The organism is Parafrankia irregularis (assembly GCF_001536285.1).
GTDB lineage: Bacteria > Actinomycetota > Actinomycetes > Frankiales > Frankiaceae > Parafrankia > Parafrankia irregularis.
In genome coordinates this window covers 1-56,865 of sequence record NZ_FAOZ01000032.1, presented here as the reverse complement: position 1 = coordinate 56,865, position 56,865 = coordinate 1, and the positions used below count along the sequence as shown (strand labels likewise).

The following is a 56,865-nucleotide window of genomic DNA, read 5'->3' as shown; positions in this document are numbered from 1 at the left end:
GGTCAGCAGCGGACCGAGGCCTGCGTCGGTGACGGCCGCGGTGATCTCCTCGTCGCTCGCGCCCAGCTGCCCGTAGCGGACGTTCGCGGCGATGGTGTCGTTGAACAGATACGGATCCTGGGGAACGACGCCGATGGTCGCGCGGAGCTCGCCCCAGCTGAGTTCCGCGAAGTCGGCACCGTCGCGCAGCAATCGCCCCCGGTCGGGCAGATGCACTCCGGACAGCAGGTAGCCGAGGGTTGTCTTGCCGGCACCGCTCGCTCCGACAACCGCCGTCTTCTCACCCGCGCGAGCGGTCAGGTGCAGATCACGAAGCGCCCACCGGACCTCGTCGCCGGCCGGCTCCGCTGTCTCGGCATCCGCCTCGTCCTCATCCTCGACGTACCACCACCGACGCCGCACGTCTCGCCCCGCCGCGGACCAGGCGTTCTGACGGCCACCGAGATAGCGGAACCACACCCCGTCGACGGTGATCTCCGGTGCCTGCATGGCCGGGCCGGCGGGATCGGAATCGCGTGGTGCCGGGCTCCGGCCTCCCGCACCCGGCATCGCGACTGGATCCGCCATCGCGCCTGGACCCGGCATCGCGCCTGGACCCGGCACGGGTGATCGGCCTGGTACGGCCCGCTGCTCGCCGAGCGGCGTTCGCACCCGCGGCGTGGTCGTGGCTCGCGGGGCCGGAACCACGGGGCCACCCACAGCCGCACCCGAACCCGAACCGGCCGCTGGAGGGCCGACGGCCCGCCTGCCCGGGGCCGCCGGGTCGGCGCGCGGCCTGGAACGGGCAGGGACGACCGGGCTGCCGCCGGTGGTAGTGGTGGTCGGCAGATTCCGCAGGTCAGGTCGCAGATCGAGCAGGCCGAAGATCCGGTCGAACGCCACGCCGGCCTCGATGAGATCGGCACGGCTCTCGGCCAGACCGGTGACCGGGCGGTAGGCGAACAACAGCGCGCTCGCGAAGGCGACCAGGGTGCCGACGGTCGTGCGGTCGGTGCTGACGAGCCAGATCCCGACGCTCATGACCGCGACGATGGCCGAGGCCGCACCGCCGGAGGACATGAGCTGTGCCTTGGCGGACACCCTGATCCGCTCCAGGGCGACCTGGCTGGTCTGCGCGGCGATGCCGGCAAGGCGGTCGGACTCGTACAGGCTCCGGCCGAACAGCCGCACGTGCAGTGCCCCCGACACCCCCGTCGTGTCGGTGATCACCGCGAAATGCGCTGACCGCAGCTTGATGTGCTCTCGGGTGAGTTCGCGACCTCGCCGCCGGCCGAGCGTCATCAGCCCGAAGACCAACGGCGAAAGACACACGGCGACCACAGCGAGGCGCCATTCGAGCACCGCGATGCTGACCAGCCCGACCACCGCGGTCACCGCCGCGCTGATCGCACGCGGAACCGACAGCGACACCGCGCTGCGTACCTCCGCGATGTCGGCCCCGAAGAGGGTGAGCACGTCACCGTGCCGTTGGCCCGGAAAGAAGGAGAACGGGAGACGGAGCAGGTGGTCATGAACAGCGACGGTGGCCCGCATCGAGACCCGCTCGCCCACGCCCGCGCCGACCAGGGTCGAGGCCGCGCCCAGGGCGGCCTGGAGGAGAAAGGCAAGCAGCAGCAACGCGACCTGCCCGACGAGTGCCGACCTGCCCTGCGCGGAGCCGTCCTCCAGCAGGCCGTCGTCGACGACGGTGCGCAGGACGAAGGGCGCGACGGCCATCGACAACGCACCGACCAGGTCGAGCCCGACGATGGCGAGCAGCCGGCCGCCCTGGTCGTCGAAGAAGCGGACTCCGCGCCGGGCGCTGTGACTGGCGGTGAGGCGGGCCAACAACAGTGCCATCAGACGTGGTGCCAGGGGCACGCCGCGGGATTCCTCGCCGCGACCACCGGTGGGCGCCGGTGAGGTTCGGCTGTTCATCGCCGCTGCCCTCCTACCTGCCGTGGCCGACGGCGCGGACTGCCGCAAACGACATGATCACTCCTTGGGAGATCCAGTCGATCAGCTCTCGGAGATCGTCCCCCGCGGGTGCGACAGAAATCGGCGGTAGCGCGACGGCGACTACGAGCGGACACATCCCACGCGGAGCCTTGCCGAAGGGTTGCGTCATATATGGCCTGATAGTGGAAGTTCACAGATAACACGGATTGGCGCAAGGCGGTGACGTTGGTGGGTCACTGTGGTGCTGTGCGTACCAGACCTGGGACGAACCGTGCCGAAGTCTCGGCCGCTGTGACGGCCGGGTCCGGACCATGCGGTCCGCCGCCGCGAGCGCGTGACCGGATGCCGCGAGTCCGCGGCCGGGTGCTGCGAGCGCGCGGCCGCGGGGCGCGGGCGGTGCTGGCCGCGCTGCTCGCCGCGGTCCTGGGCGGCTCCGCCGCATCGTGCGTTCTCGGCGCGAGCAGCGCGCAGCCTCCGTCGCCGAGTGGCACGGGAGCCGCCTGCCCGGGCACCCCGGGCGTGACCGCGGACGAGGTGCGGGTGGGGCTGCTGTATCCCGACTCCGGCAACGCGGCCTCGCTGTTCGCTCCGTTCCGGGCCGGCGTGGAGGCCCGTCTCGGCGTGGCGAACAGCGCCGGCGGTGTCCATGGGCGCCGTGTCACCTACCTGCGCCAGGACGACGGTTCACAGCCTGCCACGAACCGCGCGGCCGCCCGGACGCTCGTCGAGCAGCGTCAGGTCTTCGGGATCATGGAGTCGACCACGGCTTCCGCGGGCTCCGCCGAGTACCTGCACAGCAAGGGTGTCCCGGTCACGGGGACCTCGCTCGACCCGGCCTGGACCGTCTACGACAACATGTTCAGCTATTCGAACATGATCGCGGACGGTAGCTCCGTCTCCACCTGGGGGGACTTCGTCGCGGAGCAGGGCGGCCGGACGGCGCTGATCGTGGTGACGAGCCTTTCCGCCGCGTCCGGCGAGTTCGCCGAGGAGCTGAGAGCGAGTCTGGAGATCGCGGGCGTGCGGGTCGTCGGCACCGTCGACGCGACCGGCCCCATCAACCTTCGCGCGATCGGGGACCAGGTGCGCGACAGCGGGGCCGACACCCTGGTGGGCGCGGTGACCGGCGCGGCGTTCGGCCAGGTCGTGCTGGGAGCCCACGCCGCCGGGGCGAAGCTGCGGGTGATCCTCACGCCGTCCGGCTACGACCAGAGCATGCTCAAGCTCTTCGGGACGATCCTGGCCGGGGTCAATCTCTTCGTGGATTACCAGCCGTTCGAGCTGGAGCTGCCCGGTCATCGGGCTTTCCTCGAGGCGATGGCCCGCTACGCGCCTTACCTGCCGACGGCGAACCAGCAGGCGGCGCTGTCCGGGTGGATCACGGCCGACATGTTTCTCCGTGGTCTCTCAGCGGCTGGCCCGTGCCCGACCCGGCAGCGCTTCGTCGAGGGTCTGCGTGCTGTGCGTGACTATTCCGCGGATGGCCTGCTGCCCGAACCGATCGATTTCGCCACGTCGTTTGGCGAGCTCGGGCGCTGCTACACCTTCATGCGGGTGAGTTCGGACGGCACTCGGTTCGAGGTGCTGCGGCCGGCGCCGCGCTGTGGGACGCTCAGGAGCTGATTTCTGCGTCGCGTATCGACTATCAGAATCAAACGGCGGCCTTCGTAGGACCTACAGAAGGTCGACCGGGGACCTTCGTCCTGGGACTAACGTCCTAAGGTAGTGGGATCGCACCTGTCCGTCATTGCCGATGCGCCCTCGGTGATGAAAAGATCGAGACGTCGCCCGGGGACCCCCCGACCCCGGGCGACGCGACGGGTCTCATCCCGATCAGTAACCGGCTCGCGAGCGGTGACCGGCAGCCGACACGCCCCGCGCCGCGGCCCGGTCGGATCAGAGGGCGCCAACCTCATCAGAGGGCCGGCAAGGCTGGCGACAACGTCACAGTGGCTGAGCGGCACAGTGGCCTGAACGGCACAGTGGGTTGAACAGCACAGTGGCCTGAGCGGCACAGTGGTCTGAGTGTCGCGGTGGCCCGCGTGACAACGCCACAGTGGCCCGAGCTCGGGTGCGGGTTGCGTGATAGGAGTCCTGAGGTGGGAATCGTGTCTCCGGGCTTTCAGGGCCGACCTCGCTCCGCCGGGGCGGTGCTGCCTCCCGGCCAGTACATTGCCGAGGACTTTCCCGTGCTGTCCGCCGGGCCCACCCCCCGGGTCGAGCAGGCTCACTGGGAGTTCACCATCACGACGGAGGCCGGCGTCGAGCACCGCTGGGACTGGGCCGCCTTCCTGCGGCTGCCCAGCCAGTCGCCGACGGTGGACATCCACTGTGTGACCCAGTGGACGAAGCTCGGCACCACCTGGGAGGGCGTCAGCCTCGACACTCTGCTCGGCGGCGTGGAGACGGCCGCGGAGTACGCGCTGGTGCACTCGTACGGTGGGTACACCACCAACCTTCCGCTCGCCGATCTCCTCGACGGGCAGGCCTGGGTGGTGCACCGCTACGACGGCGCCCCGCTGGCACCCGAGCACGGCGGCCCGGCGCGACTGCTCGTGCCACACCTGTACTTCTGGAAATCGGCGAAGTGGGTGCGCGGCATCCGCCTGCTGGATCGGGACGAGCAGGGCTTCTGGGAGCTCGCCGGATACCATGATCGAGGTGATCCGTGGCTGGAGCAGCGCTACCAGGGCGACTGAGCGAGCGCCTCGCCTGGCGGGTCGCCCGCCTCGTGGCCGTCCGGGCGGAGACCGACACCGCCCGCACCCTCGTGCTGGAGGTGCCCGGGTGGCCGGGGCATCTCGCGGGCCAACGGGTGGATCTGCGCCTCACCGCCGCCGACGGCTACAGCACCCGTCGCAGCTACTCGCTGGCCGCACCGGCTGACGGTGATCGCCTGGAGCTGACGGTGCAGCGGGTACCGGGTGGCGAGGTCTCCCCGTACCTGACGGAGACCTACTCCATCGGTGACCCGGTGGAGCTGCGTGGGCCGATCGGTGGCTGGTTCGTCTGGCGGCCCACCGACACCGCGCCGGTGCTGCTGGTGGCGGGCGGCTCAGGCCTGGTGCCGCTGATGGCCATGGTGCGGGCGCGCCGCGCCGCCGGCAGCAGGAGCCCGTTCCGCCTGGTCTGCTCCGTCCGCACACCGAGCGATCTCTACTACGCTGCCGAGTTGCGCGCGGGGGCGAGCCGTGATCCCGGGCTGGACGTGACCATCGCCTACACCAGGGCTGTCCCCGAGCACTGGACGTCGCCGCCGCGCCGCCTGCGCGTCGAGGATCTGGCGGCGGCCGGCTGGCCACCGGAGTTCGAGCCGACCTGCTATGTGTGCGGCCCGACCGGCTTCGTCGAGGCGGTCGCTGACGCACTGGTCGAGATCGGCCACGCATCCGAACGGATCCGAACCGAACGTTTCGGGCCGAGTGGTTCGAGCGCCGGGGCCGTGCCCTCCAAGGTGTGAGACGGGGCGCTCATATGGGACGTGACGTGCGGTTTCCTGGTGGGATTGGGTGGATCGACCGTGGTCGGTAAGCCTGTGCTCCGAGCCCGGACGAGCTACTAGGGAGCGCGTCATCATGTCCGTACTGCAGTGTGGGACCGGGGAGTGGCCGGGGCAGCACTACCTGCCTTCGTCGCCGAAGACGGTCACCTGGGGCCGCCTGCCCACCGCGGCGACCGAGCCGGTGCTGCAGATGGCCTCCGGTGCCACGATCACCGTCGACACCGTGTCCCATGAGGGTCTGATGGAGGATCAGGGCCGGGACCCGAAGGCCTTCTGGGCGGGTCATGATGTGGCCGGCGACGCCGTGCTCCAGGACGCGATCGACATCGCCAGGGAGGTCGAGCACTACCGCGGTCTGGACGGCCCGCACGTGGTGACCGGGCCGGTTCACATCGAGGGAGCACGGCCCGGCGACGTCCTCAAGGTCGAGTACCTGCAGCTGATCCCGCGGGTTCCCTACGGGCTCGTCTCCAGCCGGCACGGCCGGGGCGCGCTGCCCGGTGAGCTGCCCATCGACGACGACGGCGTCCTCACCGACCGCTACAGCCAGTTCTGCGATGTGGACGTGGCGGCCGGCCGGGCGGTGATGCGGTACGGCGCGGGGCGGCAGATCTCCTTCCCCATCGCGCCGTTCATGGGCCTCACCGGCGTCACCCCGGTGGGGGAGAAGGCGCTCAACACGGTTCCGCCCGGCCCGTTCGGCGGCAACCTCGATGTTCGCGACCTCGTCACCGGAACAGCCCTTTACCTGCCGGTCCAGGTCCCGGGCGCGGGCTTCTACACCGGGGATCCGCATTTCGCCCAGGGGCACGGGGAGGTCTCCCTGACGGCCCTGGAGGCATCGCTGCGGACCACCGTGCGCCTCACCGTGCTGACCGGTGACGAGGCGGCACCGTTCGGCGCGGGGGTGAGCGGGCCGTTCGGTGAGACGCCCGAGCACTGGATCGCCGTCGGCCTGCACACCGACCTGGACGAGGCAATGCGGCTGGCGGTTCGGGAGGCGCTGCGGGTGCTCAGCCAGGTTCGGGACGTGCCGGTGATGGTCGCCTACAGCTATCTTTCCGCCGCCGCCGACTTCATGGTGAGCCAGGTGGTCGACGACGTGAAGGGCGTGCACTGCCTGATCCGCAAGCGCGACTTCCCCGCCTGGTAACCGCCGCCGCGCCGGATCGGGCCCGCCACGTGGTGGGTGCGAAGAGCGGCGTCCGACAGCTGTCTCCCGGCCGACTGCCCAACACCTGACGCCCAGACACCGGTTACGGCCTCCGGACCGGGAGCATCATCGGGAATGAGCCCTTTTCGTCGTCGGCTCGGGACCCCGGTGCCCCTGACCATGCGCCGTGAGATGGGAAGGGCTCAATATGGAGTTTTTTGGAAGTCCGCCGGGGGGCGTTCTCTCGATTCTTTTCGGGATTGCGGTGCTCGTCGCGACGTCCAGGGCGTTCCGCCTTTACTTCGAGATGCGGCGGCTGCGCCGCCGGGGTTTTGTCGCGGAGGCGCTGGTCGTCGGAGTCGATATCGAGCGGGATACCGATTCCGTCGCCTGCACCCCGTGGGTGAGCTTCGTGACCGGCGCCGGTGAGCGGCGGGTGGTGAAGGCCTGTAGTTCAGTGGGCCGGGAGCTTGCCGTCGGCAGCCTCGTGACGGTGGTCTACCGGCCCGGCGACCCTTCGCACGCGGCGGTCCCGGACCGGCGCGACCTGCTGCTCGTCGCGGCCACGTCGCCGCTCGCCGTCGGGCTGGGGCTGGTTCTGATCGGCACGGGTCTCATGGGTCTGGGAGATGCCGTCGGGCTGCCGGTCCCCGAGCTGTCCTTCCTCGACCCGCCCGACGACCTCGACGCACCGCCGATTCTCACCGTCCTGCCCGCGTCGTACTGACAACTGCTGGCACAGCTGCTGGCGAGCGATGACTCCCGCTAGATCTCGAGCTCGTCGGCCAGCAGGCCCCGGTGATGCACCGGGTCGCCGAACAGCAGCTCCGAGGTCTTCGCCCGCTTGAAGTACAGATGCGCCGGATGCTCCCAGGTGAAGCCGATGCCGCCGTGGATCTGGATGTTCTCCGCGGCGGCCGAGAAGTACGCCTCGCCGACGTAGGCCTTCGCCATCGCCGCGGCGCGGGCCAGCAAACGGGCGTCACCGGACGCGGCGACCTGCGCCGCGTGGTACGCGGCCGACCGGGAGCCTTCGACCGCGACCAGCATGTCGGCGCAGCTGTGTTTCACGGCCTGGAAGCTTCCGATCGGCCGGCCGAACTGGACGCGCTCGCGGGCGTGCCGCACGGCCTGTGCCAGGACGGCCCTGGCACCGCCGGCGCTTTCGTTCGCCAACGCCACGCAGGCGAGCCGCAGCACTCGGGTCAGCAGTGGCCCGGCGTCCCCTTCGGCTCCGATCAGCCGGGCCGGTGTCCCGCTGAACGTCAGATCGGCCTGTTTGCGGGTCAGATCCATCACCGGCAGCGGTGACCGGACCAGCCCCGGCGCGTCACCGCTGACGGCGAAGAGCGACAGGCCCCCGTCGGCCCAGGCGGTGACCAGGAGGAGGTCGGCCACCGCGCCGTCGAGAACGAAATGCCTGGTCCCGCGCAGTGTGTAGGCACCGTCGCCGGAACCGGAACGGGTGGCGACGATCAGCGGCTCGCCGTGCCCCACCGCCCCCTCGGCTCCCGCGCTACCTGCGACCCCGGTGGTACCGCCGCCTGCCGTCGGTGCCGGTGCCGGTGCGGTGTCCACGCGCCCGGTCGGGCCGGCGAAGGCGAGTGTGCCGATGGACGAGCCGTCGACGAGCCCGGGGAGCAGCTCCGCGCGGGCGGCCGGGTCAGCCGCGTCCATCAGGGCGCCGGTCGCGAGCACCGCGGAGGCGAGGTACGGCGCACACAGCAGGAACGCGCCCATCTCCTCCAGAACGATCCCGAGCTCGACGAATCCCGAGCCGGAGCCGCCGTACTCCTCGGGCACGTGCAGCCCCTGCAGCCCGAGCTGCTCGGCCATCTGGCGCCAGACCGCCGGGTCGTAGCCGTCGGCGGTCTCCATCAGGCGACGGACCTCGGACTCGGGCGAGGTGCGTTCGAGGAAGGACCGCACGGTGCGGCGCAGTTCCTCCTGCTCGTCGGAGAACACGAGGCCCACGGTGCTCCTCCACAGGTCTGATGAGTTCGTCGGGTCGGGTCGGGTCGGGGTTCGGTCGGGGCTCGGTGTCGGGCGCGGGTCGGCAGGGGTCGCCGAGGCGGCCGCGGCAGGCCGAGGGCGTCGCCGCCAGCGGGGGTGCCCGCGAGGGCTGAGGTCAGCGGGGGACGTCGCGCCAGGGCACGCCCTTGTCGACACGGACATCGCCAGGCAGGCCGAGCACCCGCTCACCCAGGATGTTGCGCAGGATCTGGGACGTTCCGCCCTCGATGGTGTTCGCGCGGGAGCGCAGGAACATCTGGGCGGCGTCACGCGGGCCGTCGCCGCCGAGCGGCAGGTCCGGACGTGTCATCCGGTACTCCGGGATGAGCGCGCCCGCGTTGCCCAGCAGGTCGAGCAGATAGGCCGCCGCCCGCTTGCTGTGCTCGGTGCCGGTCAGCTTCAGCACCGATCCTTCGGGCCCGGGGCGCCCGCGGGCGCCGCCCGCCGCGGCCCGGGCGGCGGTCAGCGCGTTGACGTTTGCCTCGATCCACAGACGCACCGCTTCGTCCCTGCGCACCGCGTTGCCGTCGCCCCGCTCGCTCGCCTCACGGTAGGCGGCCAGCAGGGCCGCCCCGGGCCCGGAGTCGCCGCGGCCGAGGGCGCCACCGAGCGAGACACGCTCGTTCATGAGGGTGCTGGTCGCGACCCGCCATCCGTCACCGACCGCGCCGAGCCGGTCCGCGTCCCGAACCTGGACCTCGGTGAAGAAGACCTCGTTGAACTCGGCCTCGCCGGTCATCTGCCGCAGCGGACGCACCTGGACGCCGGGCGCGGCCATGTCGACCACGAACGCGGTGAGCCCGGCGTGCTTCGGCACGCTCGGGTCGGTACGCGCGAGGAGCAGGCCACGGCGGGCGAGGTGGGCGAAGGACGTCCAGACCTTCTGCCCGTCGATGATCCAGTCGCCGCCGGCGCCGTCGCGTCGGGCCCGGGTGGCGAGGCCGGCGACGTCGGACCCGGCGGATGGCTCGCTGAACAGCTGGCTCCACACCTCTTCGCCGGTGAACAGCGGGCGCAGGTAGGCGGTGCGCTGCTGCGCCGTCCCGTGGGAGAGCAGGGTGGGCCCGGTCATCCCGATGCCGATGGGGTTGTACCGAAACGGGGCCGGGGCGCCGGCGGCGGCCAGCCGTGCCTCGACGAGCGGCTGTAGTGCCGGATCGGCGTCGCGGCCACCGTCGTCGCGGCCTACCCAGACCCATGCGAGGCCGGCGTCGAACCGGGCACCGAGGAACGTGCGCGGGTCCGTGGCCGCCGGTGGATGTGCGGCCAGGAGATCATCGACGATGCTGGTCAGGCCCTGCGCTGTCATGGTCTGGGACACCGCGCGCTCCTCTCCGCCAGCCCGGAACCTAACCGGTCCGCCGCAGAGCGGCAATCAGTGCCAACCGGGCCGTGGTCTCGGCGTTGCCCGCCGTCATCTGCCGTGCGGCCGCAGGGACACCCGGAAAACACGAAGAGGAACTCGTGACGCTGTGACGCTGATCGCCAGCTGAGCCGGCGCCTGGCGGCGGAATGCTCCCGCCGCCAGGATGGCGCTGATCCTCAGCCGGTGCCCTTTGTTACCAAACGATCGTCAAATCATCACTCTGAGTGCTGGCGCTTGGTCGCGCAAAAGCCCGTCCGGGAGACCTGAACGACCTGGGTCCCCGGACGGGCGACGCCGTGCGCGGCGGAGGTGGGGAGCTACGGATGAGCGGGTCTGGCGGGAGACTGCGGTCATCGGCCCGGGCGCGCCTGGTGCGGATCGGGTCGACCGCGGTGGCCGGCGTGCTCACGGTCGGTGCGCTGGCCGGCTGTGCCAGCGGGAGCCCGTCTCCCGCGTCCGCGCCCGGGCGCGGCACGTCCGCGGTGCCGCACAGCAGGCCTCTTCCCGCCGCGGCGGTGCCGAGTTACGACCCGAAGAAGGGCGCTCGCACGGATGTCGTCGCAGGCAGCTGTGACCGCGACAACGGTGCCTGGCCTTTCGGCGGCCTGGTGAGGAACCAGGGCAGTCAGCCGCGTGCCTACCGGATCGTCGTTGATTTCGTGACCGACGACAGCACCGTTGTCGACACGAAGGTCGTCGAGGTGCCGGACGTGCCGGCGGGTGCATCCACCGACTGGTCGGTCGCCGGTGCCGCGGATGGGGAGGACCTGCGGTGCGTCATCCGCAACGTCCAGTTCGACTGAGCCTGATCCGACGCCGGTCGGGGTCGGGTTGACCATGGCACCCGACCCCGACCCCGACCCAGACCGATGTCCGTCGTCAGCTGGCGAGGCTTGCGGTGTTCTGGCGGGCGGCCGGGGGCAGCTCCTCGTCGGGAGCGGACGGCCAGTTCCGCGGTGAGGGGCCCAGCGCGCGGAGCTGCTCGACCTGAAGCCGCGCCCAGGGCGAGATCGCGAGTGCCCCGCTCATAACGTCCTCGACGAAGTTCGACCAGGGGAACCAGAATGCCTCGGCCACTTCTTCGGGGTTGATCTGGAAAGGTCCGGAAGTGCGGGTGAAGAACACCGGGCAGATTTCGTTCTCAACCGTTCCGTCGTCCATCACGCAGCGGTAGCGGAACTTCGGCAGCGCCAGGTCGATGCGCCCCACCCGCAGGCCGAGCTCCTGCACGAGCCGACGTGTGATGGCCTCGCGGAAATCCTCGCCGGGGGCGGGGTGCCCACAACAGGTGTTGGTGAGGACTCCCGGCCAGGTGGTCTTCTCCAGCGCTCGCCGCGTGACGAGAAGACGGTCGAGGTCGTCGAACACGTAGGAGGAGAACGCGAGGTGCAGCGGAGTCTGCGGCCCGTGGACGGTGGCTTTTGGGGTGGTACCGATGATGTCGCCGGACGGGCTGAGCAGGATGACGAGTTCCGGCGCCTTTACTGCCGCCCCGCCCGACCTGTGTGAGTCACGTGGACGAGAAATCATGTCCTGGGAACCAGGATGATTCGCGGTAGCCATGGGGGCATGTTATCCAGGTCATGCTGTGAGGGCGCGTGATTTTCCGCACCGACGTCGGGTGAGGGTTCGCGCCAATTATGGTTCCGGTGGCGGTCCGGCTGCCGTGCGCCAGCGTTTCGCCGCCGGGTGCGGCGGCCTCATTCCGCGGGGCTCGTGCCGACCTGTCCCGAATCGCCTTCCGCTGCGGTGCCCGGGTTGTTGCCGACCGAGACGTCGAACTCGCGCTGGTGACCGCACCTGCACCCACGGCGACTCGTCGGCCTTCCGGAGCTGTGTTCCGGCGGCGGTGCGGCACCCGGCTGCCGCCGACGAGCGCCAGTGCGCGCCGGCGCGTCCCGGTGGCCTGTCCTTCCCCTCCGTGGCCCTGGTGCCAGCTGGGAAGGGGGGTGTCGGGTGGAAGACAGTCGGTCGCCGGCACGGTTTCGCGGCTCGCGCCGGCGCCCCGACCCCACCTCGGTCGCGTGGAGTAGGTGAACTCGGTGTGTGCTGGTGATTAGCGTGATGTTTCAACGGATTTTCGTTGGGGGCGCCGAATGTTCACCAGACGGTGGCTGGTGGCGTGATTGCGGGGTGACTATCGTCCCTCGGGCGGCCCGGAGTTCGTGAACAATCGCTGCCCAAAATCCAGGAGGATCGATGGTCGACCGGCGGTCATTCATACGTTCCGCATTTGTCGGTGCGGGCGTTATGGCCTTCTCCGGAACTGCTCTGGAGGTCGCCATGGCGGCCCCCGCGCAGCCCGGAACGAGCCCTTACGGGGCTCTGCTCGCGGCGGATGCCAATGGTGTTCTGCTGCCGTCCGGATTCACCAGCAGAATTATCGCGAGGTCCGGCCAGACGGTGTCCGGGACGAGCTACACCTGGCACAACGCTCCGGACGGCGGGGCCTGCTACACGAATGGCACCGGCTGGATGTACGTGTCGAACTCGGAGGTCGGCAGCAGCTCCGGCGGCGCCTCGGTACTGCGCTTCAACTCGTCCGGGACCGTCACCTCGGCCCAGCGCATCCTTTCCGGCACGAGCAGCAACTGTGCCGGTGGCGCCACCCCGTGGGGCACCTGGCTGTCCTGCGAGGAGACCTCCACCGGGCGGGTGTGGGAGACCTACCCGGCGACCGGCGCCACCGCTGTCGCCCGGCCGGCCATGGGCCGCTTCGCCCACGAGGCCGCGGCCTGCGACCCCGTCCGTCAGGTGATCTACCTGACGGAAGACAACTCGAACGGCTGCTTCTACCGGTTCCGGCCGACGACCTGGGGCAACCTGTCGAGCGGAACCCTGGAGGTGCTGTGCGCCGGGTCCGGCACCTCGGGCACCGCGACCTGGCAGACCGTCCCCGACCCGGACGGCTCGCCGACCGCGACCCGCAACCAGGTCTCCGCGGCGAAGCACTTCAACGGCGGCGAGGGCGTCCACTACGCGAACGACACCGTGTGGTGGACCACCAAGGGTGACAACCGGGTCTGGAAGCTGAACTGCGCCACCAACGCGTTCGAGCTGACCTACGACGACTCGCTGGTGACCAGCGGCACCGCGCCGCTGACCGGCGTGGACAACATCACCGGTTCCAGCTACGGCGACCTGTACGTCGCCGAGGACGGCGGCAACCTGGAGATCTGCATCATCACGCCGACCGAGGTCGTGGCGCCGATCCTGCGCCTGTCCGGCCACGGCTCGTCGGAGATCACCGGGCCGGCGTTCTCCCCGGACGGCACCCGGCTCTACTTCTCCTCCCAGCGCGGCACCACCGGATCGTCCTCCGGCGGCATCACCTTCGAGGTGACCGGGCCGTTCCGGACCTGAGCCCCGTGATCTGACCCCGTGATCTGACCCCGTGATCTGACCCCGTGATCTGACGATGGTGCCGTGCCACGCCGGCCGCGCGGCACCGTCGTCCCCGGTGTTCTCCGATCTCGCCGGGACGGATCAGGGGTCCCGGTGATGCCATCTTTCGTGTCCTGATGTGTCGAAAACGTGACAAATTCATCTGCGGAAGGTGACCGGAAATAGCCTCTCAGTGCCCGTACTGCGCATAGAGGGGTTCCAACGGTGCGACGCCACACCTTCCTGCTCGTCCTGCTTCCGGTTCTCGCCACCGGCCTCGTCGCGTGCGGCTCCGACGAACCGCGGCTGACACCCGACGCCTACCAGGGCGTTCTGACGGATCTGGACAAGTCGCTCGATCCCGCCTTCGACGGCGTCGGGGCGGCGCTGACGCCCGAGGACCTGTCGACCGCGCTCACCGCCACCGCCACGAGCCTCACCAGCCAGGCCGACAAGCTCGCGCAGGTGCGCCCACCGGAGACCGTCGACGCCGCCCATGGGAAGTTGCGCCAGGCGCTCGACGAACTGGCCGGAGACCTCACCTCGCTGTCCCAGGACGCGCAGGACAAGAAACTGTGCACGGGTGGTTCCGGGCTGCCGAGGGCGGCCAGCGCCGACGGCGCCAACCAGGTGCGCCAGGCGGCGCAGGAGCTGACCACCGCCGACTCGGGCCGGAGCTTCACGGTCGGCGCGTTCCTTCCCGTCGGCACGCCGGACCAGACCCGTCGTCCCGCGAACGGCAGCCTGCCCGGCGGGCGCGGCGGCGGCGGCGGGGAGCTGACCGTCAACGCCTCGTCCGACGCGGACGCGGTGGTGAAGCTGACCCAGGGCACCGAGGTCATCCGCAACGTGTATGTCCAGGCGGGCGGCTCGACGACCGCCGACGGTATCCCCGACGGGACCTACGAGGTCTTCTACACGGTCGGGACCGACTGGGACGACGCGAACGCCCGCTTCACCCGCGACTGCGACTTCAGCAAGTTCGACGAGACGCTCTCGTACGACCAGTACACGAGCTACGAGCTGACTCTCTACGGGGTCATCAGCGGCAACGCGTCGACGAGCTCCGTCGACCCCGGGGCGTTCCCCGGCAGCTGACCCGCGGCCGCGGCCACGTTCGCCGACCTTCCGTCTTTCAGGCGGAAGGTCGGCGGTGCGACCCCGGTTGGCCCTTCGGCGAGCGGGCAGCCTCAGGGGGTGACGGGGTTCGTCGTGGAGTGTTCGCGACCGGGGAGTACCCCTGCCGGGCGGCCGCGGTCGGCTTGCGCCATGGTTTTCGCCCCGTCACCGCTGCTGACGGTGACGATCGAGGCGCGCCCGGACGACGCGAGTGACATCCATGTGCATGCCGGTGGGCAAGGTGTGTGGATCGCGCATCTTCTGGCGATCATGGATGTCGAGGCCCGGCTGTGCGCGCCGTTTGGAGGGGAGACGGGTGCGGTGCTCACGACGCTGGTCAGGCGCAGCGGCATCGTCGTCCGGCCGGTCACGGTGAGCGGGGAGAACGGAGGCTATGTGCATGACCGGCGCGCCGGGCGGCGGGAGGTCGTGGCTACCACGTCCGCGCCGTCGCTGACCCGTCACGAACTCGACGAGCTGTACAACACGGCGCTGGTCGAAGGGCTTGACGCCGGCGTGGCGGTTCTCGGCGGCCCGGACAACGAGGAGATCCTGCCCGCAGATACCTATCGGAGGCTCGCGGCGGACCTGCGGGGCGGGGGCGCCCGGGTGGTGGCTGACCTGTCGGGAGACTGCCTGCTGGCGGCATTGGCCGGCGGAGTCACCGTGCTCAAGGTCAGTCATGATGATCTGATCCGCGATGGGCATGCCGGCTCCGACGAGCCGGAGGAACTGCGGGCGGTCATGACGGAGCTGGCTCGGTCCGGCGCGGAGGTCGTGATCGTGTCGCGGGCGGAACAGCCGGCGCTGGTGCTGGTCGGCGACCGGGAAGTCGAGATCCGCACGCCTCGGTTCACGATGCTCGACCATCGCGGCGCGGGTGATTCCATGACGGCCGGTATGGCGGCGGCGCTGGCCCACGGCGCTGACCTGGACCGGGCGCTGCGGCTCGGCGCCGCGGCCGGTGCGCTGAACACCACCCGGCACGGCCTCGCCACCGGCGAACGGGACCTGATCGAACGCCTGGCCACACGGGTGGATGTCCGCCCGGTGAACGGGGGACCGCGCGCTGATGCACGCACTGATCACGAACGATGACGGGGTCGACAGCCGTGGTCTGCGCGTCCTCGTACAGGCCGCCCTCTTCCACGGATTGGAGGTGACCGTGGTGGCGCCGGACGGCGAGCGCAGCGGGAGCAGTGCGTCGCTGTCCGCCCTGGAGTCGGACGGGCGCCTCCTCGTCACCGAGCGCGCGCTCGACGATGTGGCCGCAGCCGCAGGCCTCGACCACCTCGCAGACGCGGTGGCTCTTGCCGCCGACGCATCCCCGGCGCTGATTGTCTTCGTCGGCGTCCGCGGTGCGTTCGGGCCGGCTCCCGACGTCGTGCTGTCCGGAATCAACCACGGGCCGAACGCCGGGCAGGCCGTACTGCACTCCGGCACGGTCGGCGCGGGTCTCACCGCCGTCACCCACGGACTGCCGGCGATGGCGATCTCGTGCGTCGCGACGGAGCCCTCTCACTGGGAGTCCTCGGCGATGGTCGCCGGCCGTGCCATCAGCTGGCTGGTGGCGTACGAGGGACCACCGTTTCTGCTCAACGTCAATGTGCCCGACCTGCCGCCCGAGCGGCTGCTTGGGCTGCGGCCCGCGAGCCTGGCCACTTTCGGCGCGGTGCAGGCTCGAATCGGCGAGCGGGGACGCGGCTATGTCACCACGACGTTCAGTGAAGTCTCGGAAGACGCTGGCCCATGCAGCGACGTTGAGCTGCTCCGCCAGGGCTGGGCAACGGTCACGGCCCTCGCCGCGCCGACGGCGTCGGGTGCCGTGGATCTCGCGGGGCTCGCGGGCGACGCTGATGCCTGACGTGTCGCGCGACGTTGCCAAGGGCCTGGGAACGGCTGTGCGGAGCTCGTTTCGTCAAGATCTGGAGGAGATGAAATGTCGACCGACGCCATCGTGCTCCTGAAGGAAGATCACAAGGCGATCAAAGCTGCGTTCAAGCGTTTCCAGGAAGCGGGGAAGAACGCTCACGCTACGAAGGGCAGGCTTGTCGATAAGATCATCGAACTGCTCACGGTGCATACCTACATCGAGAACGAGGTCATGTATCCGGAGGTGTGTGGTCTGCTGCCGACGCTGGAGGGCGACATCCTTGAATCGTACGAGGAGCATCACGTCGCGGACCTCCTTGCCGCGGAGCTGGCCGCGCTCTCGCCGGAGGCGGAGCGTTTCGATCCCAAGACTGCGGTTCTGATCGAGAGCGTGACCCGTCACATCGACGAGGAAGAGCGGGAGTTGTTTCCCCGGGTTCGTGAGGCACTCGGCCGCAAGCAGTTGTCCGAGATCGGGGAACGGCTGCTGGAAGCGAAGGCGAAGGCTCCGGACAGCCCGGCCCAACCGAGCGCCCTCAAGAAGACTGTCGACGCCGTCATCAAGTAGTAGCCCTGCCGCTCCGCCACCGCCGGTGGTGGCGTCACCGTTCGGGGCTGGAGGCGCGGTTGGGGTCGGCTCCGCTGGAGACCCGGCGCTGTCGTCCGCTGCGTTGGTGCCAGTCCAGGCACATGACTGTCGCGTCGTCCTGGAGGTCGCCGTCGCAGGCGTCGAGAACGAGCCTGGCGAGGTGCTGGACGAGTTCCCGCGGGTGCAGGTGGCTGTTCGCCGCGAGCTGTGCGGGCAGGTCGATCCGGGCGGCGTTGCGGTCGACCATTCCGTCGGTGACGAGAAGCAGGCGGTCGCCTGCGCGCAGTTGTAGGTGATGGACGGCGTAGGCGGTTTCCGGGAACATTCCGAACGCGGGCTCCGGCGGCCAGCCGATCTCCTCGACCATGCCATCCCGCAGGAGGTAGAAGGGGATGTGGCCGGCGTTGACAGCACGCAACGCGCCGGTGGGCAGGTCGATGTGGAACAGCAGGCCGGTGACGAACTGCTCCGGGTTGGAGTGTTCGACCATCAGGGCGTTCACGTGGTCGGCCGTGGCCGCCAGATCCCGTGGGCCCGGTGCTCGGCGGACGTTGCGCAGACCGTTGACCGTCACGGTGGCCAGGAGGGCGGCAGCCAGCCCATGACCCATCGCATCCGTCAGCGACAGGTACAGGTCGCCTGGTCCGAAGGAGTAGTCGAAGGTGTCCCCCGCGACGGAGGCCGATGGCTCCAGCCAGCCGGCGATCGTGGCCTGCGCGCTTTCACAGGTGAACGAGTCCGGCAGCAGCCTGCGCTGGATCTCGGCCGCGAGTTCGAGGGGTACCGAACGTCGTCCCCATTCGAACAGGTCGGTGTAGCGGCGGTTGAGGACGACCGTGTAGGCGAACAGATGTGCGGCGTGGGAGATCTCGGTCGTCAGGTGGTCGAGATCCGCGGTGGTGCTTCCGACGGGTGCCGCGCCGGCGCCGTGTTCGGCCGCGGGCGCGGGGAAAACGACCTCGATCACCCCGATCGCCTCGCCACGAGCGGTGACCGGCGCGACGATGAGGAGCCGATCACCGTCGAGGTCCGAGGACGGGCGCTGGGTGCGCAGTACCCGCCCTTGCAGGGTGCCGCGTATGCGCACCTTCTCCATGACCATCGCACCGTCGCGGGCCCTGGAGAACCTGGCGAGGACGTCGCTTGAGTAATCAGCGATCAGGAACGCCGCGCCGAGGGCTCCGAGGTCCTCCTGGAGCCGCGTCGTGAGTACGTCCGCGGCGTCGGCCGGCGCCGCCCGCTCCATCGCGGTCAGCAGCGCCACCGCGTCAAAGACCCCACGCTCACTCACTGCATTCAGCGTAGGCGGGGGGAGTCACGTCGGACCACAGCGGGATCGCCTCTCCTCGAATCCATGTGCCGCCCGCTCAGGCGGAGACCAGTGGGGCCGCCCGGGAGCGGAGCGGTTCGGCCAGTTCAGTGCGGAAGAACGCCAGGAAGGCGTCCGGGTCGGGCCCGGCGTTGAGCAGCGCGAGCCGGTCGAAGCCGGCATCGATGAACTGGCCCGCGACCGCGAGGTGGCGGTCGGGGTCCGGGCCGCAGGCGAACCGATCCGTCACGTCGTGTTCGGTGACGGTCGTCGTGGCGGCGGCGAAGTTCACCGGGTTGGGCAGTTCGCTCATCACCTTCCAGCCAGTGAGCGCCCACCGGGTCGTCTCCAGCACGCCCCGGGCCGCTGTGGCCTCGTCCGAGGCGTAGGCCAGTGGCACCTCGGCGTAGCGCGGTCCCGCTCCTCCGGCGGCGACGTAGGCCTCGACGATCGTCGCCTTGGGCTCGGTCGCGAACAGCGCGTCGCCGCATTCGGCGGCCAGCCGGGCGGACGGACTGCCGCTCGCGGCGACAGCGATCTCCGGCGGAGTGTCGGGCAGGTCGAAGACTCGGGCGTCCTCCAGCTGCAGGTAACGGCCGTCGTACGACTGGTAGCCGCCACTCCACAACAGGCGGATGATCTCGATCGCCTCACGCAGCATGGCGTGCCGCTGCGCGACCGCCGGATACTCCCGGCCCACGACGTGCTCGTTGAGTCGCTCGCCGGAGCCGAGGCCGAGGGTGAAGCGGCCGTCGGAGAGCAGGGCCACCGTGGCGGCCGCCTGGGCGATCACGGCCGGGTGGTAGCGGATCGTCGGGCAGGTGACGCCGGTGGCGAGCCCTACGCGCTCGGTGCGCTCCGCGATCGCGCCGAGCATCGACCAGGTGAAGGCGGAATGCCCCTGTACGTCGAGCCAGGGATGGAAATGGTCGCTGAGTTCGACGAAGTCGAAGCCCGCCTCCTCGGCTGCCACGGCCTGTCGGACAATCTCTCGCGGCCCGAAGGCCTCCGTCATGAGCTTGTAGCCGATTCGCATCGCCACTCCCTGCCCGTTCCGCGCTCGTTCGCGCCGTCAGGCGGTCCGCCGGTTTCCTTCCCGCCGATAGCCTGCCCGGTCGGCATGCGCGAAACCGGGCCGAGACCACGCCGGAGGGATTTGGTCCCACCTCGCCACCGGCTCTGGGCGGATGAGGACCCGGTGCGGTACGGCGGATGAAAAGGCTCCGGCGGCTTGGGAGGGCGGCCAGCGGGCAACCCGGGGGCATGGGTCATGTGACCAACGAATCGGATCCGCGACTGTTGGGCACCTATCTCAATGATCACCTCGCTGGTGCCGGCGCTGGCGTCGATCTCGCGCATCGGCTGGCGCGGGTGCATCAGGGCACTCCCGCCGGTCCCGCGCTGGCACGCACGGCGGCCGCGGTCGAGAAGGATCGGGCGACCCTGCTACAGATCATGGGGACGCTCGGAGTGTCGCGACGGGGCCACAAGGAGCTGGCCGGGCGTGTCGCGGAGAAGGTGGGCCGGCTCAAGCTGAACAACCGGCTGCTGCGGCGCTCGCCGATGAGTTCGGTGATCGAGCTGGAAACACTGTGGCTCGGCGTGAACGGCAAGTCACGACTGTGGCGGACGTTGCGGGCGGTCGCGAACCGCGACGAGAGGCTGAGCCCCGAACTCCTCGATCATCTCCTCGATCGCGCCCGGGAGCAGGCCGACGAGTTGGAGGATCTTCGCGGGCACGCCGTCGACGAGGTGTTCAATGCACAGGTTCACCGCGTCTGACGGCCCTCCGCCTTGCTACGAGGACTCGCGGGCTGCGTCCTCCTCCGACAGACTCTGTCCGATTCCGAGTAGTAGCAGCATCTGTTCGACCAGGTCTGCCCGGCCGGCTCCGTCTCGGTGATCCGCCGGATTCCCGGAATCCAGCCAGAAACTCTCTTTTCCCGGGTTGCCCTGTTGCATTTCTCTACCGTATTCCGTGCCGGGTCGACGATCGCCACAGTGAACAGGTCCGGCGGGTCGGGCCAGGACGTGGCCCGTTGTGCCCCGACGGCTGGAGGAGAACCGCTCGTTCCCGCAGGATCCGTCCGCTCCCGCAGTGGGCGGGGGCGGACGATCCGGTCTCCTCCGTGCGTCCTGCGGTCAGCGGTCCTGCGGTCAGCGGTTGCCGATCAGCGGCGGTCAGCGGTTGCTGGGCATAGCGCTGACCTGCCCGAGCACGGACTCCTCGTCGCGGGTGATCGCGAGGTCGCCGAGGCTGATGATGCCGACGGGCTGCGTGCCTTCCACCACGGGCAGTCGCCGGACCGCGCGCAGCCGCATCAGCTCGGCGGCGTCGTCGATCGAGGTGTCCGGGGTGACTGTCTCCAGCTCCGCGCTGCAGGCTTCGTGAACCTTCGCGGTGGACGTGTCCCTGCTCTCCGCGACGATTCTGATCACGATGTCGCGATCGGTCAGTATGCCGACGAGCTCACCGTCGTCAACGACGAGGACGTCGCCGGCCTCGGTCTCCCGCATCGTCCGTGCGGCCTCGGCGAGGGTCTCGTCCGGCCGGACGGTTGCCGGCGCTCGGGTCATCACCTCTGCCACGGTGGTAGCCATTCCGATCTCCTCTCCTCCACGCGATTTATCCGGTCTGCCCGGCTTGACATCCGGGGTCCTGCCCGGCCTGCCGGAGACGAACCGCGATAGCGCCCTGTCGGCGGATGCGTTTTGGTACCCGTCCTCCGGGGACGGCCGTCGGAGGCGGGCGGTACCCGCTGGCAGCGCGTCTGTGTCGGTGCGCGCCCACATGCCGGAACAAGAGGCGCGCCCGTATACCGGAACAAGAGAGGACATCCTTCAATGAGCCAGACCGTTGGAGACCACGTCCTCGCTCGTCTGTGCGAGTGGGGTGTCGAGCAGGTGTTCGGATATCCGGGTGATGGCATCAACGGATTGCTGGCGGCGTGGGGCCGGGCCGGGAACCGGCCGCGTTTCGTGCAGGCGCGGCATGAGGAGATGGCGGCGTTCGCGGCGGTCGGGTACGCGAAGTTCTCGGGGCGTGTGGGGGTTTGCGCCGCGACGTCCGGGCCGGGGGCGATTCACCTTCTCAACGGGCTGTACGACGCGAAGCTCGACCACGTTCCGGTGGTCGCGATCGTCGGCCAGACCGACCGCTCGGCGATGGGTGGCTCCTACCAGCAGGAGGTGGATCTGCTCAGTCTGTTCAAGGACGTCGCCAGCGACTACGTGCAGATGGTGACCGTCCCGGAGCAGCTGCCGAATGTGCTGGACCGCGCTTTTCGCGTTGCGCTCGCCGAGCGTGCGCCGACCTGCGTGATCATTCCGGCGGATGTTCAGGAGCTGGCCTATTCGGGACCGTCGCACGAGTTCAGGATGGTTCCGTCCAGCCTGGGTGTCCGCTGGCCGGAGGTGTCCCCGGATGACAACGGGGTGCGTGCCGCGGCGGAGGTTCTCAACGCCGGGCAGCGGGTCGCGATGCTGGTGGGGCAGGGCGCCCGGGGTGCGCGGGCGGAGGTGGTGGACGTCGCCGACCTGCTGGGGGCGGGGGTGGCGAAGGCGCTGCTGGGCAAGGATGTGCTTGCGGACGACCTGCCGTTCGTCACCGGGGCGATCGGCCTGTTGGGGACCCGGCCGAGCTATGAGCTGATGCGGGACTGCGACACGCTGCTCACGGTGGGGTCGAACTTCCCGTACACGCAGTTTCTCCCCGAGCTGGACCAGGCCCGGGCGGTGCAGATCGATGTGGACGCGAAGTACATCGGGATGCGGTATCCGTACGAGGTGAATCTGGTCGGTGACGCGGCGGCGACCCTGCGCGCGCTGATTCCACTGCTGCGGCGGAAGGAGGACCGCGGCTGGCGGGAGACGGTGGAGGGCAACGTCGCCCGCTGGTGGGAGACCGTGGAGCGGGAGGCGTTCGTCGAGGGAAAGCCGATCAATCCGATGCGGTTGTTCTGGGAGGCCTCGTCGCGGCTGCCGCACAACGCGATCCTCGCCGCGGACTCCGGTTCGGCGGCGAACTGGTACGCGCGTGACCTGCGGTTCCGCGGGGAGATGCGGGGATCACTGTCGGGCACGCTGGCGACGATGGGCCCGGGTGTGCCCTATGGCATCGGGGCGAAGTACGCGCATCCCGACCGGCCGGTCATCGTCTTCGAGGGTGACGGGGCGATGCAGATGAACGGGATGGCGGAACTGCTCACCGTCGCCCGCTACTGGCAGGAGTGGGCGGACCCGCGCCTGGTGATCGCGGTGCTGCACAACAACGACCTGAACCAGGTGACCTGGGAGATGCGGGCGATGCAGGGCGCGCCGAAGTTCCCCCAGTCCCAGATGTTGCCCGAGGTGTCCTACGCGGACTTCGCCCGGTCGATCGGCCTGGACGGGATCGCCGTCGACGAGCCGGGGCAGATCGGCAGCGCCTGGGACCGGGCGCTGGCGGCCCGGCGGCCGACCGTGCTGGACGTCCGCACCGATCCCGACTTCCCGCCGATCCCCCCGCACGCCACGTTCGACCAGGCGCGGGACGCCGCCGCGGCCCTGCTCAAGGGTGACGAGAACCGCTGGGGTGTGCTGTCCGCCGGGCTGCGGACCAAGGCCCAGGAGCTCCTGACCCGGCGAGGCTGATCCCAGACGAAACCAGCGGAACCGCCGGAACCGCCGGAACCAGCGGAACCGATGGATGGACCGACCGGACCGGGCCAGCGGCGAGGTGGGGGCTGAGGCGTCACGAACTGCGGTGACGGGCCGCTGCGGTGGCTCGCCGGTTCTCCTTCCTGATGGCCGCGATGAGGTCCGCCTTCCGCATCGTCGAACGACCTGATATTCCAAGGTCTCTCGCGATGCCGCGCAGATGTGCGACGGAGGCGTTGGCGTCGACGCCTTCCGCCGTCGGAGACGGATGACGCAGCGCCTGTCCGGTCGGCTTTGCCGCCTGCTCGTCCGAGGGGCCGGCAGCCGCCTTCGGCTGCCAGTGGTCGCCGGTCTTCTCATGGGTGTGCTTGAGGGAGGCGAATGCCGCTCGGTGCGCACGCTCTCCCTCCCCGTATGTCTCCACGGCCGAATCGTGGGTCTTCTTCCAGGTGCGCACGGCTTTGTCATCCGAACGGGCCACCGTCGACGGGACCTCGGAGCGAGCCTGTTGCGCCTGGCGCTTCTTGTTGGTCATGACGTACCGATCTCCTCTCGCCCGACTCGTTAATCCGGGAGGAGAGCTGAAGTCAGGGATCCGGGCGGAGGGCTGAAGCCAGGCCAGCCCGGCCGTGTCCGGGCGGCCTCATCGACGACCGGAAGCAGGATGCCCGACCTGTCGGCCGCTGAGCACGTCGCGCAGGGGACGCGTACCCGTGCCCAGGCCCGGCACACGCTCCGTGTACTTCGGCATAAACGCAGGAGTGTGGTGCTCGGTGGGTTACCGCGATCGGAGCGGGTACGTCCGAAACGAACCGGAGCGACGGATATGGAGGGCGTTATGCCTGCACCGACATCTCGGCATCGGGAGGTCGAGGCCAAGTTCGACGTCGACCTGACGTTCGTCGTTCCGCCGCTGACCGGTCACGCCGGGATCGCCTCGGTCGGCCCGGTGAGCGAGGCGCGTCTCGACGCCGTCTACTACGACACCGACGATCTCCGTTTGGCCCGCCATCGCATCACGCTGCGCCGCAGGCAGGGCGGCCGGGACGCGGGATGGCATCTCAAGCTGCCGCTTTCCGGTGCCGCCCGGGACGAGATCCGCCGTCCCCTCGACGTGGTCGAACGGGATCCCTCCAGCGAGGGCACCGTTCCGGGCGAGTTCGCCGATATCGTCGCCGCCACCACCCGGGGCCGGCCGCTGGGGCCCGTCGCGCGGGTACAGACCCTCCGTCGCGCGACGACGCTGCGTTCCCCCGACGGACAGGACCTGGTGGAACTCGCCGACGACGAGGTCCACGCCCAGACGCTCGGCTCGGCGACGACGGTGTCCCGCTGGCGCGAGATCGAGATCGAGGCGCTCGGCGACGATCCCCGCGTTCTGCCGGCGGCCGGCGCGGCCCTGCGTGGTGCCGGGGCACAGCCTGCCGCCGGGCCCTCCAAGCTCGCCCGGGCGCTCGGATCGCAGGTGCCCCGGCCGGAACTCCCCGAGCTCGGCGAACCATCCAGCCGGGGCGTCGACGCCGAAGAGAACGCGGGTGAGATCGTCCGCGGCTATCTGGCGACCCACACCCGAGCCCTGCTCGCCGCCGACGCCCGCGTGCGCCTCGGTGACCCGGAGTCCGTACACGACCTGCGAGTCGCCGCCCGCCGCCTGCGCAGCTGCCTGCGCACGTTCCGACGGCTGTTCGACCCGACCCCCACATTCGCGCTGCAGGACAGGCTGCGAGAGCTCAACCTGCTGCTCAACCCTGCCCGCGACGGCGAGGTCCAGCTGGATCGGTTCACCACCGCGATCGAGGCACTCGACGACCGCGACCTGCTGGGCCCCGTCGCCGCCCGGGTTCAGGGCCACCTGCGCTCGCAGCACCTGCGTGGCCGTGAACAGGCCCTCGCCTGGATGCGCGACGCCCAGTATCTGACTTTCCTCGACGATCTGATCACTTTCGTCGCGGAGCCACCATATTCCCCGCATGCGTACCGTCCAGCCGCGCGGGCCCTGCGCGGGCCTATCCGCAAAGCCGACCGCAAGGTGCGTCGCCGGGTCGACCGGGCCCTGCGCACCCCCGCCGGCGCCGGTCAGGACGTCGCCCTGCACGCCGCGCGGAAGGCCGCGAAGCAACTGCGCTACGCCGCCGAGACCGCCACACCGGTCTACGGGAAACACGCCGAAAAGCACGCCGGGCGGGCCAAGAAGATCCAGAACAGCCTGGGTGAGCACCAGGACTGCGTGATCGCCCAAGGCGTCCTGCGCGAGTTCGCGATCGCCGCCAACCAGGCCGGCGAATCCTCGTTCGCCTACGGCCTCCTCCTCGGCGGTGAACGGGAACGGGCCCACCTGACCAGGGACGCCTTCACCGCACGCTGGCCCGAACTCGCTCGCCGGCGCCACCGCCGCTGGCTGCGCTGAGCGCACGGGACATGCATGAGCGTTCCTGTGCGCTCGCGGTCGCAGGATCATCGCGCCGCGAATCACGCGTTTGCGCCGACATCGAGTGGGCAGGGGAACGCACGCAAGGTGTTTCGGGTCGGCTCCCCTCCACGGACCCGGGAGGGGTCGACAGACCTCATGTAGGAGACATGCCAGCCGACGATTCGGCGGACGGGCGACGGGCATCGCGGATGGCCGCGGACAGCGGGCTCGCCACTGTCGCAAGTCGTTGCCTTGAGGAGTTCGGAATGCTGGTGGGTCAGACTCCCGAGCGGGTCACCGGGGCACGCAGGACGGACTCCGGGTGGTCGTTCCTGGTCGATCTGACCGAGCTGGAGCGCATTCCGTCGACTACCAGCGTGATCGCCACCTACCGACTCGACGTTGACGACAGAGGCTGCCTGATGGGCTACGAGCGGCTGCGCAGGTTCGTGCGCGGCGCCACCGACTAGCCGCCCTAGCCGCCGACTGGCCATCGACCAGCCGCCGAACGGCCGCCGCGGTGCGGTCCAGGCCGGATGTTGTGTTCGTTTGACCCGGGGTCATGTGACCCTCGGAAGATCGTGAGTCATGACGATAGATCGCGCTCCCCTCGCCGGCCCCTCGCGGCTGCGAACGCTGAGCGGGCGGCACTCGGACTCTCTTGCTGACGTGCTGGAGAGGGTGCTCGACAAGGGAGTCGTCATCGTCGGTGACGTGGTCATCAGTGTTCTCGACGTGGAGCTCCTCACGCTCAAGCTGCGCCTTTTCATCGCATCAGCAGATACCGCCCGCGAGATGGGCCTGGACTGGTGGACCACCGACCCGTTCTACAGCAGCGAGGCACGGTCGCTGCAGCAGGAGCAGGAGCGAGAACTGCGCGAGGAGACCGTACGGGCGCTGCACGCGGAGAACGATGAACTGCGCTCCAGGCTCGCCCGGTTGGAGGGCTCGGCCGGCCAGGCTCTACCCCACCGGGAACCGGAGGCGGTCGAGTCCTCGACGCGGCCGCTCGCCGGGCGCCGGGCGGCGGCGGTCCGCCGTGACGAGTCGCGGCCGTTCTGGGAGGAGGACGCGGGAAGGAGGCCTGACCGTGGACGCGGCGGACGCTGATCTCGGCGTCTTCGACGAGCTGGCGGCCCGGCTCGCGCCCGGCGTGCTGGCCGACGCCGTAGCCGAGGCCCGTGAGGTCGCGCGGGCGCAGCTCGCGCAGCTCCTGGCCCAGGAGATCACCAGAGTCGCCTGCGAGCGAACGGCCGCAGGCGCGCCATCCGCTGCGGCAGCCGCGCCCTCGTCTCCCGCGGGCCCGCCCTCGTCCGGGGCGTCCCGAGCATCGGTGTCCTCCCCTGCCCGGCCGGAGTCCCGCGGCGACCGCCTCGCGACCGACGACCACGTCGCGACCGACGACCACGTCGCGACCGACGACCGCCTCGCGACCAGCGACCACCTCGCCGCGCCTCAGGATGGCACTCAGCCTGGCGGCCGCGACGAACCCAGGGCCGGCGGTCGCGACGACCGGCCAGCGGGGAGCGAGCGGAATCGGGCGCTGTACGCCTATGGGATCGTCCCTGCCGGTACCGATGTCGATGACCTGCCAGGCCTCGCCGCGGACACCGGTGCCCATGCCGTCACGCGTGGCGGGGTCTCACTCGTGGTCTCGGCCATCGACCCGGCGCTGCTGAGCGACATCGAGGAAGACCTTTCCGAGACGGGACGTCTCGCCGCCCTGGCGCGCGGCCATGACCAGGTTCTGCGGGAGCTGCAGGACCGCGCCGCGGTGCTGCCCCTCCGGTTCGGGACCGTCCTCGCCGGCGAGCGTGAGGCCATGGGCGTCCTCGACGATCCCGAGGACGAGCTGACCGGCGCGCTCGACACGCTGCGCGGCGCGCGCGAGTGGGGCTTCCGGATCGACGCCGAGTGCCCGACCGCACCTGACGCAACCGGTCTCGCCGCGGACGAGTCGGTCCCGACCCCGACCGGGCAAACCGACGCAGCGGAACCGGCCGGAGCGGGATCGAGCGGGGGCGGCGAAAGCACCACCAGCCCGGGCTCGGGTACCGCATACCTGACGGCCCGCCGAGACGAGATGCGCGAGGAAGAACGACAGCGCGAGGAGATATCCCGCCTCGTGGACCGGACGCGCCGGGAACTGCTCGCGCACGCGCGTGACGTCGCCCGCCGCCCGAGCCGACCGGGCCGGATCCTCGACTGCGCCTACCTCGTCGACCGCGACGAGGAGGAGGAGTTCCTCGACACGGCCGAGCGGCTGGCCCCGTCCCTGTCGGAGGTCGGCTACGCCGCCGTGGTGACAGGGCCTTGGCCGCCCTACTCCTTCGTCCATCTGACCCTCGGCGGGGATGGGACGTCCGGCGCCGGCGCCGGACTCGGGCCGGGAGCTGGACTCGGGCCGGGCGCCGCGCCGGGCCCGACGGCGGCTCCCGGCCCGAGCCCGGGAGCGAGGCGGTCCGACCGGTTCGCCGTCCCGCACGGTGGGTGGCCCGATGACGGTGCACTGCACGAACCAGGTGAAGAGCGTGACTGATCAGCGATTCGTCCCGACACCGCGGCCCCGCGGTGGTGACGCCGGTACCCGGCGACGGCCACGGGGCCGGGTGGAAGGGCTGCCCGGAACGGGAGAGCCAGGGCTGGAAGGGCTCCCGCGGCTGGAAGAACTGCCGCGGCACCCGCAGGGGCCTGCCCGCCGCTCGGCGCGCGGAACCGCCTCGGCGCCCTCGCGCCGCCCGGGGCGCACCGCGCGGACCTCGGCGCAGCCGCTCGCGGACCTGTTGGACAGGCTTGTCGACACCGGCGCGGTCGTCAGCGGCGACGTGGTCGTCGCACTCGCCGGGGTGGACCTCCTCCGGGTTGATCTCCGCCTGCTTCTGGTCGGCGTCCAGACCGCGCTCGAAGGAGCCGGTGAGGTCCGGCCATGACGACCGCCGGGCACCGTGACGGCCCGCGCCTGCGACTCGACGCGGACCCGGAGGACGTCGGGCGCGGGCTCGGTCAGCTCGTGGTCGTCGTCCTGGAGCTGCTCCGGGAGGTCCTGGAGCGGCAGGCCATCCGCCGGATGGAAGGCGGCGGGCTGACCGCCACGCAGATCGACGATCTCGGCCGTGCACTGTTGGAGATCCGCGCCAGCCTGGTGCAGGTACGGGAGTCGCTGGGCCTGTCGGCCGAGGAGGCGCAGACCGCCGTGGCGCAGGCTGGCCGGCTGCTCGCCGCGGACGACGACTGGCCCGGCCCGCGGGCCGCGGCCGATCCCAGGGCGAATTTCCGGGGCGCTGGTCCCCGGGAGAAGGCGAGGACAGTGCCATGACCGTCGCCAGCTATCCCATGGGACGGGCGCCCAGGCCCAGCGGCCTGGCCGACGTCCTCGACGTGGTGCTCGACAAGGGCATCGTCATCGACGCCTACGTACGTGTCGCACTGGTCGGCATCGAGATCCTCACGATCGACGCGCGCATCGTGATCGCCAGCGTCGACACGTACCTCCGGTTCGCCGAAGCCGTGAACCGGCTGGACATGCAGCCGCAGGAGCAGGTGGCGGGGCTGCCGGGACTCATGAAGGAGGTGACCGACGGCACGTCCCGCAACAAGGTCAAAGGAGCCCTGGGCGGGCTCAAGGACACCGCCGAGGACGTCGCCGAGGTACTGCGCGGGTCGCCGTCCCACTCCGACGCCGACGCGCGGGACATACCCGCCGGGCGATCCGCTCCGGCGGAGCGGCGAGGTGGCCGGGGAGGCTGAGCCATGCCTGTCGTGCTCTACGGAATAGTCCGGGCGGACCATCCGCTGCCGGCCCAGGAGCGGGACGCGGGCCCCGGCCCCGCCCTCGGCATCGGGCACCCGGCGGCGTCGCTTCGCCTGGTGCGCTCGGGGCCGCTCGCCGCGGTCGTCAGCGAGACGACGGACCTCGGCGAGCTGGGCGAACACGAAGCCATAAGACATCTGGAGATCCTCCAGCGGCTGCTCGCCGATGGCCCGGTGCTCCCGGTGCGGCTGGGAACGGTCGCCCCGGACGACGAATCGGTCCGCACCGAGGTCCTCGAACCTGTCCAGGACGGCCTGCCCGAGCAACTGGACGCGATCGACGGCCTGGTCGAGCTGTATCTCGACATAGAGGAGGAGGAGCAGGTCGAACTCGCGGAAGCGGTGGCCGGGACCCCGCTGGCGTACGCTCCGCCTCCAGATGATCTGGACGCCCGCATCCAGCTCGGCCAGCAGATCGCGGACCTCGTCGTCGCCCGCCGGACCGCACAGGCGGAGGAGATCCTGGACGACCTGCGTCCGCTGGCACGCGCGGACCGGCCTCGGCGGCATCACGGCGGCCCGGAGGACCCCGCCCTCAGCTGGGCGTTTCTCGTGCCTGCTGACAGGCTGCCCGATTTCGACGCTGCCGTGGAGCGCGTCCGGGCGGCCCGTCCGTCCCTGAAGGTCGACTACGTCGGACCGCTGCCCGCGGTCGACTTCGTCGACTTCCCGGCCCGCGTCCTCACGACAGCGCCCGCCGCGGACACCACCGGCGACGCCTTCGGCGGTTCGGGCCGATGGGGCTGGGGCGGGGAAGGCGAACAGCGGAACACCCGCGAGCCCGCCGACCGCGCGGGTAGCGGCGGCACGCGCGACGACCGGGAGCGAAAGGAGCCCTGATGAGCAACGTCAAATGCGCCCTGGCACTGATGGGAGGGTATGTCCTTGGCCGGACGAAGAAGGCCAAGGCCGCCATCAGCCTGGGCATGTGGCTTTCCGGCCGCAACTACCACGCGAAGGACATCCTGCGCGACCAGGTCGGCCGACTCACGCGCTCCACCGACGGCGAGCAGTTGATCAATCAGCTCAAGGGCCCGGCTACCGAAGCCGGTCGGCGTGCCGCGGTCGCTGTGTACGAGTCCCAGATCAACCGGCTTTCCGACACGCTGGCGCAGCGAACCGAGCGGCTGACAGCCGCACTGGGCGGCTCGGAGAAGCTCGCCCGCGACGAGGGCGAGGCGGTGCGCGGCGCCGTGGAGGACGTCGCCACCTCGGTGGTGCCGGGCACCGGCCAGAACGGCGACAGCGGTTCGCCGCGCCGCGGCGACGAAACGAGCACGACCGGCCAGCACGAGGAGGGCCAGCACGAGGAGGGCCAGCACGAGGCAGGCCAGGATCGTGGCGCCGGCGACGGCCACGACGCCGCCGACCGCAGGGTTCCCGACAGGTCTGGCGGGCGGCGCAGGGATGCCCTCCGTGGCCCGCGCGAGCGGACGCAGGCATCGACCGGTGGAGGTTCGCGATGACGCGGCCGACGGAGCAATCGAAAGGGCTGACCGGAGTTCTCCTGAACAACCCGGCGACCAGAAGGCTCGCCGACCAGGTGCAGGACCTTGCGAAGGCGGGCGGCAGCCGGCTGGCCGGCAGTATCGGCGAACGTCTCTCCTCCGGCACGGACAAGCTCAATGACCTGGGTGACTCCGGCGGGCAGACCTCGTCGCTCATAGACGGCGCGAGACGCCTGGCCGAGGGCCAGTCTCCACTCAGGGCGGCCGCCGGGTCGGTCATGTCGAACGTCAAGGACAAGGTGAAGGGGGCTCTCGGCGCGGCCAAGGGCGGCGCCGGCGGAAAAGGCGGCCCACCCAAGGCGACGAACATCGAGGAGTCGGTGGACATCGGTGTCCCGGTGTCCGTGGCCTTCGACCAGTGGACCCAGTATGCCGAATTCGCCAAGTTCATGAAGGGTGTCGAGGCGGTCGAAGCCAAGAGCGAGACCGAGCAGAACTGGCGTGTCAAGGTCTTCAAGTCCCGTCGCAGCTGGCAGGCGAAGGTCACCGAACAGGTTCCCGACCGCCGGATCGTCTGGACCTCCGAAGGAGCGAAAGGCTCCGTCAAGGGCGCGGTCACCTTCCACCCGCTCGCCGACGACCTGACCCGTGTGCTGCTGGCCATGGAGTACTACCCCAGCGGCTTCATGGAGAAGACCGGAAACATCTGGCGCGCGGGCGGGCGGCGAGCACGACTGGATCTGAAGCACTTCCGCCGCTTCATCACGCTCCGCGGAGAGGCCACCGGTTCCTGGCGGGGTGAGATCCGCGACGGTGAAGTCGTGCGCTCCCCGGACGACGAATCCGACGAGAGTGGCGAGAACACGCGGGACCTGGAAGACGCACAGGCCACCCATGACGAGAACGATCAGGTGCCGGCGACGTCCCGCGGCCAGGGTGGCAGTCCGGAATCCAGTGACCAGAACTCGGAGCCCGACGAGCGGGCCGATGCCGAGGAGGACGAGCGGGCCGGTGCCGAGGAGCCGGTCCGCGCCTGACCGAGAGATGAAGGCCGGGTGTTACCGCCCGCGTTCCCGGGCAGGTCCGCGGTACGGATGCGCGCCGTGGCGAGTGCGCCCATGAGGGGGGCAGGCATGTTCTACGACCCGGTCGAGTCGACTTTCTATGCCTGGTGCGTCGAACGTCTGCTGACGTCATCGTCGGCGGCTCCGTACCTGCGCGACGGTGTCGTCGAACTCGGGGCCGGGTCGGGCCTGCCGATCGTCGAGGCGTTGCGGCGCTGCGAGGTGCCGGTTCAGGTCCGAGGTTTCGAGCGCGACCCGGAATCATTCCGGATGGCCAGCCGGCTGGTGGCGCTGAAAGCGCCGCCCGGCTACTCCGTCGAGCCAGGTGACTTCTTCGACCAGGGCCTCGACGGCCCGGAGCGGGTCGCGATCGCCAACCCGCCATACCTGGCCGCCCCTACGGGTGACACGTCCGCCCCCGAGCTGTGGGGTGGGGAAAGCGGTGCGGAGGTGACGCGTCGGCTGCTGTCCGGACCGTTTGACGTCCTCATGCTCATGATGGCCTCGATCGCGGACCCCCTCGGAGTGATCGACCACGCCGCGTGCTCGGGCTATCTCGTCGCCGACTGGTGCGCCCGGCCGATCCCCTTCGGCCGCCACAGCCGTGAGCCGGTGGTCCACCGGCGGCTCCGGGAGTTGCACGCCGAGGGTCGCGCCTTCAGCTCCGAGGCCGGCTACCTCCTGGCCGGAGTCACCTTGCTACGTGCCGGTCGGCGGGGGAGGCTGACCAGCGTGGGCCGGGAATCCGGCCCGGATGGCTTTGCCCCGGACGCAAACACCCTCGACCCGAACGCGGACGTCCTGCGCGGGGTCATGGCCGCCGGGGCGAGCGTGCGGAGGGGCCCGTGACCTCCTCTGCCGCCAGCCCCTCGGGGGCGGGGACCGCCCGCGGTTGGGCAGTCGATGGCGCCGCCGCGGCCAGCATCCAGGAAGCCCCGCCAGATAGCGCATATGGAACCGTGCCCCGGCCGGAAGATCTACAGCCCGGCCGGCTGCCGCGCCCCCGAGGGCCGCTCAGCGCCTTTGTCACGGGCACTCTTCGGCAGCCGGCGCGAGCAGGCGCGAACCTCGGTCCGGTTCCACGGGCCGGCGACGACCTCCTCTATGGCGAGGACGGTGCGTTGGCCCTCTACTGTCTTTACGAGCTGCACTACCGCGGTTTCGCCGGGGTCGACGAGCGCTGGGAATGGTCGCCCGCACTGCTCACGCTGCGCCACGAGCTGGAGGACGAGCTGGAATCCCGGATCCGCCAGGAAGCGGCGACGGTTCCCTCGCCAGAGTGCGACAGCCAGGACGCCGATTCCATTCCCGCGGCGCTTCGGGAAATCATCACGGCGCCGTCCGGGCCTTCATTGTCGCGTTACCTCGCCGACGCCGGCACCCTTGACGAGTTCCGGGAGTTCGCCATCCACCGTTCGCCTCTCCAGCTCAAGGAAGCGGACCCACATTCCTGGGCCATTCCTCGGCTGACCGGGCCGGCAAAGGCTGCTCTGGTCGAGATCCAGGCCGACGAGTACGGCAACGGCGCCACCCGAGACATTCACCAGATCCTTTTCGGCCTGACGATGCGCGGGCTCGGCCTGAACGCCCGCTACGGCGCCTATCTCGACCGCGTGCCCGGACCGACTCTCGCCTCGGTGAACCTTGCGTCCTACTTCGGCCTGCACCGCCGGTGGCGCGGCGCGCTCGTCGGACACCTCGCCGTTTTCGAGATGACCTCTGTCGAGCCGATGGAGGCCTACGACGCGGCCCTGCGCAGGCACGGCCTCCCGGCTGGAACGCGACACTTCTTCGTGGTCCATGTCGTGGCCGACGCACATCATCAGACCGTCGCCTCGCAGGAGCTGGCGGCTGGCCTGGTGCGCGCTGAGCCGGCGCTCGGCGCCGACGTGCTTTTCGGTGCCCGCGCCATCATGGCGATCGAGGGCCGGTGCGCCGAACAGATCCTCACCGCGTGGCGGCACGGGCGTTCCTCCCTGGTTCCGCCCGCAGACCGCGAGCCGGCGGATCAGTCGGTCCGGTAGGCGACATCGCCGGTCGGCGGTCGCCGTAAAGGACGCACCCGTCGGAGAACACCTCCGGGAGGACGACGGGCACCGGCTTCGATCAGTCGCCCTCAGCCGGGACGGACTGCACGGCGACGGGCACCACAACCCACAGCGCGATGAACAGCACCAGTGTGATCACTCCGGCAGTGACGCCGGCGGTAACACCCTTCGTCACGTCGAAGATGAGAACTGCCACGCCGGCCACGGCCACCGCGAACACGCCGAGGCCAGCCTGTGCCAGCCGGTTCGCGATCATGACCAGCTTCTCCTTCTCCCGCTTGCGGAACATCGCCCGGTGCAGGCTGACCGGCGTCACCAACAGCCCGGTAGCCACGACGGCCAGCGCCACAACAGCCAGATAAAACCATTCCTGGCCGTCGCTCAAAATGGCGAACCTGCTCTGGAACGGCAGCGCGAGCAGAAACGCCGCCAGTAGTTGCACCCCGGTCTGGGCGACTCGTATCTCCTGCAGAATCTCTGCCCAGTTTCGATTACGCCGGGCCTGAGCGGACTCGCCGGCCGCTCGGCCTCCGAATTCCTCGTCCACGCTTTCCGTACGCTCGTTCGCGGTGCCCGGCCGTGCGATCTCGCTCATGATCTACCGCTTACCCCGCAGTCTCGGCATAATGCGTCGGGCGCGCGCGCACTCGCGCATGGACAGTCGCCGCCGTGCGCCGGCCCTGCGCACGTACGTGACCGACTCGCGGCCGACGTGTGCCCCCGGGAAACCGCGGTCCGCTCGTGACCGCGCGGCTTTCCGCATCCCTTCCCACAACGCTGGGCCGACTCGGTGTTGCCGTCCTCGTTGTGGGAAGGGGCGTCAAGGACAACGTCCACTACCAGGAGGAGACCTGATGGCCACCACCGTCGCGGAGTCGATCGACGTCGCCGTACCGGTCCGCACTGCCTACAACCAGTGGACCCAGTTCGAATCCTTCCCGCACTTCATGAACGGCGTCGAGTCGATCCGGCAGGTCGACGAGACCCACACGCGCTGGCATGTCAGGATCGGCGGACAGGACCGAGAGTTCGACGCGACCATCACCGAGCAACTGCCCGACGAGCGGGTCGCCTGGAAAAGCACCAACGGCCCCACCCACGCCGGGGTCGTCACCTTCCACCGGCTCAACCCCGACGAGACCCGCGTGACGGTCCAGCTCGACTGGCAGCCCGAAGGCGTCGCCGAGAAGATCGGTGCGGCCGTCGGCGCGGACGACCGGCGGGTGAAGGCCGATCTGAGGCGCTTCAAGGCCTTCATCGAGGAGCGGGGAACCGAATCCGGATCCTGGCGCGGTCAGGTCGACCGACCCTGATCAGACCGTCGATCGCGACCAGCAGCTCGGCGCGGGGACCGCAACGGTGGGCCTTCCTCCGGACTGCCCACCGTTGCGGTCCGCGTCGTCTGGTCGTCCCACTCACGTGAGGGTCATCCTCGTCACCGGTCAGGGGCAGCCCCTGCCGGGCGGCTCAGGCCAGGGACGGATCCGGTACCGGATCCACTGGTGCCGTGTCCGCTGGTGCCGGGTCCACCGATGCCGGATCCGTCGGGTCGCCCAGGTACGCCTCCCGGACCGTCGCGTCGGCCTGGATCTCCTCCGGGGTGCCCTCGGCGAGGACTCGTCCCTGGTGCAGCACGACGATCCGGTCGCAGGCCGACATCACCAGCGCCATGTCGTGGTCGACGACCAGCACGGTGAGCCCGCAGTCGTGGGCGAGGTCGCGCAGGTGGGCGGCCAGCTGGCTGATCTCGGTGATGGACAGGCCGGCCCCCGGTTCGTCGAGGAGCACCACCGCGGGATTGCTGGCCAGCGCACGCACGATGCCGACGAGGCGACGTTTCGCCATCGGGAGCTCGGTGGGCAGCCGCGGCAGGTCCTCGGTCAGCCCGAAGCGCTCCAGCGCGGCCCGGGCCGGTGCGGTCAGCCGCCCGTCGGTACCGCCCGCGTTCTCGGCCGCGACCCGCAGGTTCTGCGCGACGGTCAGGTCCTCGAACAGCTCGCCGGCCTGGAAGACCCGGCCCAGCCCGCCGCGGGCCCGCGCGTCGGCGCCGTCCGCGCCGAGGGTCCGGTCGCCGAGCAGCACCTGGCCGCCGCTGGTGGCCGCGAAGCCGCCGATCGCGTCGAGCAGGGTCGTCTTGCCGGCTCCGTTCGGGCCGACCAGGCCGGTCACCGTACCGGGCAGGGCACGAAGGGACACGTCGCTGACGGCCGCGACACCACCGAAGCGCACCGAGACGTCCGCGGCGACCAGTGCGGTACCGGCCCGCGCCGGCTGTTCACCCGGCGGGATCGGCGCCGGGTCATGCTGGAAGCTGCGCCGCCAGGCCACGCCGTTCTCGTGCAGGAGCACCGTGACGACCAGCGCCGCACCGAAGATCGTCGCGTAGTTGTCCGTGATGAAGCCGATGTGCAGCTTGGCGATGACCAGGTAGACCAGGCCGCCGAAGGCGAGCACCCCACCGAGCAGACCGCCGCTGACCGCGGTGACGCCGGCGATGACGGCGAGGCTCACCAGGTTGATCGACTCCAGGAACGAGAACTGGGTGAACGTGACCGAGGAACTGCGGAACCCGAGCAGCACACCGGCGGCGCCGGCCATCGCCGAGGAGATCACGAAGGCGGAGAGCTTGGCCCGCGCGACGCTGATCCCGACGGACGCGGCGGCGCGTTCGTTGGTCCGCACGACGAGCAGCCGGCGCCCGAGCCCCGAGCGCCGGACGGCGACCACCACGCCGGCCGCGACCACCAGCCAGAACAGTGCGACGAGCCCGTACCGGTCGGGATGGCGTGCCGCGTCCACGTCGAGGCCGAAGAGCGTCGGCGGGTGTGGCTGCGAACCGGCGATGCCACCGGTGTAGTGGGTGCTGTCGAAGAGCACTCCGGAGACCGCGACGGCCAGGCCCATGGTGAGGATGGCGAGGTTGATGCCCCGGACCCGCAGGGCGGGAAGGCCGACGACGAGGCCGGCGACGGCTCCGACCACGGCTCCGGCGACCGGGGCGAGCACGAACGGCAGATGGATGTCCAGATCGAGGCGGACCGCGGCGTAGGCGCCGAGGCCGGCCACGGTCATCTGCGCCAGGCTGATCTGGTTGGCGTAGCCGATCAGGACGACCAGCGACAGCACCAGGATGCCGAAGACCACGGAGAGGATCGCCGCGTCCTGCCACTGGGCGCTGCCGAACAGCAGCACGGCGACCGCCCCGGCAAGCGCGATCACCGCCGGGACGGGCCGGAACAGCCCGGCGGCGACCGGAGCCGCGGGCACCGCGGGCAGCCGGTTGCTCGCGCCGTCCCGGCGCAGCACGAGGATCGCCATGACGGCGACGAACGGCACCGTCTGCGGCCAGCCCAGCTGGAACTGGCTCGGCACATGCTCCGCCACCAGGTGCGTCACCACGCTCTCGCCCACGCCGAGCGCGGCACCGCCGGCCAGCGCCAGCCCGAAGCTGTCGAACCGCCCGAGCAGGGCCGCGGCCAGCGCGAACGCCATCACCTGGAGCATCGCGGTGTCGAACTGCCCTACGATGGGCGCGACGAGGATGCCGCTCGCCGCGGCCAGCGCCGAGCCGAGCGCCCAGTTGAGGCTGCCCAGCAGGTGCGGTGACGCGCCGAGTGCCTGGGCGGCGGACTCGTGTTCCGCCATCGCCCTGGTCATGAGTGGCAGCCGGGCGCTCGCCGACCAGGCCGCGAGCCCCAGGACGACCACCACGGCGATCAGGAAGATGATGATCCGTTCGTACGGGATCTTCTGGTCGAACACGTCCACCCCGCCGGAGGGGAAGGCGCTGTCGGGCACCCGCGGGGCGTTCTCGAACACGGTGTGCGCCAGGCCGATCAGCAGCCCGAGCAGACCGAGGGTCGCCACCATGCGGGACAGCTGCGTCCGGTGCCGGACGAATCGTATGACGAGCAGGTAGACCCCGGCGCCGAACACCGCCGCCGCCAGCAGGGTCAGCACCGCCGCCGGAATGCTTGGTACGTCGTGACTGTCGCGCATCCAGTAGAAGAGAAGCGCGCCCCACAGCGCGATGCCGCCGTGCGCGAAGTTGATTGTTCGTGACCCGCGGTGTATCGCAACGATTCCGACCGCGCTGACCGCGTAGACGCCGCCGACGCCGAGGCCTAATAACGCGAACTGCAGGATGGTCCGCGGATCCATGACACCCCCAGAGCTCAGGAACGAGTGGTGGCCGGCCGGCCGCGCGCATTCGGCTGGCCGGCCACCACGAAGGCCATTGCGGACCCCTGTTTGGCAGCGTAAGGTCGTGAGCATTCACTCGCAAGACCCCGTGGGATGCGGCGGTGGGCGGATGTCGACGGCCCGGCAGGCCCTTTCCGCGGGCTATTTGGCGTCGGCGCTGCCAGTTACTCTCAGAGTACGGAGGATGACGGATGGGTGATGGTGGCCCGGGTGGTGGCCGTAGCGGCGGACACGGCGGCGTGTCGACGGTTCCCGAGAAGTCCCCGGCGGAGTCGGAGCAGTCCGGACCTTCGGCCGCGATCGAGGCGCGCGGGCTGTCGGCCGGTTACGGGCGGGTGCCCGTTCTGCGCGACATCGACCTCGAGGTGCGCCCCGGTGAGGTGGTGGCGCTGCTTGGCCCGAACGGCGCGGGCAAGACCACCCTGCTGCGCACGCTGGCCGGGTACAGCAGGCCGACGAGCGGCGAGATCCGCCTCTTCGGGGAGCCGTGCAACCGGGTTCCCGTCTATCGGCGTGCCCGCCGGGGCGTGTCCTTCATGGGCGAGGAGCGCCATGTCTTCCCGGGGCTGACCGTCCGGCAGTCGCTGCGGCTCGTCCGGGGCGGCGCGGAGTCGATCGAGCTGTTCCCGACGCTCGCGGACCGCTCCCGGCACCGCGCCGCGCTGCTGTCGGGTGGCGAGCAGCAGATGCTCGCCCTCGCACTGGCGCTCGCCCGCGCTCCGCGGCTGCTGCTGATCGACGAGCTGTCTCTCGGCCTCGCTCCACTGGTACGTGAACGCCTACTTGACACCGTGCGAGAGACGGCCGACCGTGGCGTCGCGGTGGTCGTCGTCGAGCAGAACGCACGGTCAGTGCTGAGCCGAGCGGACCGGGCCTATGTGATGCGCCGCGGCGAGATTGTCGACGAAAGCCCCGCGAGCAGGTGGCTCACCGACCTCGACGGCCTGGCCGCCCTCTACCTCTCCTGAAGCACCTCACCCGAACCATCTCTGCTGAACCACCTCGCTCGTCCACAAGAATGGGGATAGGAATGCTCGGAAGAAGCGCGAGGACGCCCGTGGCCGCGTTCGCGGCGGCGGTGTCACTCGTGGCGGTGCTGGCCGGTTGCGGCGGCGGAGGAGACGACGAGGCGAAGGCCGACTTATCCGGCGGCCTCACCGGTCAGCCGATCAAGATCGCTGCCATCGGGGGCCTGAGCGGCGGGGTCAGCAGCAACCCCGAGTACGCCACGGGCGCCCGGGCGGCGGTGGCGGCGATCAACAAGAGCGGCGGGATCGACGGCCGGCCCCTCGAGCTGAAGCTCTGCGACAACCACCAGAACGCGACCGACTCGGCGAACTGCTACCGCGAGATCCTCGCCGACAAGGACATCGTCGCGATCGCCGGCGGGTCCGACAACTACCACGACGCCACCAAGGCCCAGATCGAGGCCGCCCAGATGCCGATCATCGGGCAGTACCCGGTGTCGGGCTTCGACCTCACCAACTCGCTCGCCTTCAACGTCAACGGCGCGGTCGTCGTCGGCTTCCACGGCCTGGCACAGGACGTCGTGAAGAGCGGGGCCAAGCGTATCGGCCTGGTCACCCTGGACATCCCCACTGCCGACGTCATCCGCAAGACGGTCAACGACGTCTTCAGCAAGGCGGGCGTCGAGGTGGTCAACAACGTCCAGCTCGCTCCGTCCACGGCGGATCTGAGCGCACCGGCCCAGCAGGCCACCCAGAACTCCCCGGACGCGGTGGTCTGGCTGACCTTCGCCGCGCAGACGAGCGTGGCCGTCAAGGCGCTGCGCGCCACCGGGTACGAGGGAACGGTCGCATTCGCGGGCAGCGCCTTCGACCAGGATCAGCTCAAGACCATGGGCGCCGACGGCCCGGCCACGATCGGCCTGGTTCTCCCGCCGGCCTGGGACACCTCCACCCCGTATGGAAAGCAGTTCAACGAGGACATGAAAGCCTATGAGCCCGACGGGAAGGTGGACGAGCTCAGCCTCAACAGCTGGCTCGGAGTGAAGATCTTCGCGCAGGTGGCGTCCTCGGTCCAGACCGTGGACAGAGCATCCATCCTGGCCGGGATCAAGAAGCTGAGCAAGGTCGAGACCGGCGGGCTGACCGCACCCGTCGACTTCACCGCCAAGAGCACGCTGCCCTACGCCGCGATCTACAACCCCGCCTACACCACCGCCCACGTGAAGGACGGCAAGATCACCTGGGACGGCAAGCTCCGCGAGTTCGGCACCGGCAAGGAGCTCACCCCGTCCCCCTGAGGTGACGCCGGCGCGAACCGCCGGGTCGGCGCTGGGAAAGCGGGTCGTACCCGCCCTCCTGGCGCCGACCGGCCGACCGCCGCGGCGGGTCGGGGCTGCCGCTCGCACAACCGCGGCCGGGCTTCCGAGCGCCCGGTAGCCCGGTGGGCCGGTAGCCCGGTAGCCCGGTTTGTCGAGTCGCAAGAGTGAACGATTTTGGTCGTGCCGACAACCAGAATCCTTCTTTCTTGCGGGTCGCCAGGAGTATCGACTCCGAATATGTCTATTTTGCGGCGAAAAGATCAGTGCCGTGCGGTGGTGCGGGATCCCCGATGGGGCAGATCTTGCCCGGCAGCGGCGCCCGCCGGGGTCATCAGAGATCATCAGGGATCATCGGAGACCCCGGCCGCGATCTGTGACAGGACTCAGCGCTGGGCGAACTGGCCGGTGGCCTGTTGGGTCGTACCCGGCGACAGGCTGACGGTGTGGACGAGCCGCTCACCGAAGACATCGGTGATCCGTACCGTGAACGGACCCGGCCCGAGGCCGTTCGGCGCGATGAAGTAGTTCCACATCTCGCGCCGCAGCGGCGTCCACACCCCGTTGACCCGCACCTCCAGTGAGGTGACCAGGTTGCGGTGCTGACGGACCTGGAGGGCGAGCCAGTAGGCCGACGAACCCTCCTTCACCTTGTACTGCACGGCTCCGAGGCCCGACGGGCTGGCCAGCCGCCAGGTGACGTCCACCAGCCCCGGCACGCCGCCGGCGATGCGGGCGAACGCCTGCTCGCTAAGGTCGAGCTGCCCCGGGGCGCATTCGGGGCAGCGGTCGGTGACCTTGACGACCACGCTTCCCCCGGGGCCGGTTACCTGGATGTAGGCACCGCAGGCGCGTGCGGTCTCGTAGTCGGCCTCGTTCATCGCCACGACCGGCATCGCCGGGTCGTTCAGCCGGTCGAACATGCAGTTGCCCCCGCCGTCAGCGCCGTAGTGCGTCGCGCGGCCCCGGTAGACGGTGCCCGGCTGGATCCGCCCGGAGGCCGGGGCGGCGAGCGGCTGCGCCGGTGGCGGGGCCGGCGGTTGCGCCGGTGCTGCCGCCGCCGGTGTCGAGATGGCGGTGCCGGCGCCGGGGGACGAGGGGGGTCGCCCGGCGGTCGAACCGGTCGCCGTGGAACCGGCCGGTGGCGCTGCCGGCTGTCCCGAACCGAGCGCCGGATCGGAGCCCGGCGCCGCGGCCGTGGCCCCCGCCGTGTCGCCGGGCGTGGTCGTCGGGATGTGCCCACCGAAACCCGAAGGCGGCACCGCGGCCGCGGTGCCGGTAACAGGAGCAGCGGTGGCGGCGGCCAGGGGACGGCTGGAAGCGCCGTCGCCGAGGGGCCAGCAACCGGTGATCATGATGGCGACACCCGCCGTCGTCGCCGTGCCGATCACGGCCCGGCGAAGAAGCGCCGCGGCGGCGCGGGAAGGAGAACAAGGAGAAGAGGGCAGCATCAGGGAGGAACCTCCGTGACCGCAGTGTCGAGACGACTCGAAGACGACTCGACGCGATGGGACCCCTCCCGAGATCGGAACAATAGCCTGCAGCATCCACCTCGTCGAGCACCATGGGTGCCCGGGCTGGCGCGTTGGGTGAGAATTTTTTGGGTGCGGGTCGTGTTCAGCCTGCGGTGGGCCCCGCTGCCGGGCGAGGATGTCCACGAACTCGGCATTTCCGCCGGAAACCCGGTCCGTTCCGGACCCGCCGTCATCACGACCGGCCGTGTCGCGGCGCCGCGCACCGCCGCCTCCGGGTGGGTCGGGCAGCTGTGGCCGGGCCAGCGGTGCGGGGCCACATCTCGCCGTCTCCCGGATCATCCTGTGTTCTGACTGTCCGCGGGACTGTGCCGGTGACCTCGGCTTCGAGCCTCAGACGGGTCTGCCGGGGCGGCTGGCGACCCGATCATGTCGGTGGCAGCTGATAGGACGGTTCCCGACAGTCACCGCGAAGGGGGCCAGATGACCATCAACGAGCACCTCACCGAGCTCGCCGGCAAGCCGGTGGTCGATTTTCGGTACGAGCACGACGGCGAGTCGTCCGATCGGTACTTCGGGCCGGCGGGCTCGGGCGCGCCGGCCTCGCCCGGTGACGTCGCCTGGCGGATCAGAACCTGGTTCGAGGGTCCCGACCTCGGCGGCGTCTTCCAGAAGTTCCTGGCGGAGGTCCCGCCCGCGGAGGTGACCCATCTGGTCATCGGCTACTGGGGTGCGTCCTACGACACGAAGAACCCCGCGAACCCGGTCGACCTGCTGGTGGGTGCGGCCGACCGGCTGCCCGCGCTGCGCGCGCTGTTCCTGGGCGACATCGTGCTGGAGGAGGCGGAGATCTCCTGGATCGAGCAGTCCGACGTCACCCGCCTGTTCGGTGCCTTTCCCGCGCTGGAGTACCTGGGGGTCCGCGGGAGCGACGGGCTGGCGCTGAGCCCCGTCCACCACGGCACGCTGAGGACGCTGCGGTTCGAGGCGGGTGGGCTGCCCGCCTCGGTGGTGCGGGCCGTCGGCGGGAGCGACCTGCCGGCCCTGGAACACCTCGATCTGTGGCTGGGTACCGACAACTACGGCGGCGACGCGACGGTGGCCGACCTCGCCGGGATCCTGGGCGGCGAGCGGCTGCCCGCCCTGCGGCATCTGGGGCTGGAGAACGCCCAGATCGCGGACGAGGTCGCCGCGGCTGTGGCGGGCGCTCCGGTCGTCGCGCGGCTGGCGTCGCTCAGCCTGGCCCTGGGCACCCTGACCGACCGGGGAGCCGAGTCGCTGCTGTCCGGCCAGCCGCTCACCCACCTCGAGCGCCTCGACCTGCACCATCACTTCCTGACCGACGCCGCGATGAACCGTGTCGGCGCCGTGCTGCCCGGCGTCGAGATCGACCTCGGTCAGCAGGAGGAGGCGGAGGACGACTGGTTCTACACCGCGGTCTCCGAATGATGTTCACCGTGGTGGGGGCCCCGGGCGACCGGCGCACCGAACTGTTCACGGCCGCGTGCCGCTCGGCGGGCCTGGCCGCACCCCGGGTCGTCGGCTGGGCGCAGGTGCTGCACGGCGGCGAGCCGCCGATCGTGCCCGGCGGAGCGCTGCCGATCGTGCCCGGCTCACTGCTACGGATCGACTCACCCGGAGGCGACCCCGAGGTGGACAGGCTGCTGCGCGGGCCCGGTGATCCGACCCGGGTGGGCGGGGGTGCACGGTGGTATGCGGCCTTCACCGCGGGCCTGGGGCGCGTCGCCGCCGCGGCCACGGCTTCGGGCGCCCAGCCGCTCGGCGACGTCGACGAGATCGCCGTCATGTGCGACAAGAGGCGCTGCCACGCCCGGCTGCGGTCGGCGGGTGTGCCCGTCCCCGAGGCACTGCCACCCGTCCACGACTATGCCGACCTGCGGGCGCGGATGGCGCAGGCGGGCATGGGCCAGGTGTTCGTCAAACCGGCGCACGGCTCGTCCGCATCCGGCGTCGTGGCGCTGCGGGCCGCGCGCGGCGGGCGGGTCAGAGCCGTCACCTCCGCCGCGCGCATCGGCACCGGTCTCGTCAACGCGCTGCGGGTCCGGGCCTACGAGACCGAGCCTGAGGTGGCCCAGCTGATCGACGAGCTGGCGCCGGACGGGCTGCACGTGGAGCGGTGGCTGCCCAAGGCCGCGCTCGGTGGGCGTGTCCTCGACCTGCGGGTGGTGGTGATCGCCGGCGAGCCGACTCATGTGGTCGTGCGGACAAGCCGCTCCCCGATGACCAACCTGCACCTCGGCGGGGCGCGGGGCTCGGTGAGCGCGGTGCGCGACGCCCTCGGCTCCACCGGCTGGGAGCATGCGCTCGACGTGTGCGCGCGGGCCGCCGCGTGCTTTCCCGGCAGCCTCATGGTCGGTGTCGACCTGCTTGTGCAGATCGGCTGGCGGCAGGTCGCGGTCGGTGAGATCAACGCGTTCGGCGATCTGCTGCCCGGCATCACCGGGCTGCCGGGCACCTGGGCCGAAGGCCTGGATACCTACACCGCTCAGGTGCATGCCGCCCAGGTGCGCGCGGCCCTGGCGGCGCACGCGGCGGCGGCATGAGCGGCCGGGAGCGATGGCGGCACGAGAGGCCGGGGCGGCGGCGGCATGCGTGACATGAGCGAGATCGTCGGCACCCATGATCTGCTGCTGGTCACGCTCGACACCCTCCGCTACGACGTCGCGGCCGAACTCACCTCCGCCGGGCGGACACCCACCCTCCGGGGCCTGCTGCCCGACGGCCGTTGGGAACGCCGCCACACCCCGGGCAGCTTCACCTACGCGGCACACGCCGCCATGCTTGCCGGCTTCCTGCCGACCCCGGCGCGGCCCGGCCCACACCCACACCCGCGCCTGTTCGCCGCGCGGTTCCCTGGCAGCGAGACCACCGCATCCGGCACCTGGGTGTTCGACGCCCCGGACCTCCCGGCCGGCCTGGCGAAAATCGGCTATCACACGGTCTGTGTGGGCGGTGTGGGCTTCTTCAACAAGCTCAGCCCGCTCGGCTCGGTGCTTCCGGGCCTGTTCACCGAAAGCCACTGGGAGCCCCGGTTCGGCGTGACCGACCCCGACTCGCTGGCCCACCAGATCGACCGGGTCGGCGAGGTGATGCGGCGTCTTCCTCCCGACCGGCGGCTGTTCCTGCTGCTCAACGTGGCCGCACTGCACCAGCCCAACTGGTTCTACCTGGCCGGTGCCACCCGCGACCAGGGCGACTCGCGCGAATCCCACGCCGCGGCGCTGCGCTATGTCGACCGGCAGCTCGGCCGCCTGTTCGCGCTGATGCGCCGCCCCTGCTTCGTGATCGTCTGCTCGGACCACGGGACCGCGTACGGCGAGGACGGCCACCACGGCCACCGTCTCGGCCACGACGTCGTCTGGACCGTCCCATACGGGGAGTTCGTGCTGGCTTGACGTCCTCCCTCTCGTGAACGAGAGGGATTCCAACTACCCGAACAGGAGTTCGTGTTGTTGAGGTTCGCGGTTCACGGGCCCGGCCAGCACCGTGCCTCCCCGCGCGGTCACGGCCCGTCCGGCCGCGATATTGCAGGCCGCGTTGGTGTCGGCGTGGGCCGTGTGCCCGCAGGCGACGCACCGGAACACCGCTTGGCTCTCGCGGTTCCCAGGCGCCGTATGCCCGCAGGCCGAGCACCGCTGACTCGTGTACGCGGCCGGGACCCTCTCGACCCGGCCCGGGGCCTTCTGCTCCAACCGTCGGACGAGCAGCCCCCAGCCATTGGCGAGGATGCCCCGGTTCAACCCGGCCTTCTGCGCCACGTTCCGCCCCGGGTTGTCGACCGTGCCCCGGGCGGAACGGGTCATTCCCTGGATGTTCAGATCCTCGACCCGGATCATGTCGTACCGGCGGGTGAGATCGGTGGAGGTCTTCTCCACCCAGTCCTTGCGCCGGTCCGCCTCCCGGGCCTTCAGCCGGGCGATCTGTCCTTTGATCCGGCCACGCCGGTTGCTGCCCCGCCGTGCCCTGGCAACGGTCCGGCTGCGGCGGAACCGCACCCAGCCGACCTTCGGGACCAGCACCGACGACCACCTCCCGTTGTCCTGGCGGACCCGCGACGCGGCCGGGCCCACGATCCGGAACCCCTCGTGCACACCCTGCCGGCGGAACCCGGGCCTGCGGTGCGTGCCGTTGAAGAAGTTCCGCCATGCCTGGTCCAGGTCACGCAACGCCTGCTGCTGCACGATCTGCGAACCCGCCGCCAACCACGCATGCTCCGCCCGCGCCTCGGTCAGCTGCCGCGCCTGCTCGTGGTACCCGGGCGTCGGCCCACGCCCGGGCCGGTAGGCCGCACGCTGCTCGTGGCCGAGGTTCCACACATACCGGGCATGGCCGCACTGCGCGAGCAGGGCTTCGACCTGCGCCGCGTCGGGAGACAACCGGAACCTGGAGATGAAATGATCATAGGTTGGCGGCGGGACCGTGAAGCAGGTCTCTCTGTGACCTCAGAGCGACCTGCACACCCGCCTCTCCGAGACCACGACGAACCACCGTCGCCCACCGAACAGCGAGACCAGCCACCCGGTGCGCCGGGCTCTCCAGCGGCGGTACGCCTGACGGCGAACCGCTGCTGCCTGCCCCGCTCCGCAAGGGGCCGGATTCCTCCCCGGCCTGAAGGCCGAGGTCTCCTCCGGGGTTCCCGATGACCGCCCCACACCAGCAGTACACCGGCCCATATCAGCAGTACGTCTACGCGTACCCGCACAAGACGGCCTACCGCCCGCTGTCCCCCCGCCCCCCGCTGCGGGACGTGTGGGCCGCGCAGGACCGGTCCGCGCTGTTCCTCTACCTGCACGTCCCGCTGTGCGAGATGCGCTGCGGCTTCTGCAACCTGTTCACGCGCACGGGGGCGTCCGAGGAGTTCACGGGTGCCTACCTGGACGCGCTCGAACGCCAGGCCGCGGCGGTCACGAGCGCACTGGGCGACGCCGCGTTCGCCACGGTGGCCTTCGGCGGCGGCACACCCACCTACCTGACCGCCCCCGAGCTGGAACGGCTCTGCGACATCAGCGCCCGCCTCGCACCGCTGGGCAGTGTCCCGTTCGGGGTGGAGACCTCGCCGGCCACCGCGACCGCCGACCGTCTCACCGTCCTGCGTGAGCGCGGCACCACCCGCATCTCGATCGGCGTGCAGAGCTTCCTGGACGTCGAGGCCCGCGCGGCCGGGAGACCCCAGCGGCGGGTCGAGGTCGAGGCAGCCCTGGAACGCATCCGCCGAGCCGGCTTCCCCACGCTGAACATCGACCTCATCTACGGCATCGACGGCCAGACCGCGGCCACCTGGCTGCATTCCCTGGACGCGGCACTGGCCTGGCGTCCGGAGGAGCTCTACCTGTACCCGCTGTACATCCGTCCCCTGACCGGCCTGGCCCGGCGCGAGACCGACTGGGACGACCAGCGCATCCGGCTGTACCGCCTCGGCCGCGACCACCTGCTGGCCAGCGGCTACGAGCAGGTCTCCATGCGGATGTTCCGCCGCCCGCCCGACGAACAGCCCGCCCCGCACAGTACGTCCGGGCCGGCGTACTGCTGCCAGACCGACGGTATGGTCGGCCTGGGCTGCGGAGCCCGCTCCTACACCTCGGACCTGCACTACTCGTTCGAATACGCGGTGGGTACCCGGCACGTGCGCGCGATCCTCGACGACTACCTGCGCGAGACGGACTTCGCCACCGCCCGGGTCGGCTTCACCCTCACCGGCGACGAGCGCCGCCGGCGCCATCTGATCCAGTCGCTGCTGCAGGCCGAGGGCCTGGATCGCATCGCCTACCGGGAGCGTTTCCACACCGACGTGACCGCGGACTTCGACCTCACTGCCTTCGCCGACCGCGGCTGGCTGGAGCAGACCCCGAGCAGTCTCCGGCTGACCCCCGACGGCCTCGCCCACTCCGACGCCCTGGGCCCGGCGCTCTTCTCACCCCGGGTCCAGGCCCTGATGGCCAGCTACACCCCACGCTGATGCAGCTGACCATCCTCTACCGTGGGCCGCTCGCGAGCTGCGACTACGACTGCTCCTACTGTCCGTTCGCGAAGCGCCGCGACACCCCGGCGCAGCTGCGGGCGGACCGGGCCGCGCTGGAGCGTTTCACCGGCTGGGTCCGGGAGCAGGAGCACGGCGTCTCGGTGCTGTTCACGCCGTGGGGTGAGGGCCTCACCCGCTCCTGGTATCGGCGGGCGCTGGTGGAGCTCAGCCACCTCCCGCACGTCGGGCGGGTCGCGATCCAGACCAACCTCAGCCACCGCGTCGACTGGACGAGTGATGCTGATCCGTCCCGGCTCGCGCTGTGGGCCACCTACCACCCGAGCCAGGTGTCATACGTTCGGTTCCTCGGCCGCTGCCTCGACCTGGCCGCCCGCGGGGTGCGTTTCAGCGCCGGCATCGTGGGCCAGCCCGAGCACCTGGACGCCGCCCGCCGCCTGCGCGCCGATCTGCCCCGGCACGTATACCTGTGGGTGAACGCGGCCAGCGGCCACACCTACACCGACACCGAGGCCGCCGACTGGGCCCAGATCGACCCGCTGTTCGCTTACAGCCGCACCCCACACCCCAGCCGCGGCCTGCCCTGCCGCACCGGCGCGACCGTCGTGTCCGTGGACGGCACCGGCACGGTCCGGCGCTGTCACTTCGTCCCGGCCGTGCTGGGGAACCTGTACGACGGCTCGTTCCGCCCGGCGCCGCGGCCCCGGCCGTGCCCCCTGGACGTCTGCGACTGCCACATCGGCTACGTCCACCTGGAGACGCTCGATCTGTACCGCACCTTCGCCGACGGAGTCCTCGAACGCATCCCCGCCCTCCGGCCCCGCGACCTGGGGCCTGCCAGATCAGGCCTGGCTGATCAAGCGTGGTCCGAAGGTGCGGGCTCAGCGGCCCAGACGTCGGAGAGTGCGCAGGAGCAGGCGGCCGAAGCCGGTTAGAAGAAGCATGCCGGAGCTCGCGAACGCAGCCAACATTCCCAGCAGGAGGCCGCGGGGCGAGTCGGTGCCGAGAACCTGCAGAACGGCCAGCGCGGTGCCGAATGGCAGACCGATCACCGTGATGATGCCGAGAGCCGCGTTGACTCGTTGGCTCTCCTGGGTCTGGAAGATGCGATTAAGATCCGCAATCTCGTTCAGAACGGCTTCGAACTTCTCGGGCAGGCGGTGCTGGGTCTGGTATGCGGCCAGGATGTCGTTGGCTAGGCCGTGGGTACCGACATCGCGCAACCAGTAGACGGAGCGGAATCTCGCGGCGCGTTCCTCAAGCCTGCTGAGGGTTCGGGAGAGGTCCTTCGAATCAAAGGCGCGGGATGCGTCCTCGACCATACCGGTGATCGATGTCTGCTGCACCATACCGATGACCAGCGCATCGAGATACGCGCTGTGCGTGTAGACCTGGGCGAATCCGAGGAACGGGTCGTCGGCGCCGATATCGCGCCGCGTGCCGACGAAGGCGGCGCCGTCCCGGGTGACGAGGCAGCGCCAGTCCGCGGACAGGACGACCAGACCGGAGAGCAGCACCTCCGCATGGTCGGGGTCTGGAGGAAAGTCCTCCCGTGTCGTGCGGGAGGCGAGATGCCACAGCCATTTCTCGATAGTTGACCAGGACGGCACCGGCGCCGCTCCCGGTGGCGGCTCAAGGTTGTCGCTCGCCGTGGTCATGAAGCTGACCGTGAATATCCGGGCATGCGCCTCGAGGGAAGCCCATGGCGGAAGCATCGCTGCGATATCGTCCCGTAGCGGGACAGTGTTCCTGCGGCCGGCGACGGCGCGTGCAGTTTCGAGTAGCCTGTCCGCCTCCACCTGGAGGTGGAGAATCGCGAGTCCGTGCGGCGAACCGTGATTCGGAGTAAGAATCTCGACCCCGAAGACAACGCCACCGCGTATGGCTGTGGAGGTGTGCTGGTACCAGCGGCTCGGACGGTCGTGCTCACCGTACAGGATACGCGCGCAGGCCGGGTTGAAGTACGTCGATCGGTTGATCGTGGTGGTAGCTGTGTCGCGATATCGCAGCGGGAGCGGGCCTACAGGCCAGTCGGGCTGTCCGACCATGAGTGCCGGACAGACCGCCACCAGAGAATGCCGACCCGATGACTCGTCAGTTAAAATTCTCTACCTCCGGCCGTCTCTGCGCCGATCGAGAACAACTCCCTTTTGGTGCCGCGGCTGGCTGGGGGGAGTACTCTTCCGAGAGTCACGGCCGCCGTGCTGTGATGTAAAGGCGGTGCTGGTAAAGGCTTGGCTGTGAGCGTTCCGCGTGCCGCAGGAACTCGTTTCTTAGTAGCTCTCGCCGCTCCTCCGGAATCTGTCGCAGGAAGGGTAGCAGGCCGGCGTAGGAGAAGTCCCTGACCAGGGTCGGATGTTCCTGTCTGTCAGTCTCGTCGGAAAATACCTCCACATCGGCGAATCCGGTCTTGCCGAGAAGTTCCTCGATCTGCACTCGGGTTGGATAGTGAGCGGGGTAGCGCCAACCCTTGAAGAACGACGCCAGGTTAAGAGATTCGATGACCTCATAGGCGCACTCGTGTAGGCCGGCATAGGTCTGATCGCCTCCTTGGTGGACGGCCAGCAGCCCACCAGGCGCCAATAGTCGGAACAATGCGCCGTATCCCGCCTCCTTCGGCAGTACCCAGTGCATCGTGCTGTTGGAGAAAACGGCGTCGTAAGCCTGTTCCGTTCTGTATTTCAGGACGTCGGCCTCATAGAAGGTCACGTTGCCGTGGCCGCGGGCGGCGCGTCGCGCCACCGCGATCATTTCGGCGCTGATGTCGATGCCGTGTACCTGCAGGTTGGGGTACTGATCGGCGAGGTCCAGAGTGACTCGTCCGCTTCCGCAGCCAACGTCGAGGGCGCGCTCCCGCGTGGAGAGATCGATCCGGTCGAGCAGCTTGGTGGACTGGCTGCGCTGTGTGTCGGAGTATTGTCGGTAGCCCTCGGCCTCCTGGAAGAGTACCCCGGCATCCATCACGAACCGGGGTACGAGCACCGGGTCGATCGCTGTGGGTTCCGTCGGCAACATAAAATAGTGCGAAGAGATAGAGATTTTCTCCTCCTCGTCACGTGTCAGGGTGAATCGCAAAATTCGTCCCTCGGTGTCTGTGGCGGAATAGATCTGTCGGCCGAACTCGTCGAACATGATCTCCGTCAGCTTAACCACAACAGGATACGACTCGCCAGCCCTGCCCACCACAAGGTCGGCATCATTGAGCAGTTGGTTGAAGCGCTGCTGAAGGGCGACACGTCCCTCGTTGCGGTGCTCGTGGACGAAATCATTGCGAGTCGCCACAAAAGTGTCGACTGCGGCCAGGAAGCTGCTGGAGAAGGGCCGGCTACGTCGGGTCAGCAGGAGGCCCAGGGTGTAGACGACGTCGTTGCCGCCGCGGTTGAGGTACCGGAGCAGCGCAGCCAGCTGCCCACCAGTAAGTCGCTGGGCCTGAAGTGGCCGCCGCAGGTTCGAGGCATTGTATTCGCGGATGAGGTCTGTCATGGATCCGACGAGCACCGAGGCCCAGAAGTGCGCGAGGTCGAACAGCATCCGCTCGACGTTCTGAGCGAGGCTGAGCCCGGCGCCACGCAATGTCTCGGCCGGAGCGGAATCCATGCCCGCAACGGATCGTGCGGAGGTCACGGCCCCTTGGTAGATGGAGTGACCGCCGGGTGCATCGCTGACAGTGAATCCGAGACCGCGGGCGAGTAGCCGGGCCCGAGCCTGGGGTGAGTCGAACTCGCGGGCTTGGTCGAGCTGGCGATGGCGAATCTCCCTGATCACCTCTCGCGGGCCGAGCAGGGAAGAAATCAGATCGATGGGTGACCGGACCAGACACATGGACATGACCGCGTCGCGATACGACGGGCGAGCCTGGGAGGCGAAGCTGGCTGCGTCGAAGCCACGCAGGTCCTCGGCGGCGACCACTGCCAGCTCGTTGGGGTCGTCGTAGTAACCCAGGATGATCTCGCACAGCTCCTCGGTCTTGTCCTTCGCCCGGAACACAAGCCTGCCCCCCGCGGACACGCGCATACCGGGAAACGAGCGAAATGCGTCCGGCTTCACTTCCTCACGGAGAAGGCGGAACAGGTCGGACTCGTCGAGCTGGCGAGTGCCGGCGCGAGTGGACAGGTGCGAGACGACGGCCGCGACCGCTCGGAAGTCGTTGCACTGTGTCTGGAGAAGATGAAGTGCTGAGAGGAGCTCCGGCGTCAGGACGTCCAGATCGTGGCCGTGCTGTTCGAGATTCCGTTGCACGTAGGCGATGAACTCGGCGCGGCTTGCCTCTCGTCGCTCCAGGGAGATGAACTGCACCGGGACGGGGTAGACATCGAGGCGAGGAGGTGTCTTCTCCGTGAAGACAACCGTTGTGAGGTCCAATGACCCGACCAGCGCTGCCGCGAAACCTGGGATGAGCTCGGGTGACAGATCGTGGTCGATGTCATCATAGATTGCTACGCGATAGGAGGTCCGTGTCTCGCGACGTGACTGCGCCCGGGGCGACCCGGCGGCGCGGGGCGCCGACAGGTCTCCGTCGCCCAAGTGGGAGCGGAGCGCGGTGGATATTGCTGCAGGATTCTGCCGGCAATCGAAGATGTCGGTTTCGTGAACCTGTCCGCGCAGCCAGTCCAGAATCGCAGTTTTCCCGGATCCGATTCCACCGAAAAGAATAATGATCTTTGTGCCGCTGGTGGGCCCCATGGCGGCCGTGATGGCCGCGCGTGCCCGGCTATGGCCTAAGATCTCGGTACTCATCGGGGCGCGCTTCCTCCTGGCGTGACGGGATCGACGTCCACGCCGGGTCCGGCTGGCGATTTTGGCCCGGGCGGAGTCGGTGCTGCACCGAGCAGGCCCTCGTTTGTGCCTATCGGCGTGACCGGCAGCGGCTCAGCCCTGCGCCATTGGGGCTGGGCGTGCGTAGTAAAGGGTGTCAATACCCTGGCCGCGGTGGTCGGGAAGACGGACGATCTCCTGATAGCCGAAGTGCTCCAGGATGGGAATGTTCTTGTCGTTACTGCTCCACGTGCGGGTCACCAGATATGGGCTGTGGAGCTGTGCCGGCAAGGTGTGGAGGGCACGGTAAAGCTCGGAGGCAAGCCCCTTCTGGCGTTCCTGTGGGTCCACTGCGATGGTGCTGATGTACGTGCAGGGGGAGAAGTCCCGAACCAGGTCGTCGTGGTGATGCACGCGGAACGAAAGAAGGCCGGAAAATCGGCCGCCTGCCCATGCGCAGACCACGTACTGGTCCAGCACGCCCTCGAGGTAGACTCGCGGCCCGGCATCACTGCCGGCGGACCCGGAAAGTGCTTTCGTGACCGTGCTTTCGCGGGCGGACAATGGTGGGACGAACTCGTGGTCCACCTTGCGTAGCAGTGCCCAGATCTCATCTGAATAAGCCCTGGTGCCAGCTCCGGGCGCCACCACCAATACCTTGGTCACGCCGCCACCTCGCGTTTCGGCCATCGCACGGAAAGAAACCCTATCATCTGGAGGTGGCGCAGCCCGCGCCTTTCGGGCTGTCCGGGGCCGTTGGATCCGCGACTGCCTGATGCAGACAAGTGTCCCTGTCCGTCGCGACGCGGCCGTCTGTTGTGGTGGCTCTTATGTGCAGGGCACCATGACCTAATGGCGCCTGACCTGGTCGTACCCGATCTCTCGCCGGAGGCATTGGCGGCCGCGACGGCCCAGATCGCCGGCTGTGCCGCGGAGTACGACCGCACGGGGGCGATACCGGCCCGTGGGCTGGAAGTGGCGCATCGGGCCGGGCTGCTGACAGCGACCGTTGCCGCCCGCTACGGCGGGCCAGGTCTCGGGGCGTTGGAGACCGTGCGCATCCTGGTCGCGCTCGGGGAAGGGGATGCCTCGGTCGGGCTACTCGCGGCCAACAACCTCATCGTCCATCAGCGGCAGGCGATGGCCGACAGCTGGCCGGTGGACTACTACGCCGACCTGCTGCGGCGCAGCGTCCAGGGGCCGGCGCTGGCCAACGCCATTCGGTCGGAGCCGGAGCTCGGGTCGCCGTCCCGCGGTGGGCTGCCGAGGACCACGGCGAGCCGCCACCCCGACGGCGGCTGGGTGCTCAACGGCCGCAAGACGTACGCCACCGGTGGCGCGGCGCTGGCATACCACGTGGTGTGGGCGGTGGCGGACGAACCCGGCGGTGACCCGCAGCGGCCCCGGGTCGGCCAGGTGATCGTCCCGGCGGAGCTGCCCGGCATCAGCTGGAGCGACAGCTGGGACCATCTGGGCCTGCGGGCGTCGAACACCCACGACGTGGAGTACGCCGACGTCCGGCTGCCGGCCGACGCGTTCATCGAGATCCCGCGCGGGCCCGACGGTGTGTACCGGGATCCGTCGACGATGACGACGCTGGCGAACTTCGCCTATTCGGCGATCTACGTCGGGGTGGCGCGGGCCGCCCGCAGCGCGTTCACGCGGTTCGCGCGGGAGCGGGTGCCCGCCGCGCTCGGGCGTCCGATCGCGACGACCGAGCGGATCCAGACGGCGGCCGGGGAGATCGACGCGCAGATCGCGCAGGCCGAGACGCTGCTGTTCGGGGTGCAGCTGCGGGCCGAGGCTGGCGAGACGGCCCACCTGCCGCAGCTGCCGTTGGTGAAGGTCCAGATCGCGCGGTCGGCGATCGCCGCGGTCGAAACCGCGGTCGCTGTGCTCGGCAACCCGGGCCTGACCAGGCATCTCCCGTTCGAGCGTCTGCTGAGGGACGTGCTGTGCGTACGGGTCCACCCGCCGCAGGAGGACACCGCGCTGCTGGCTGCGGGCCGCCGGCTGCTCGGCCAGTAGACCATTCCTGGGCATCGGATCGCCCCACGTCGTCGGGGTGGACACGACTGCGTGTGCCGCGGAGGCCCGAGGTCGATGTGGCGCCGAATGCATCGAGGATCGGCGTGGCCGGTAGGGACTACAGGTGCCGCACTGGCCGTGGTCGGTACAGAGCCGATCATTCGTTTCCCGACAGGGGCTGTGCTTCCTGTGCGACCATGCCTTCATGGGTGACCTTCGCTCCCCGCCTCGCCGCGATGACGCTCACGAAAGTCGACCGGAAATCCATGAGAACGCTGCGACCACATTTCTCTTCGATCCTGTGCCGCAGGATTAGGTACGCTGCTACCATTTTCTTTCTCGCAGCGGCCAGCCTCGTCATCTTCCTGCTCGTGGCTCAGAGCGCTGAGACGTTCCGTGGGGACCTTCTGATGAACCTGGGCGCAACCATCTTCGGTGCGGTCGCGACGGCATCGATCCTGGAACCATTGATTGACAGGTCGCGGAAACCCGAAGTCGTCGTCCACAGAACCTTCCCGCACGAGCTCTTCCTCGACGCCGCCGCCGGCGCCATCGGCAGGATCCGGATCATGGGCGCTTGGCCCTACGGGATGGAACTGCCGTATCGCGGGCGCTACCTGGCGGTCCTCCAACAGGCCATGGCCTCGGGTGTACCGGTTCAGATCCTGATCCTGGATCCCGCCAGCAGCGCGGCACAGCAACGGACCTCTGATATGAGAGATGGCGACGCATCGGAAACTATTCACGAGGTGTTGCTTGCGTTCAAGGCGTGGGTCGACACGCTCTCCGGGAGGACCGCGAACCACCTGGAGATCAAAATCTTCAGCGCGTTGCCACCGGCACGGCTCTACCTCGCCGGAAGAAAAGTAGTCTGCTCGTTCTTCGGAGACTCGGACAGCCGTGACGGCAGCAACGTCCGCCATTACGAGACGAGCACTCTCGGTGGGCTCGGCTTATACGTCAATGAGGCGTTTGACCAGCTCTGGTCGAGCGAGGAGGCGCTGACCCTTGAGGAGTACTGGCAGCTGGACATGGAGGTCCGTTTCCCGGCCGATGGTGGACCGGTTCCCGATCGTCACCGGGTCGTCGGGTATGTCGCCGCAGCAGGCGGCTTGTTCGTCAGCGACCAGCAGCTGCTCCACGACATCGGGCACCACGAGATCCCGGTACGGCTGCGGCGCCGGATCGAGGGCTTCGACTGGGATGGCAACGAGCGGCTACGCTTGCGTGCGTTCGACCGGTCTCGGGACCCACGCTCCGACGTCGTGATCAGCACCGCCAACTCCAAGTACGGAGACGAGAACAACGTTCGCCGGTCCTTCGTCGAGGTCAGAGCCGAAACGTAGCCCACAGGTCACGGACGAACCTTCCACCGGGGGACCCGGGATGCCCGCGTCTTCCGCTCGCTCGTATTCCGTGCACCGCGCCGGGATATCCTCCGGATATGTTCGGACCGCCGACCGGCTTCCGGCTAGGAGCCCGAGAGTTTCGCCTGCAGGCGCTCGCTGAGGACGACCTCGTACGGAAGGTCCCGAAGGGCCTCCGGGGTGGTGTCCACATCCTGGGCACGTAGTCGCTGCGCGAACAGCACCCAGGGGTGCGCGCCGGCTGCCTCGTCGCCCTCGTCCGGCCCGACCACGACGAGCACCGTCTCCGTGACGTCGGCGAGGGTCAGATAGCTCCACGCGTCGTCAGTGGTGGGGCTGCCCGCGAGTGAACTGCTCCAGCCCCGGTCCGTGGTCAATGCCAGGCGGCGCCCGTCGGAAAGGACCGCGAACTCCTCGACCCGGAAGCGCAGGACCCGGGGATCGCTTTCGGGCACGTAGTCGCACCAGGCTCCCAGGCGTGTCACCGTCGCGTTCACGGTGTCGACCCTAGACCATTTGCCCTGCTGGTACCCGGTGTCGAGCCTCACCACGGTCCTCGCGCCCGTTCATCCGGCCTTCGGCGGGATTCTTCTGGCGCAGCGCAAAGAATTGTCGCGGTACATCTTTCCCACCCGATTCGTGGTCCGTACACTGAATTTTCTGCTTGACTCTCACTGGGCCGCGTGCGGACGCACTACCGCCACCGAGGATCCCGCACTGCCACGCGGCACCGGCAATTCCTCTCAAGAGGGGCTAAAGGGGCAAAGATTCGCCTGGCAGTCCGCAAGAGTGAAGGATTTTGGTCTTGCGCCACGAACGGGAAGGGAGAAGCCGATCTTGAGTAGACGGTGATCTTCTGGAGCGGTGCTCCGCGGGTGATGGAGGTGTGGCCCTCCGTGACCACCATGCGGGTGGGGGTCGCAAACCGCCGTCAGCGGCGTCGCCTCAACGGGCGGGGTCGTGAGCGTGACGGAAAAGGCCCGGCGGTGACCGGGTCAGGTGTGGGCCGGGAAGGCGAGCGAAAGCGAACCACTGTGGAAGTGTCGAAATACTCTCAACGTCAGAACCGAGGTTGTGGCCAAGACTTCGGGATAA

General features: G+C 69.7%; 51 protein-coding genes (1 of these 51 only partly in view). 35 read left to right on the top strand and 16 right to left on the bottom strand.

Features of this window, described 5'->3' with window-relative positions:
• Positions 1–1,917: the 5' portion of an ABC transporter ATP-binding protein gene (locus AWX74_RS31600; protein WP_091284239.1), read on the bottom strand. Its footprint begins 411 nt before the window's first position; the window shows 1,917 of its 2,328 coding nt (coding positions 1–1,917); the start codon lies at positions 1,915–1,917; the stop codon falls past the left edge of the window.
• 363 nt (positions 1,918–2,280) lie between these two features.
• Between AWX74_RS31600 and AWX74_RS31595 the strand changes: the two genes are divergently transcribed.
• The 5 genes from AWX74_RS31595 (at position 2,281) to AWX74_RS31575 (ending at position 7,320) form a co-directional block, all read left to right on the top strand.
• Entirely contained in the window at positions 2,281–3,561 is a 1,281-nt protein-coding gene (locus tag AWX74_RS31595; protein WP_091284237.1) for an ABC transporter substrate-binding protein, read from the top strand.
• Positions 3,562–4,037: 476 nt separating this feature from the next.
• On the top strand, positions 4,038–4,637 hold the full coding sequence (locus AWX74_RS31590; protein WP_091284235.1) for a molybdopterin-dependent oxidoreductase: 600 nt from the start codon (positions 4,038–4,040) through the stop codon (positions 4,635–4,637).
• The gene (locus AWX74_RS31585; protein ID WP_091284233.1) at positions 4,607–5,398 is read left to right on the top strand and encodes a ferredoxin reductase; all 792 of its coding nucleotides are present in this window, start codon (positions 4,607–4,609) and stop codon (positions 5,396–5,398) included. Before AWX74_RS31590 ends, AWX74_RS31585 begins: the two co-directional genes overlap by 31 nt.
• 115 nt (positions 5,399–5,513) lie before the next feature.
• The gene (locus AWX74_RS31580) at positions 5,514–6,593 is read left to right on the top strand and encodes an acetamidase/formamidase family protein (protein ID WP_091284231.1); all 1,080 of its coding nucleotides are present in this window, start codon (positions 5,514–5,516) and stop codon (positions 6,591–6,593) included.
• A gap of 265 nt (positions 6,594–6,858) precedes the next feature.
• Positions 6,859–7,320 carry a DUF3592 domain-containing protein gene (locus tag AWX74_RS31575; RefSeq protein WP_091284229.1) on the top strand — a complete coding sequence of 154 codons (462 nt, stop codon included), beginning with the start codon at positions 6,859–6,861 and terminating at the stop codon, positions 7,318–7,320.
• Between the two features lie 38 nt (positions 7,321–7,358).
• Here the strand turns inward: AWX74_RS31575 and AWX74_RS31570 are convergent, their stop codons facing one another.
• Both AWX74_RS31570 and AWX74_RS31565 read right to left on the bottom strand, forming a co-directional pair.
• Entirely contained in the window at positions 7,359–8,567 is a 1,209-nt protein-coding gene (locus tag AWX74_RS31570; RefSeq protein WP_091284227.1) for an acyl-CoA dehydrogenase family protein, read from the bottom strand.
• 154 nt (positions 8,568–8,721) lie between these two features.
• Positions 8,722–9,927, bottom strand: coding sequence for an acyl-CoA dehydrogenase family protein (locus tag AWX74_RS31565; RefSeq protein ID WP_207550460.1), 1,206 nt, complete (start codon positions 9,925–9,927; stop codon positions 8,722–8,724).
• Between the two features lie 368 nt (positions 9,928–10,295).
• Between AWX74_RS31565 and AWX74_RS31560 the strand changes: the two genes are divergently transcribed.
• A complete protein-coding gene (locus AWX74_RS31560; protein WP_091284225.1) occupies positions 10,296–10,775 on the top strand; it encodes a hypothetical protein in 480 nt (159 codons plus the stop codon).
• Between the two features lie 76 nt (positions 10,776–10,851).
• On the opposite strand, the gene idi is transcribed toward AWX74_RS31560, so the two are convergent.
• Positions 10,852–11,502: an isopentenyl-diphosphate Delta-isomerase gene (gene idi, locus AWX74_RS31555; protein ID WP_091284223.1), complete on the bottom strand. Its 651-nt coding sequence runs from the start codon at positions 11,500–11,502 to the stop codon at positions 10,852–10,854.
• A 669-nt stretch (positions 11,503–12,171) separates the two neighbouring features.
• Here idi and AWX74_RS31550 point away from each other — a divergent pair.
• The 5 genes from AWX74_RS31550 to AWX74_RS31530 all read left to right on the top strand — a co-directional run bounded on the left by AWX74_RS31550 (position 12,172) and on the right by AWX74_RS31530 (position 16,915).
• The gene (locus tag AWX74_RS31550) at positions 12,172–13,335 is read left to right on the top strand and encodes an alkaline phosphatase PhoX (protein WP_091284221.1); all 1,164 of its coding nucleotides are present in this window, start codon (positions 12,172–12,174) and stop codon (positions 13,333–13,335) included.
• A gap of 246 nt (positions 13,336–13,581) precedes the next feature.
• Positions 13,582–14,454: a hypothetical protein gene (locus AWX74_RS31545; protein ID WP_091284219.1), complete on the top strand. Its 873-nt coding sequence runs from the start codon at positions 13,582–13,584 to the stop codon at positions 14,452–14,454.
• A 171-nt stretch (positions 14,455–14,625) separates the two neighbouring features.
• On the top strand, positions 14,626–15,573 hold the full coding sequence (locus AWX74_RS31540) for a PfkB family carbohydrate kinase (RefSeq protein WP_091284217.1): 948 nt from the start codon (positions 14,626–14,628) through the stop codon (positions 15,571–15,573).
• Positions 15,548–16,339, top strand: coding sequence for a 5'/3'-nucleotidase SurE (surE, locus tag AWX74_RS31535; protein ID WP_091284214.1), 792 nt, complete (start codon positions 15,548–15,550; stop codon positions 16,337–16,339). Before AWX74_RS31540 ends, surE begins: the two co-directional genes overlap by 26 nt.
• Before the next feature lie 75 nt (positions 16,340–16,414).
• On the top strand, positions 16,415–16,915 hold the full coding sequence (locus AWX74_RS31530; protein WP_091284212.1) for a hemerythrin domain-containing protein: 501 nt from the start codon (positions 16,415–16,417) through the stop codon (positions 16,913–16,915).
• A gap of 34 nt (positions 16,916–16,949) precedes the next feature.
• On the opposite strand, the gene AWX74_RS31525 is transcribed toward AWX74_RS31530, so the two are convergent.
• Together AWX74_RS31525 and AWX74_RS31520 are read right to left on the bottom strand one after the other, a co-directional pair.
• A complete protein-coding gene (locus AWX74_RS31525; protein ID WP_311983904.1) occupies positions 16,950–18,227 on the bottom strand; it encodes a PP2C family protein-serine/threonine phosphatase in 1,278 nt (425 codons plus the stop codon).
• 76 nt (positions 18,228–18,303) lie between these two features.
• A complete protein-coding gene (locus AWX74_RS31520) occupies positions 18,304–19,281 on the bottom strand; it encodes a TIGR03557 family F420-dependent LLM class oxidoreductase (protein WP_091284289.1) in 978 nt (325 codons plus the stop codon).
• Positions 19,282–19,508: 227 nt separating this feature from the next.
• Here AWX74_RS31520 and AWX74_RS31515 point away from each other — a divergent pair, with 227 nt between their 5' ends.
• Positions 19,509–20,027: a hypothetical protein gene (locus AWX74_RS31515; RefSeq protein ID WP_091284210.1), complete on the top strand. Its 519-nt coding sequence runs from the start codon at positions 19,509–19,511 to the stop codon at positions 20,025–20,027.
• Positions 20,028–20,426: 399 nt separating this feature from the next.
• Here AWX74_RS31515 and AWX74_RS31510 read toward each other — a convergent pair whose 3' ends face one another.
• Positions 20,427–20,846 carry a CBS domain-containing protein gene (locus tag AWX74_RS31510; protein WP_091284208.1) on the bottom strand — a complete coding sequence of 140 codons (420 nt, stop codon included), beginning with the start codon at positions 20,844–20,846 and terminating at the stop codon, positions 20,427–20,429.
• Positions 20,847–21,089: 243 nt separating this feature from the next.
• Between AWX74_RS31510 and AWX74_RS31505 the strand changes: the two genes are divergently transcribed.
• Positions 21,090–22,877 (top strand): thiamine pyrophosphate-requiring protein, encoded by a 1,788-nt coding sequence (locus AWX74_RS31505; RefSeq protein WP_091284206.1) that lies wholly within the window; start codon positions 21,090–21,092, stop codon positions 22,875–22,877.
• Between the two features lie 100 nt (positions 22,878–22,977).
• Here AWX74_RS31505 and AWX74_RS31500 read toward each other — a convergent pair whose 3' ends face one another.
• A complete protein-coding gene (locus tag AWX74_RS31500) occupies positions 22,978–23,418 on the bottom strand; it encodes a ChaB family protein (protein ID WP_091284204.1) in 441 nt (146 codons plus the stop codon).
• A gap of 303 nt (positions 23,419–23,721) precedes the next feature.
• On the opposite strand from AWX74_RS31500, the gene AWX74_RS31495 reads away from it, so the two are divergent.
• The 12 genes from AWX74_RS31495 (at position 23,722) to AWX74_RS31440 (ending at position 33,639) form a co-directional block, all read left to right on the top strand.
• A complete protein-coding gene (locus AWX74_RS31495) occupies positions 23,722–25,290 on the top strand; it encodes a CYTH and CHAD domain-containing protein (RefSeq protein ID WP_091284202.1) in 1,569 nt (522 codons plus the stop codon).
• Between the two features lie 11 nt (positions 25,291–25,301).
• On the top strand, positions 25,302–25,763 hold the full coding sequence (gene gvpO, locus AWX74_RS42320; protein WP_341271988.1) for a gas vesicle protein GvpO: 462 nt from the start codon (positions 25,302–25,304) through the stop codon (positions 25,761–25,763).
• A 118-nt stretch (positions 25,764–25,881) separates the two neighbouring features.
• Positions 25,882–26,403: a gas vesicle protein GvpJ gene (gene gvpJ / locus AWX74_RS31485; protein ID WP_091284198.1), complete on the top strand. Its 522-nt coding sequence runs from the start codon at positions 25,882–25,884 to the stop codon at positions 26,401–26,403.
• A complete protein-coding gene (locus tag AWX74_RS31480) occupies positions 26,384–27,832 on the top strand; it encodes a GvpL/GvpF family gas vesicle protein (protein WP_091284196.1) in 1,449 nt (482 codons plus the stop codon). The genes gvpJ and AWX74_RS31480 overlap by 20 nt, the downstream gene beginning before the upstream one ends.
• On the top strand, positions 27,825–28,223 hold the full coding sequence (locus tag AWX74_RS40940) for a gas vesicle protein (protein ID WP_091284193.1): 399 nt from the start codon (positions 27,825–27,827) through the stop codon (positions 28,221–28,223). Before AWX74_RS31480 ends, AWX74_RS40940 begins: the two co-directional genes overlap by 8 nt.
• Positions 28,220–28,609 carry a gas vesicle protein K gene (locus AWX74_RS31470; protein WP_091284191.1) on the top strand — a complete coding sequence of 130 codons (390 nt, stop codon included), beginning with the start codon at positions 28,220–28,222 and terminating at the stop codon, positions 28,607–28,609. Before AWX74_RS40940 ends, AWX74_RS31470 begins: the two co-directional genes overlap by 4 nt.
• Complete coding sequence (locus AWX74_RS31465; RefSeq protein ID WP_091284190.1) at positions 28,606–29,040, top strand: gas vesicle structural protein GvpA; 435 nt, start codon at positions 28,606–28,608, stop codon at positions 29,038–29,040. Before AWX74_RS31470 ends, AWX74_RS31465 begins: the two co-directional genes overlap by 4 nt.
• Positions 29,041–29,043: 3 nt before the next feature.
• Positions 29,044–29,943 (top strand): GvpL/GvpF family gas vesicle protein, encoded by a 900-nt coding sequence (locus AWX74_RS31460; RefSeq protein WP_091284187.1) that lies wholly within the window; start codon positions 29,044–29,046, stop codon positions 29,941–29,943.
• The gene (locus AWX74_RS31455) at positions 29,943–30,569 is read left to right on the top strand and encodes a hypothetical protein (protein ID WP_091284185.1); all 627 of its coding nucleotides are present in this window, start codon (positions 29,943–29,945) and stop codon (positions 30,567–30,569) included. Before AWX74_RS31460 ends, AWX74_RS31455 begins: the two co-directional genes overlap by 1 nt.
• On the top strand, positions 30,566–31,588 hold the full coding sequence (locus tag AWX74_RS31450; RefSeq protein ID WP_091284183.1) for an SRPBCC family protein: 1,023 nt from the start codon (positions 30,566–30,568) through the stop codon (positions 31,586–31,588). The genes AWX74_RS31455 and AWX74_RS31450 overlap by 4 nt, the downstream gene beginning before the upstream one ends.
• An 81-nt stretch (positions 31,589–31,669) precedes the next feature.
• Complete coding sequence (locus AWX74_RS31445; RefSeq protein WP_226931017.1) at positions 31,670–32,464, top strand: class I SAM-dependent methyltransferase; 795 nt, start codon at positions 31,670–31,672, stop codon at positions 32,462–32,464.
• Between the two features lie 272 nt (positions 32,465–32,736).
• Positions 32,737–33,639, top strand: coding sequence for an iron-containing redox enzyme family protein (locus AWX74_RS31440; RefSeq protein ID WP_091284179.1), 903 nt, complete (start codon positions 32,737–32,739; stop codon positions 33,637–33,639).
• An 82-nt stretch (positions 33,640–33,721) separates the two neighbouring features.
• Here AWX74_RS31440 and AWX74_RS31435 read toward each other — a convergent pair whose 3' ends face one another.
• Positions 33,722–34,258 carry a DUF6328 family protein gene (locus tag AWX74_RS31435; RefSeq protein WP_091284177.1) on the bottom strand — a complete coding sequence of 179 codons (537 nt, stop codon included), beginning with the start codon at positions 34,256–34,258 and terminating at the stop codon, positions 33,722–33,724.
• Between the two features lie 259 nt (positions 34,259–34,517).
• Here AWX74_RS31435 and AWX74_RS31430 point away from each other — a divergent pair, with 259 nt between their 5' ends.
• Complete coding sequence (locus AWX74_RS31430; RefSeq protein ID WP_091284176.1) at positions 34,518–34,976, top strand: SRPBCC family protein; 459 nt, start codon at positions 34,518–34,520, stop codon at positions 34,974–34,976.
• Positions 34,977–35,130: 154 nt separating this feature from the next.
• Here the strand turns inward: AWX74_RS31430 and AWX74_RS31425 are convergent, their stop codons facing one another.
• Positions 35,131–37,824: an ABC transporter permease subunit gene (locus AWX74_RS31425; RefSeq protein WP_091284173.1), complete on the bottom strand. Its 2,694-nt coding sequence runs from the start codon at positions 37,822–37,824 to the stop codon at positions 35,131–35,133.
• Between the two features lie 233 nt (positions 37,825–38,057).
• On the opposite strand from AWX74_RS31425, the gene AWX74_RS31420 reads away from it, so the two are divergent.
• Both AWX74_RS31420 and AWX74_RS31415 read left to right on the top strand, forming a co-directional pair.
• Positions 38,058–38,834, top strand: coding sequence for an ABC transporter ATP-binding protein (locus AWX74_RS31420; protein ID WP_091284171.1), 777 nt, complete (start codon positions 38,058–38,060; stop codon positions 38,832–38,834).
• Between the two features lie 89 nt (positions 38,835–38,923).
• Positions 38,924–40,132 (top strand): ABC transporter substrate-binding protein, encoded by a 1,209-nt coding sequence (locus tag AWX74_RS31415; RefSeq protein ID WP_242666500.1) that lies wholly within the window; start codon positions 38,924–38,926, stop codon positions 40,130–40,132.
• A 404-nt stretch (positions 40,133–40,536) separates the two neighbouring features.
• Here the strand turns inward: AWX74_RS31415 and AWX74_RS41700 are convergent, their stop codons facing one another.
• Positions 40,537–41,601 carry an expansin EXLX1 family cellulose-binding protein gene (locus AWX74_RS41700; RefSeq protein WP_242666499.1) on the bottom strand — a complete coding sequence of 355 codons (1,065 nt, stop codon included), beginning with the start codon at positions 41,599–41,601 and terminating at the stop codon, positions 40,537–40,539.
• 504 nt (positions 41,602–42,105) lie between these two features.
• On the opposite strand from AWX74_RS41700, the gene AWX74_RS31400 reads away from it, so the two are divergent.
• Genes AWX74_RS31400 through AWX74_RS31390 form a run of 3 tightly spaced genes read left to right on the top strand, consistent with a single transcriptional unit; the run spans position 42,106 to position 45,038 of the window.
• A complete protein-coding gene (locus AWX74_RS31400) occupies positions 42,106–43,071 on the top strand; it encodes an STM4015 family protein (RefSeq protein WP_091284165.1) in 966 nt (321 codons plus the stop codon).
• Complete coding sequence (locus AWX74_RS31395; protein WP_242666502.1) at positions 43,071–44,186, top strand: STM4014 family protein; 1,116 nt, start codon at positions 43,071–43,073, stop codon at positions 44,184–44,186. The genes AWX74_RS31400 and AWX74_RS31395 overlap by 1 nt, the downstream gene beginning before the upstream one ends.
• 45 nt (positions 44,187–44,231) lie before the next feature.
• Entirely contained in the window at positions 44,232–45,038 is an 807-nt protein-coding gene (locus AWX74_RS31390; protein ID WP_091284162.1) for an STM4013/SEN3800 family hydrolase, read from the top strand.
• Positions 45,039–45,071: 33 nt separating this feature from the next.
• Here the strand turns inward: AWX74_RS31390 and AWX74_RS31385 are convergent, their stop codons facing one another.
• Entirely contained in the window at positions 45,072–46,034 is a 963-nt protein-coding gene (locus tag AWX74_RS31385) for an RNA-guided endonuclease InsQ/TnpB family protein (protein WP_091284160.1), read from the bottom strand.
• Positions 46,035–46,282: 248 nt separating this feature from the next.
• Here AWX74_RS31385 and AWX74_RS31380 point away from each other — a divergent pair, with 248 nt between their 5' ends.
• Both AWX74_RS31380 and AWX74_RS31375 read left to right on the top strand, forming a co-directional pair.
• Positions 46,283–47,599 (top strand): STM4012 family radical SAM protein, encoded by a 1,317-nt coding sequence (locus AWX74_RS31380; RefSeq protein WP_091284158.1) that lies wholly within the window; start codon positions 46,283–46,285, stop codon positions 47,597–47,599.
• The gene (locus AWX74_RS31375) at positions 47,599–48,555 is read left to right on the top strand and encodes an STM4011 family radical SAM protein (protein WP_226931015.1); all 957 of its coding nucleotides are present in this window, start codon (positions 47,599–47,601) and stop codon (positions 48,553–48,555) included. Before AWX74_RS31380 ends, AWX74_RS31375 begins: the two co-directional genes overlap by 1 nt.
• Here the strand turns inward: AWX74_RS31375 and AWX74_RS31370 are convergent.
• The 3 genes from AWX74_RS31370 to AWX74_RS31360 all read right to left on the bottom strand — a co-directional run bounded on the left by AWX74_RS31370 (position 48,502) and on the right by AWX74_RS31360 (position 53,041).
• Entirely contained in the window at positions 48,502–49,278 is a 777-nt protein-coding gene (locus AWX74_RS31370) for a hypothetical protein (RefSeq protein WP_131799588.1), read from the bottom strand. The genes AWX74_RS31375 and AWX74_RS31370 overlap by 54 nt on opposite strands.
• A gap of 532 nt (positions 49,279–49,810) precedes the next feature.
• The gene (locus AWX74_RS31365; RefSeq protein WP_091284155.1) at positions 49,811–52,357 is read right to left on the bottom strand and encodes a class I SAM-dependent methyltransferase; all 2,547 of its coding nucleotides are present in this window, start codon (positions 52,355–52,357) and stop codon (positions 49,811–49,813) included.
• Between the two features lie 132 nt (positions 52,358–52,489).
• On the bottom strand, positions 52,490–53,041 hold the full coding sequence (locus AWX74_RS31360; RefSeq protein ID WP_165615867.1) for a GNAT family N-acetyltransferase: 552 nt from the start codon (positions 53,039–53,041) through the stop codon (positions 52,490–52,492).
• A gap of 186 nt (positions 53,042–53,227) precedes the next feature.
• Between AWX74_RS31360 and AWX74_RS31355 the strand changes: the two genes are divergently transcribed.
• Positions 53,228–54,403, top strand: coding sequence for an acyl-CoA dehydrogenase family protein (locus tag AWX74_RS31355; RefSeq protein WP_091284150.1), 1,176 nt, complete (start codon positions 53,228–53,230; stop codon positions 54,401–54,403).
• A 209-nt stretch (positions 54,404–54,612) separates the two neighbouring features.
• A complete protein-coding gene (locus tag AWX74_RS31350; RefSeq protein WP_091284148.1) occupies positions 54,613–55,749 on the top strand; it encodes a hypothetical protein in 1,137 nt (378 codons plus the stop codon).
• A 125-nt stretch (positions 55,750–55,874) separates the two neighbouring features.
• Here the strand turns inward: AWX74_RS31350 and AWX74_RS31345 are convergent, their stop codons facing one another.
• Complete coding sequence (locus AWX74_RS31345; RefSeq protein ID WP_091284146.1) at positions 55,875–56,318, bottom strand: hypothetical protein; 444 nt, start codon at positions 56,316–56,318, stop codon at positions 55,875–55,877.
• Positions 56,319–56,865 lie beyond the last annotated feature (547 nt).

What these genes read in the sequence shown, in the direction of transcription:
- AWX74_RS31380 (WP_091284158.1), top strand. Translation starts at nt 46,283, where the DNA reads ATGACCGCCCCACACCAGCAGTACACCGGCCCATATCAGCAGTACGTC.
- AWX74_RS31550 (WP_091284221.1), top strand. Translation starts at nt 12,172, where the DNA reads ATGGTCGACCGGCGGTCATTCATACGTTCCGCATTTGTCGGTGCGGGC.
- AWX74_RS31465 (WP_091284190.1), top strand. Translation starts at nt 28,606, where the DNA reads ATGACCGTCGCCAGCTATCCCATGGGACGGGCGCCCAGGCCCAGCGGC.
- AWX74_RS31375 (WP_226931015.1), top strand. Translation starts at nt 47,599, where the DNA reads ATGCAGCTGACCATCCTCTACCGTGGGCCGCTCGCGAGCTGCGACTAC.
- AWX74_RS31580 (WP_091284231.1), top strand. Translation starts at nt 5,514, where the DNA reads ATGTCCGTACTGCAGTGTGGGACCGGGGAGTGGCCGGGGCAGCACTAC.
- AWX74_RS31500 (WP_091284204.1), bottom strand. Translation starts at nt 23,418, where the DNA reads ATGACCAACAAGAAGCGCCAGGCGCAACAGGCTCGCTCCGAGGTCCCG.
- AWX74_RS31395 (WP_242666502.1), top strand. Translation starts at nt 43,071, where the DNA reads ATGTTCACCGTGGTGGGGGCCCCGGGCGACCGGCGCACCGAACTGTTC.
- AWX74_RS31450 (WP_091284183.1), top strand. Translation starts at nt 30,566, where the DNA reads ATGACGCGGCCGACGGAGCAATCGAAAGGGCTGACCGGAGTTCTCCTG.
- AWX74_RS31455 (WP_091284185.1), top strand. Translation starts at nt 29,943, where the DNA reads ATGAGCAACGTCAAATGCGCCCTGGCACTGATGGGAGGGTATGTCCTT.
- AWX74_RS31560 (WP_091284225.1), top strand. Translation starts at nt 10,296, where the DNA reads ATGAGCGGGTCTGGCGGGAGACTGCGGTCATCGGCCCGGGCGCGCCTG.
- AWX74_RS31515 (WP_091284210.1), top strand. Translation starts at nt 19,509, where the DNA reads ATGGGTCATGTGACCAACGAATCGGATCCGCGACTGTTGGGCACCTAT.
- AWX74_RS31510 (WP_091284208.1), bottom strand. Translation starts at nt 20,846, where the DNA reads ATGGCTACCACCGTGGCAGAGGTGATGACCCGAGCGCCGGCAACCGTC.
- AWX74_RS31430 (WP_091284176.1), top strand. Translation starts at nt 34,518, where the DNA reads ATGGCCACCACCGTCGCGGAGTCGATCGACGTCGCCGTACCGGTCCGC.
- AWX74_RS31370 (WP_131799588.1), bottom strand. Translation starts at nt 49,278, where the DNA reads ATGACCACGGCGAGCGACAACCTTGAGCCGCCACCGGGAGCGGCGCCG.
- AWX74_RS31595 (WP_091284237.1), top strand. Translation starts at nt 2,281, where the DNA reads ATGCCGCGAGTCCGCGGCCGGGTGCTGCGAGCGCGCGGCCGCGGGGCG.
- AWX74_RS31505 (WP_091284206.1), top strand. Translation starts at nt 21,090, where the DNA reads ATGAGCCAGACCGTTGGAGACCACGTCCTCGCTCGTCTGTGCGAGTGG.
- AWX74_RS31365 (WP_091284155.1), bottom strand. Translation starts at nt 52,357, where the DNA reads ATGAGTACCGAGATCTTAGGCCATAGCCGGGCACGCGCGGCCATCACG.
- AWX74_RS31355 (WP_091284150.1), top strand. Translation starts at nt 53,228, where the DNA reads ATGGCGCCTGACCTGGTCGTACCCGATCTCTCGCCGGAGGCATTGGCG.
- AWX74_RS31445 (WP_226931017.1), top strand. Translation starts at nt 31,670, where the DNA reads ATGAGGGGGGCAGGCATGTTCTACGACCCGGTCGAGTCGACTTTCTAT.
- AWX74_RS31460 (WP_091284187.1), top strand. Translation starts at nt 29,044, where the DNA reads ATGCCTGTCGTGCTCTACGGAATAGTCCGGGCGGACCATCCGCTGCCG.
- AWX74_RS31470 (WP_091284191.1), top strand. Translation starts at nt 28,220, where the DNA reads ATGACGACCGCCGGGCACCGTGACGGCCCGCGCCTGCGACTCGACGCG.
- idi (WP_091284223.1), bottom strand. Translation starts at nt 11,502, where the DNA reads ATGATTTCTCGTCCACGTGACTCACACAGGTCGGGCGGGGCGGCAGTA.
- AWX74_RS31400 (WP_091284165.1), top strand. Translation starts at nt 42,106, where the DNA reads ATGACCATCAACGAGCACCTCACCGAGCTCGCCGGCAAGCCGGTGGTC.
- AWX74_RS31530 (WP_091284212.1), top strand. Translation starts at nt 16,415, where the DNA reads ATGTCGACCGACGCCATCGTGCTCCTGAAGGAAGATCACAAGGCGATC.
- AWX74_RS31390 (WP_091284162.1), top strand. Translation starts at nt 44,232, where the DNA reads ATGCGTGACATGAGCGAGATCGTCGGCACCCATGATCTGCTGCTGGTC.
- gvpO (WP_341271988.1), top strand. Translation starts at nt 25,302, where the DNA reads ATGCATGAGCGTTCCTGTGCGCTCGCGGTCGCAGGATCATCGCGCCGC.
- AWX74_RS41700 (WP_242666499.1), bottom strand. Translation starts at nt 41,601, where the DNA reads ATGCTGCCCTCTTCTCCTTGTTCTCCTTCCCGCGCCGCCGCGGCGCTT.
- AWX74_RS31520 (WP_091284289.1), bottom strand. Translation starts at nt 19,281, where the DNA reads ATGCGAATCGGCTACAAGCTCATGACGGAGGCCTTCGGGCCGCGAGAG.
- AWX74_RS31425 (WP_091284173.1), bottom strand. Translation starts at nt 37,824, where the DNA reads ATGGATCCGCGGACCATCCTGCAGTTCGCGTTATTAGGCCTCGGCGTC.
- gvpJ (WP_091284198.1), top strand. Translation starts at nt 25,882, where the DNA reads ATGACGATAGATCGCGCTCCCCTCGCCGGCCCCTCGCGGCTGCGAACG.
- AWX74_RS31495 (WP_091284202.1), top strand. Translation starts at nt 23,722, where the DNA reads ATGCCTGCACCGACATCTCGGCATCGGGAGGTCGAGGCCAAGTTCGAC.
- AWX74_RS31435 (WP_091284177.1), bottom strand. Translation starts at nt 34,258, where the DNA reads ATGAGCGAGATCGCACGGCCGGGCACCGCGAACGAGCGTACGGAAAGC.
- AWX74_RS31540 (WP_091284217.1), top strand. Translation starts at nt 14,626, where the DNA reads ATGGTTTTCGCCCCGTCACCGCTGCTGACGGTGACGATCGAGGCGCGC.
- AWX74_RS31420 (WP_091284171.1), top strand. Translation starts at nt 38,058, where the DNA reads ATGGGTGATGGTGGCCCGGGTGGTGGCCGTAGCGGCGGACACGGCGGC.
- surE (WP_091284214.1), top strand. Translation starts at nt 15,548, where the DNA reads ATGCACGCACTGATCACGAACGATGACGGGGTCGACAGCCGTGGTCTG.